Genomic DNA, 57,671 nt, shown 5'->3' with positions numbered 1-57,671 from the left:
AAAAATTATTTTATTTACCGTTTCTTCTTTATTTTTTATTTCCTGTTCAACTACCAAATCAGGAACTTCTAAAACCTTAGACATCGTCGGTTCTGGAGTTGTACATAAGCCTGTAATAGTTGATTTAGATGTAAAGCAGGAGAAAACTTCAAAAAAAATTGAATTGACAAATGTCTTATCTCTTGACGCAGCTAAGAATGAAGCTGTAAGGGAATTGTTGAAAGAACAAGGAGGTGATATTTTAGTTGAGCCAACTTTTGATTCAAGCACAAAAAATGGGAAAACACAACTTACAGTTTACGGTTGGGTGGCAAATTATAAGAACTTTAGACCCATTCAAGAGTCAGATATTAAGTTTTTAGAAGTAAAACCTAATTATTTACAGAAAGCAGAGACTTATCAGCCTGTTACTGAGAAAAAAAAGGGTAAAGGTTTAGGATGGATAGCTGTTGCAGGATTAGTTTTAGCAGGAAGTATTGTTGCTACTTCATTATAATTGGATTTGTTAAGTTTGCAAAAAAGGAAGCTAATAGGCTTCCTTTTTTAAATTATACCTAAATCTTTCACTAAAGCGACTAATTGTATACTATTTTTAGCTTGAAATTGTATTTTCAACTTGTTTATTCTTTTTTCAATAGCACTTACACTAGAAGGGGAAATTTCTTGATCATTAAAATCATTTGAAATTTCAGATTGAGAAAGACCATTGGCTAATTTTTCCAGTAGAAATATATCATATTGTTCAATTTCAAGCGTGTTTTTACGTTGTAGGACATGATTAATTTCTCTACTAATGTATTTATCCTTTGCAAGAACTGTTTTTATAGCCTCTAAAAGTTCTGTGGTGCTATTTCTACCTTTTAAAACATATCCATTGATGTCGTTTAGTTCGAATAGGTTTTTAATTACGTAGGTTTTGTCTTCTATTGAGTAAACTATTATTGGAACTATTTGATTTATGGTTCTAATGGCTTTAACCAAATCACTTCCATTTTGCAAAACATTCTCTTTGTAATCTGTTTTAAATGACAAGTCTGATATGATTAAATCGAAGGGTTGACCATCTAATTCAGCTTTTTTAAACTTCAAAAGAGCTTCATCGCAATATCGAGCATGTACAATTTCAAAGTCTTTATATTCTTGAATAGCTTTTTGAATTCCTAAACTAATGCTATCGATATCTTCAGCAACAAGTATTTTCATATTAAAAAGGGATGTTTATTAGAGCTTTAAATCCATTATCTGATTCAAAAATACATTTGCCAGATACATTTTCAATACGGTTTTCCATATTTGATAATCCGTTTTTGATTTTTAAATCAGTTATGCCTATTCCATTATCCTTATATGTTATTTTAATTTCATTCAAATTGTTTTCAAATGAAATCAATACAAGACTAGCGTTACTATGCTTTTTCATATTTACCAAGAGTTCTTGAATGCATCGATATACGGCTATCTTTTTTTCTTTTTTTAATTTATTCCAATTGATTTGTTTTATCCCTTTTGTAATGATATTTGTAGTTGAAGTATTAAATCCAGCGATTAAATTATCTAACTCGTCAATGTAGTTTTCACTAGTATCAATTGTGTTGTTTTCTCTTGAAATGCTTCTGCTTTTTTGATAAATATTGTCCAATTTGTCTAACAAAGTATTTTTAAAACCTTCTTCAGAATCATCTTTTATTTCAACATAACTCAATGCCTGAAATATATCATTCGCTAGTTCATCATGAACTTTCTTGGAGATTTGGGTTTCAGTATTGTATATCGCTTGTAATTGTTCTCTTTTTGCTTTGAGTTTATACATTTTGAAAGTTAAATAGCCAGTGACGAATAAGAAAACTAAAATTATAGCTAGAATATATTTTTGATTCTTTTGTTTCTCAACTTGTTCTAAAGCCTTTGTGTTATCGTATTTTATCTTTGCAAATTGGTATTTATGATTTTGTCTAATAGTATTGATACTATCGTTTACTTTATAGAGTAAAGGGTACCAATTTTTTTTATTGTCAAATCGAATCAGAAGGTCAAGAGCTTCAATTCTGTCATCGGGGCTATTGGAAACAGTAGCTATTTGATAAGCTTCATTTGCATACTTTATGCTTGAAAGAGTGTCGCTTTTTAAAGCATAAAGTTTGGATATGTGAATTGTAGAGGAAATTTTTCCATACTCATCATTAATGCTATCTCTAATGTTATAACTTTTTTGCAGTAGTGAATCAGCAACATTCGGTAAACTATCTATTAATGCGAATCCTAAATTATCAATAGCTTTTACATGATAAAATGGAAATTGCATTAACTCTTCATTATTAATGAGGGGTTTTAAACTTTTAATTGCGTTATCATTTTCTCCTTTTTCTAAATAAACTACACCAATGTTATTTTGAATGATAGCTTTGTGTAAATCTTGTTCTGATTTATTTTTGGCTATTAAATAATGTTCTAGAGATTTGTCAAATTGCTTTTGTTCTTTGTATATGATTCCAAGAATGTTGTGAATATGTGGTTCTAAACTTTCATCTGTATTAGAGTTAAGAACATCTATGAGTAAATTTTCACCTTCAATAAAATCACCTTGCATTTGATAAAGTCTTGCTAGTTCAAGTTTAGCTTTATTTAAGTAATGTAGCGGAGTAGATTTATCATTAATATAATTGGCAAGACAATGGAACGCTTCATTTAATTTATGTTCAGTTTCAAAGTTTTTAACTTTATTGATAGTTTTATCATATTTTTCTTCTGATTCAACTTCCGATTCATCTTTATTGCATGCAGTGAATAGCAAAAAAAGAATCACTAAAATAGAGGAATAAAAGTGCTTGTTTTTCATTCCTCTAAAATAGTAAAATTTTAAAATAACGGATTATGGTTTAGTTGGTAAATATCCATCTTGTCCACCAGTGTCTCCTATTGAATCTGTACTAACGTGGTTTAAGAATTCTTCTCTATTTTCTTTATTGAAATTTGCTTCATCTAGAGAACATGAAGTGCTACAAATTGCCCCTACCAAAATAATGGCACCTAAAATAATTTTTTTCATAATGTTTAAAAATTTTGATTAATTTTTTGCATCAGCGATGCTTTAGGCTTTGGGAAGTTTTGTAGCTGTAAGAAGAAATTCTTCCCATTAATTGTCTAATTACAGCTACGGTTGAACTAGTTTTTGTACTTTTGATTAACACGTTAATTTTTTGCTTGAAAACTAATTTCACAGCAAAGAAATGATGGGTTTTTTGATTGATTTTAAAGAGATTCCGATAATTCCGATATGGCTTATTAATTCCGAAAATGTCAAATACTTTTAATGATTATTGCGGTAGAATTGCAAGAGAAATTCCTAAAGCAAGGGATAATGATGATACTGGTTTTTTAGTAAAACCATCGCCTGCACAATTAAGAAACTATTGTGAAATTTTGTATCAAACAGGATTAAATGCAGCTGATTTGAAAACTTTTAAAAGCTTCTTTCAAATACCTCAAGGAGAAGATGATGTTCTAAAGTTTATTAAGAATATAGATATCGATAAGTTTCGTCCGGTAAAAAATTATTTGGAAGGCAGCATAAAAATTCCATCATTACATGTTGTCGAAATGACAGCAATACTAATAAAGTTTAAACAAAGGCCGTATTCAAATTTTAAAAGTATACTTACTGATAAGGAAATTATTTCGAATATTGAAACTGTAAATGAAGAGGAACCAGAAGAAGTAACAGAATTGAATGTAAATGAGATTAGCGCAAGAAAATCAAATTATAAGAAGTTGGGGCTAATTAGTTTGGTAGGTGTTCTTGTTTTATTTTTTGGAATTTATGGGTTTAATAGGTATAGAGACAGTTATACAAAAGTTAACTGCATGCAATGGACAAAAGATCATTATGAGATTGTAGATTGTGATAAAACTTCTCAGCATGGTTTTGTTATTCAGAACAGTATCGAATTATATAATTCAGATTTATTCAAGCTGAAAAAAGTTAATGTAAATGGTAAAACTGTTTTTTTTAAAAATGACAAAGCAGTTATATATTATTCAAAACTGAACGATTCAGTTATTGAGTGTTATAATTTACCCGGATTTCATCCTATAACAGGAAAACCACTTAGACCAATTACTAACTACATGATAAAAAAATATATTAAAAATAAAGAGTGATTGTTTCAATTAAAATAGAGTAATCACATTGAAATATTTACAAGATGTAGACTTTCTTAGTTTTTTTGAATTAATCTTCTGTTTTTTTTTGTTATCGTCGAATATTTATATTTTTATCATGTATATCCCTCATATTTTTGCTATAAATAAATTATTAATTAAATTTTATATTATGGCTTTAGACAAAGATTATGAGTACACTCAAGCGGATTTGGATAATCACGCAAATCAGTTAAACCCAAATAATGAAGAGTATAAAGGTTAATGCTTTTACAGATTAGTTATTATACATCTTGTAATTGAATGTTTTCAATTATAAGATGTTTTTTTAAATCATGGAATTGGATAATAAAATATTTGTACCTTCTTATAATAAAGAAAAGGGTTTAACACTTGGTTTTGTATTGAGTGTTTTGTTTTGCTCAAAAATCAAAAATTTTGAAAGAAAAATAGTTTACATATTCTATATAGGTAATTTTATCGATTTGAGAACAATTGAGAGAGATTCTAGTTTGAATGAATTTCTTTTAGCTAAAATTTTTGAGCTTTCGGGCGATAGAAAATATATTAAAAGGAAAGATATAAGAGAACTCAAGGGATTAACTGATAGAACCACATTCAATAAGTATTTTGCTAATCTTGGATTAGAAAAGAAAAGAAGTTTTACTTTATTTGAACTATATACTATTTTAGAATTTTGGCAAGGAAAAGAAGGTAATTGGGGAAGAATGAAATCTTTTACTAAGAAAGAATTAACCGTAAGATTTACAAATAGCAATTATGATTTTTTAGCTGAGAAAAGGTTCTGTCGCATCTAAGAAATTGATTTACTTTTAGAGCATTAAAATTTTTGATTTGATGAAAACTAAAGGACATTGCTCCCAAAATCAATAATTCTTCAGGCAGTTTATTTCAAGCTTAGGTTTACATTAAGTTATCGCGACATGTTTCTGCCGTATCTAATAATTTGATTTACTTTTAGACTTAAAAAATTTTGAATCGGCAAAGCGAACATTGAGTGGTATTGAAATTGTACATATGATAATGAAAAATCAGATGGTTAGTCCAGGTAGAACTATATTTAATTCTTTCTGTAAATTAGCAGCTTAATTTATTTGTTATAGAATTTCATGGATTTATTTTGTCAGATGCGACAGAACCTAATTTATTTGTTATAGAATTTCATAGATTTATTTTGTCAGATGAGACAGAACCTTGTTGTTTTTTATATATGAAATATTTTTATATTGCCTTTTTTTTGTACAGTACATTATCTTTTTCTCAGAGTATTTTTGAGAATGATAGTATTTTGTTATGGTCTTCTAAAAGAAAACTTGAATGGAGAGATTTTCGTTCAAATAATAAAGTTCATGAATATGAACTAGCTCAAGCTGTTATAACTCCATCTTTAATAGTTATTCCAAGAAGAATTAGTAGTACTTTTGATTTAGGAAAATTAAAAGTAGCTGCAGTAGTTATTAAGGATAAGTCCTGGTTTAAAAAACAGGATGTAAATATAATGATTCATGAACAAGGTCATTTTGATATTGCGGAAATATATGCTAGAAAAATTAGAAAGAAATGGACAGAAAATTTATTAAAAAATGAACTTAATCTGGATAGTGTTTTTAATATATATAAAGATATTGAAGATGAACACTGGAATTTTCAGCAAGAATATGAGGTTTAAACAAGTAGAGGAGTAAATTATAAGAAACAGCAAGAGTGGTCCAATAAATTAAAAAATATGCTAGAAGAATTAAAAGAGTTTGAGTTAGATGTACCAATTGATTATTTATTTGTTGAATAAAATAATATAAATCTTTTAATTTCGGTTCTATCGTATCTGATGATTTGATTTATTTTTTTAAGTTTACATTTTAATTATGCTAACGATTCTGAATTACAAAGTAGTGAATTACTACTAATATTGAGTAAGAACAAGTATAATACAAACTATTGATTTGTAGGAAATAATTCGGAAAACTTGTCATAGCCATCCATTGCTTGTAACAGATGTTGTCAATAGTTATTTTAGTTTTATTCCTTTTACTCCTGTAGCACAACCATAAAAATATTTTACATATTGGATTTCAAATTCTGGACGATCAAATATTTGGTAAACAGTTTTAGCGTTCTCAAACTTTTCGGTGTAAATACCTAACATTTTATAAGTTTCAGGACTTCCAAGGAAGAGTTTGCCCAGAATTGGATTAATATATTTTAAGTAAAACATATATAATGTTTTTAAAAATTTATTTTCTGGTACAGAAACATCAATAAGTGAAAACTTTCCATTTTGTTTTAGAAATCTATATATTTCATCTGCTAAGTTTGAAAGTTGTTCATTATTAAAAGTTTTTAAACCGAAACCTGAAATAATAAAATCTGCCGTATCGTTTTCAATTGAGTTTTTAAATACATTTTCTTTGAGTATATCAATTTTAGAATCCTTAAATTTAGTTTTGTTTTTTTCAGCGCCTTTAACCATTTCGCTTGAAAAATCAAGACTTATTAATTTTGAATTATGGTTAGAAGATTTTAAAATATATTTCCAACATTCTCCCATACCACTCATTAAATCAATAACTGTTTTTCCTTTTTAAGTTCAGTCACTTCATCACTAGTAGCTTCGCGAGTGATATCGCCTGCTAAACGTTTTTTACCTGCTTCTAAAAATTCTTTATTCCAAGCATAAAATTGAGATTGAGCAATACTGTATTTGCGACATAATTCAGCTACAGAGGTCTCTGCTCGTATACCTTCCATAACTATTAAAATTTTTTGTTCAGCTGTAAAGATTCTGCGTGTGTTTTTACGAATGTCTTTTACAAAGGTTTCTGTAGTTTTCTTTTTTTGTGTTCCCATTATTAAAGTTACTTTTTTAATTGAAAAAACACTAGCTTATTTTTTTAACTATCGTGTCCACTTTTGCTGACGATTTACAAAGTTGGGTTTTGTTTCGGCAGGTTCAGCCCCGCAGGAAGCTAAAGATGTTTTTGTATTGGGTGGAGAAATTGGGAAGTTCTTGCAAAAGCAACAACCGCATAAAGCTTTAATCCTCATAAAAGGAAATAAGCACAGCTCGAAATCACAGTTGGCCATGCAGATTGCAAACGCTTTCGGAGAACAACAAACACCAGTTGCCTATATCGATTACGAGCAAGGCGGGATTGAAAGCAAGGACACGTTAGATAGTATTAACCGTAACACTACTGAAGCAGGCAGAAAGTATATCGCCATTAAAGGCTATTTGGAAAACCCATTTGAGGAATTGCAAGGGTTTTGTAAAGTGGTTAAGGTAATTATTGCCGATTCGGTTACGGATTTAAAAATCACAGCCGACCAACTTAATTACCTGCGCACCAAATACCCTAAAATTATTTGGTGTTTCATATCACAGGTAAAGGAAAACGGGGCGATGTATGGAGGTAATAAAATGGCGCACAATCCAACTTCAGTAATTCATTGTTCCTCGCATCCCGACACAAAGGAAAGGTTTGCAACATTGGAGAAAAACAGAGGGAATGACCTCACTTTAAAATACTCGATGTACTACAAAAAAGTAGTAGGCGAACACAAAAAGAGAAAATTATCATTTAAAGTCAAATAACTTAAAATCAGAAATCATGGTAGCAAAAAAAGCAAAAACAAAAGGCAAAAAAAGAATATCGGCTAAAAAGCTTTGTAGCGGAGTAATTAAACGTGAGGGGGTAAAAAGAGACGGAACACTTAAAAAAGGTTTCCGATATGCTAAAGGTGGGAGAATTGTAAAAGCAAAAGGGAAAAAATAGCATTGAATAGATTGGTTTTTTATTGGTAGGCTGTGCGAAAAGTTGTTTTTCACAGCCTACTTTTTTATTTAACAATGCTTTAACTTGGAAACTGCACAGTATAAAATTTCTCTTTAAATATCTGTGAATAACTAATTCAAAAAAAGAAAATGACCCAAAAAAACAACCATAAGTTTTTATTTATATTTGCCAATATGTGACAAGTCAATAAAAAAACAATGAATAGTCAATTCGGAAATAAAATTAGAATATTAAGAGAAGAGCAAAAGATGCTATTACGGCAATTAGCACCATTGCTTGATATGGACACAGCTCAATTAAGTAAAATTGAGAGAGGGGAAAGAAACGCTAAAAAAGAAACTGTATTAAAATTGGCTGAAATACTAAAGGTCGTTCCTGATGAATTAGTAACACTTTGGTTAGCTGACCAAATTTATGATGTGGTAAAAGATGAAAACACAGCATTAAAAGCAATGATGGTAGCAGAAGAAAGCGTTAAACATTCAAAAAAAGAAAAAGAATAAATGGAAATTGCAAAAATTAAGAAATACAAATTACCGAAGGAATCTTTACTATATGTTCAAGAGCCACAGTTAATGTTATTTGAAGATGAATTTAAAAAATTTGGTAAAAAAGATTTTATTGATATTGAATTTAGCCATAGAGGATATACAGTCAATAATAACGTTGATGCAATTATTGATAGCAAAATACAAACAATTGGATTTTTCTCTGGAGCTGGAGGATTAGATATTGGAACTCAATTGGCGGGTTCTAAAGTTATTTCAAGTTTAGATTTTGATAGAGATAGTGTTGCTACAATGAAAAGTAATAATTATTTTTCTCACACAACGCATTTTCACAAAGATATAAAGGCGATGAATGCAAAGGATTATTCATCAATTTTAAAGCAGAACAATCCAGAGAAATTGATATTAGTAGGTGGTCCACCTTGTCAACCATTTTCAAAAGCAGGATATTGGAAAACACACGAAAATAGATTAGGTAGTGATGATCCACGAAATATGATTGGTCAGTATTTGAGAATGATTGAAGAGTTAAAACCTGATGGTTTTATTCTGGAAAATGTAGAAAGTTTACTTCATCCTAAAAATGTAGATGCAGTATCAGCGCTTGAAGAGACTATCGATAAATTAGGTTATAAATATATAGTTTATAGAGCAAACGCGATTGAGTTTGGTGTACCTCAAAAAAGGAAACGTGTATTTTTTATAGCCTCAAAAAAGGAAATAAAAACAAGTCCAATTAAAACAAATGGCTCAAGTAAAGAAATTTTATTAGATGCAAATCTTAAACCTTATGAACGTGTAATTGATTGGATTGGTAAATATGATGATTTTGCTTATAGTGACGATTACGATTCTACAGAAGGTAAATATTTTGAAGATTTATTAGCTGTTCCTCCTGGGCAAAATTACATAGCTCTTACCGAAAAAAGAGGTTATCCAAATCCAAAATTTATTGCAGGTAAAAGATATTGGACATTCTTATTAAAATTGCATCCAGTACAACCATCTTGGACGATAATTGCATCGCCGGGACATTGGGAAGGTCCTTTTCATTGGAATAACAGAAGATTGCGTTTAAAAGAAATTGCAGCAATACAAACTTTTCCAGAGGATTATAATTTTGTTGGTTCAAGAAGGTCTATTCACAAACAAATAGGAAATGCTGTTCCAACATTATTGGGTAAAGCGATGGTGGAACATTTAATAAAAAATTTATAATTATATGCCACAGATAATTAGTTTGTATTCAGGGTGTGGTGGTTTAGATTTAGGATTTAAAGGTGCAGGTTTTAAAACGGTTCTTGCAACTGATGTATGGGATGTAGCTTGTGAAACCATAAAAAAAAATAACTTATCAGATTTGGTAATAAATGATGATATAAGAAACATTGATTTTAAGGAATACAACGGTAAGGTTGTAGGTGTTATTGGTGGTCCTCCTTGTCCTCCATTTAGTCAGGCAAGGCATTATCTACAAGATAAAAAGAAAGGATTTGAGGATGAAAAAGCTGGATTTGCTGTTCCAGAATATTTTAGGGTAATACGAGAAGTGAATCCGAAATTTTTCTTATTTGAAAATGTTGATGGATTTATGTATAAAACTCATCAAGACGCTTTAGATTATTTAGAAAGTGAATCTGACCGACTTGGATATAATGTTACATATAAAGTTGTTAATTCAGCAAATTATGGTGTACCGCAAACTCGAAAAAGGTTTATTTGTGTAGGAGTAAAAAAAGAATTACCAAAATTTGAATTCCCTCTTGAAACGCATTGTGACCCTGAAAAGAAACAGCAAGGTAAAAGTAATTGGGTTACTTGTGGTGATGTAATTAGTGATTTTGATAATATTAATGAAGAAGAATTAGAACAAAAACCTGGTTCAAAGCATCATAGTTTAATGAAAGATATTCCTCCTGGGGAGAACTATCTTTTTTATACAGAAAAAAAAGGACATCCAAAACCATTGTTTGAATGGAAGTCGAGATATTGGACTTTTTTATTGAAATTAACACCTGATAGACCATCTTGGACTATACAAGCGAGTTTTTCAAATAATCAAGGTCCTTTCCATTGGAAAAATAGATTTTTGAGAATTGAAGAGATAAAAAGACTTCAAACAATAGATGATAATTACAAATTAGAAGGCAATTTTAAAGAGCAGTGGAGACAAGTAGGTAATGCTGTTCCATCAAAATTAGCCGAAATATTCGCAAATAAAATAAAGACCGATTATGAGATATGAATTAAATTTAGAATCACAAATTGTTCAATATAATGGAGCTGTTCAGTCAATTGCAGACAAGAAAGCTATCTTGACACAACTCTTTTCACAAGGTGTATATGAATGTACGTCCATAAGTAATGATGGTTGCGAATGGACTATTGAATATCGTAATACCGTTAATAATATACAAAAAAACATTGTTGTTTATTATGGTAACATCAGAAATGAGGAGAGAAATGATAGGGAGAAAAAAATCCAACTAAATGGTAAAGACCCAAGAGTAAATCCAAATCCAAGTATTATTTTAGGAGTGTATTGCTATGAAGCAAATGATGCTTTAGAAAATCTTGTTTTTGCAGGTTGGAATATTGATCCCGATACAAATTATCCTGGTAACCCAAGTTTAAGAGGTTTAAATATAGATTCATTACAAAAAGCAAGATTTAATGGTCTGTATAAGCATAATTTTAAAAATAATTATGTGTGTACATTTAGACCTGAATACATTTTTTATTACATAGAAAATATCCAATCAATACATAATTCATCGGATGATGTTATAACTCCAACAGTATCAACAAGCTCACAAGATGTAAACAATGTTATATATTACGGTTCACCTGGTACAGGAAAATCTCATCGAGCAGATATTGAAACAAATGGTAAAGATGTACAAAAAGTAACTTTTCATCCTGATTATGATTACCACTCATTTGTAGGAGGTTATAAACCAACAATGGACGGAGATAAAATTGCTTACAAATTTGTACCCCAAATCTTTACTAAAATTTATGTTGATGCGTGGAAAAATTTAGTGTCAGCAGACGATACAAAACCTTTCTACTTGCAAATAGAAGAAATCAACAGAGGAAATTGTGCTGAAATATTTGGAGATTTATTTCAATTATTAGATAGAGATAAAGATGGTTTTAGTAAATATGAAGTTACTGCTGAAGAAGAACTTTGTAAGTATTTATTAAGTGAAAAAGGATTTGGAGGAAATCATCCTGGAATTGAAAATGGTAAACTTCGTTTCCCAAACAATTTAAAGATAATTGCAACAATGAATACTTCTGACCAATCTTTGTTCCCTATGGATAGTGCATTCAAAAGAAGATGGGATTGGATTTACGTTCCAATTGATACTGATTGTAAATATTCAGATTTTACAATTCAATTAGATAATGGCAAAGCATTTGAATGGTTAAGTTTCTTAAAAGTAATCAATGAAGAAATATTTGAAATTACTAAAAGCCAAGACAAGCAAATAGGAAATTGGTTTATTGATGCTCAAAATTCTGGAAAAGTAATTACAGAAAGCACGTTTGTAAACAAAATTATTTTCTATTTGTGGAATGATGTTTTTAAAGATGAAGAAAATACTATTTTCAAGTCAGCCGATGGTAAGAACCTAACTTATACAAGCTTTTTCGAGAATGGTACTTCAAATAATTTAGTTAGTTATATAATTGAAGAACGATTGAAATTAATTGATGTAAATAAAGCAGAACCAACTACAACAAGCGAAGAGTAATGAGAATATTTATTGAAGGAGAATCTTATTCTTTAGACATTCTAAAACCCATTTTTGGCGATAAATTTTATATGCCTAATGGTGTTAATGGTATAATTGATAATGTGGGATATTACCATAGTATCGATAATGAAGTAATTTATTTACTACCCAAAGTGTTTATAGATACAGAAGGTTTAATCTTAAATAAATATCATAAAAATTTGTTTGCAGAAAACAAGATTGATGAAGTTATCGAATTTACAGACGAATTGAACTGGTTAAAACGATTTTTAATAATTTTCTACAAAGGATTAATAGAGTATCGAGAAAGATATTCAAACACAATCCAATCTAAAGGCGATGTACTACAATTAAGCACTTCATTAGGCGAAAATGAATACTCGTTTTTAGATATTGTTTTAAGTTTTGTAAACTTCCATAAAAAGAATAAAAATACAATTCTATTTATTCATAAAAAGCAAATTTCAGCAAAGCATAAAAAGGTTAATTGGGGTAAAACAGTAAGAAAATCAAATCCTTTTGTTACCAATGAAGGAATACCAATTTATTCAGAACTTAATGTAAAGAAAAAATATATTGATACAGAGGAAGAATTGTTGTGTATGTTTTATTCAGTTTTAAATCATTTAAAGACTGAATATAATTTTAGCGTGCAAATAGATGAATCCTATACGATTTCCAAAGGTTATGCTTATGAAAAATTAGCAGGCAATGCTCCAAAAATATTAAAGAAAATACGATACAAATACTTTTCAGATACATTAGTAAAAATGTATAAATTATTGGAATTGTATTTTTCAAAATCAAATAAAGTTTCAATTCAAAATAAGAATGAAGATTTTATTATGGTAAAGTATTATCATTTGATATTTGAAGATATGATTGATAAGCTAATAACTTCTAAAATCGATTCCAAAGAAACAAGCAAAGGAGTTTCGCTTAAAAAACTGAAAGAAAATAAAGACGGTAAAATTATTGACCATTTATTTGAGTATGATTCTTTAATTGATCGTGATGAAAGTATTTTTTACATTGGTGACTCAAAGTATTATAAAGCCAATAATAAGGTTCAAGAAAATTCAATTTATAAGCAATTTACTTATGCCAAGAATGTAATTCAATTCAATATAGATTTACTGAATGAAGGCAAACAAATTAATAAAAACATACGATATAGAGATAAAGTAACAGAAGGTTATAATATTACACCAAACTTTTTTATTCAAGGTGTAGTAACGGATATTTTCGATTTTGACAATGATAAACTTGCTATTGATTTTGACAAAGGAATTAAACATTCTTATCATTTTAAAGAAAGGATTTTTGATAGAGATTCCTTATTTGTCAATCACTATTCTATAAATTTTCTTTTTGTTTTAAAATCCTATACCAATAAAAGTTCATTTGAATTAGAGAAATTCAGAGTTGAAATTCATAAGAAACTCAGAAACAATTTTGTTTCCTATTTAAAAAAGCAAAACTTGTTTAAATTCTACCATACAGAATTTGAAAACAAAGAATTATTGAAGCAATTTATAGATACAGAATTTAGAAACTTAACTGGTAGAGTTTATATTTCAAAATCAAATGACAAGCGTTTAATACTTGCTGTAAATGGTTTTGATATAGAGTTAAAAGAATGTTTTACGGATATTTATGACAAAGGAAAACATTTGAGAGAAACCTATTTTTCATCACCCAATTTTGAAAGAGTTGATTTTTCGGAATTAGAGTTAATATAATTTTTTATAAAGTTTTAAATACGACAAATAAAATATGGAAAACAGAAAATTAGGGTTCTGTCGCATCTAAGAAATTGATTTACTTTTAAGGCATTAAAATTTTTCATTTGATGAATACTAAAGGACATTGCTACCCAAAATCAATAATTCTTCAGGCGGTATATTTCAAGCTTAGGTTTACATTAAGTTATAGGGATGTTGAAGAGATAATGAAAATGCGTGGAGTACAAGTTGACCATGCAACAATACAACGTTGGGTATATAAGTTTACACCCTTTATTGTATCTCAAATGAATAAAAGAAAGTTTAGAATAGGGGTTAGTTGGAGAATGGACGAAACATATATTAAAATTAAAGGTCAATGGTGCTATTTGTATAGGGTTGTAGATAAGTTTGGTAATACAGTTGATTTTTTATTGACTAAAAGAAGGCAAAGGATGAGCGCTCAGTCTTTTTTAATGAAGGCAATAAATGGTAATGATAGACCTAAAGTGATTAATATAGATAAGAGTGGCTCTAATACAGCAGCGATAAAAGTTTATAATAAACGTTTCTCTTCCAATATTAAAATTCGACAATGTAAATATTTGAATAATATTGTTGAGCAAGATCATCGATTTATTAATTGGAGAATACAAAACGGTTTAGGTTTCAAAAATTTTGAATCGGCAAAGCGAACATTGAGTGGTATTGAAATTGTACATATGATAAGGAAAAATCAGATGGTTAGTCCAGGTAGAACCATATTTAATTCTTTCTGCAAATTAGCAGCTTAATTTATTTGTTAAAGAATTTCATGGATTTGTTTTGTCAGATGCGACAGAACCGAAATATTTAGACATAAAAAACGGCTTAGTAAACACTAAGCCGTTGATTTAAAATAGATTAAATTTCGTAGCGAAGACGGGAGTTGAACCCGTGACCTCAGGGTTATGAATTGCCCCAAAATGCCTTATTTTCAACGTTTTTCGGTGTTTTTTTCAAAAAACGTATACTGAAAATCTAAAATATTTTAGATTGGTTATATACTTTCAAATTTAGATTTTTAAGGTTGAATATCCTAGTATAATTTTAGAAATATTTACTTTCTTTATTTTAGATTTAAATGATATTATAACTTAGCTGCTTTATCATTTTTTTCACTGCTCAATCATCTAATTAATCGGCTCAAAAAACTATAAAAAATGAGCCGATTAAAAATTATAATCGGCTCATGACTCATCAATTCGTTTGATATACAAAAATTTTAGTTGTAAAATTTCAGATAAAATCAAGTGCATTTCTATAAAAAAAGGGGGTTATAATGTAGAATGTAACTTATATTTGATTAGTGCTTTTTTTTGAATAGACTGTCGTTTTTTTATTGCCAATTTTTGTTATCATTTCTTTTTCTACTCCGTTTTTCAAATCCCGACTGGCTGTTGCAGATGATAATTCAGGAAAGAATTTCATATAATCTTTCCTCGTAAACTCTTCATTTCGCTTTTCAATAAATAATTCTAATCGCTCCGTTTCGTTTAGTTTTTTTGTTGTGTGTTCCAGTAAATCAGATAGTGAAGTGTTGATGATTCGGAGCATATACTCTATAAATTTTGTTGATTTTCCTTCTTTATCACAAGTTGACAAAACTTTATAATATTCCTCCTGATTTTTAGAGATTAATGTTTCAAAGGGTAAAAATTCAAATATTTCATATTCACTCATAAGGATTAATGTTTGCCATAATCTTCCCATTCTTCCATTTCCATCCATGAAAGGATGTACAAACTCCATTTCATAATGAAATACACAACTTTTTATTAATGTAATTTCTGATTTGTCTTTTAAATACTCAAAGAGGTCTTTCATTAAAAAAGGAACATTCTCGTATGGAGGTGCAATATGCTCGACTTTTGAACCTTTTACGATTCCAACACCAGACCTTCTATAAGCTCCCGATTTTTCTTTAAGCTCTTTCATTAGCAGTTTATGCGCTTTTAGGAAGTCTTTTTCAGATTGATATTTTAAAAAATTTAATCCTTTGTAAACTTCTAGGGCATTTAAAACTTCAACTATGTCCTTTTGGGGACCAACCACTCTTTTGTTATCGAGGATAGCTGTTATTTGTTCTTCTGATAAAGTGTTACCTTCAATACTTAATGAAGAATGAATAGTTTTTATTTTATTCTGTTTTCTTAATGTTGGATTTTGTTTTACTAAATGTTTTGCATTAACTTCTCCTATTTTTTCAGATATAGCAGTAATTAATTTTAATATTTCTGATGATACTTCGTAAGGTGGTTTCATATTTTGATACTATCATTTGATAGTATCAAAAATACTAAATACGGTTTTATTTATGTAATTTATTTTTAAATATAACAGATGTTGTATGAACTTGTTAGTAAATAATTTTGTTTTAACAGTTTCTAAGCAATTAGAGTTTTAATTTCCACGTACCAACCACGTACCAACCACGTACCAACCACGTACCAACCACGTACCAACCACGTACCAACCACGTACCAACCACGTACCAACCACGTACCAACCACGTACCAGATTAATAAACAAGTCTTATTTAATTGTGGTATTTTACCTTTTGACTTACATTGATAATAGAGATATGTTAAGTTAATAAGTTTTTTTAATTAAAAAATAAGTATATTTAACAATTAATGTATAAAAAAAATAATTATGAAGTTAAAATTTTTATTATTAAGTATTTTTGTTTTTTCAATTCAAAATTTGATTGCAAAAGCATGTGGATGCGGCTCCTTTGAATCAGGGACATATGACTATACTGTCTTATTTGGTCAAGGGTGCTGTACTGGAATTCCATATGGTACGGGTTATTTAACACTATGGATCTATGATGAGGAGGGTGTTTGGGAGGTAAGTTCTGTAGAGGAGATTAAACCTATTGATGCACAAAAAGGCTGTTGTTCAACAAGTGTATAAATTTTAAAATAATAAATAATAAATAATGAAAAAAATCTTAACACTTCTTTGTACTGTACTTCTGACTTTAGGATGTTCAGACCCAAAAGAGAAAGAAATAATAGAAGCACAAAAAGACTTTGATATGATTAAAACTTCAAAATCATACATAAATAGTCAAATTCCATATGATAATGTTTTATACTCCTCATTTATTAATAAAAAAAATAAAAATTTGGATGAGGCAGATAAGGTATACAAGTCTGAAATTTCAAAAGCAAAGAATACACCTTATTATAATAACTTAAAACATATTGGGTTTAAATTTATAATGGAAAATGGTCTTACTGAAAAAGGTACAAATAGTCAGAAAGAGTTTTATTTATATGAACAAATTGAATTGAAGAGAAATTTCCCTAATTTTTCAAATTTTTATTCTTTACTAATTTCTTGTAAAGAATTTAAAAATAAGAGTGAACTTATTGAAATAAGTAATCAATTTTATATAAAGAATAAAAATGAAATTGACAGAGTTATATTTGGAGAAAAAGAAAACAAGAAATCTAAACTCAATGACTTAACACAGCAACAAAAACTATTTATTCGCTATATTAACTCTTATTCTGAATAGTGTAAAACTGTAAATCGTCAGCAAAAAGTGACAGAAGAGTTATAAAATAAACTAGTCTTTTTTAATTGTAATGTATGATTTAAAATAATTTGTTTTTCAAACGTTTTTTGGTGGTCACTTTAAATTGGAATTGGGTGGTCAATTTGCTCCGAAATCGATGGTCAATTTAGACTGGAAAGTGGTGGTCAATATATGCGTTTTTTGCAATAAAACAAGTCCTGCGGCCGGTATCATTCTAATAGTAATTTCAGTATAATTTATAAGGTTAGTACTTCCTGCTCGTTTTAAATATTCTCTTGCCTTTGTAGGCTTCAAGAGCATTAGTAGTCCAACACCAATAAGAAAGATGCCGAAAATAATTATGATATATTTAGCTATGAAAGTCATAGATTATTCAGTAAGTACAAATTGCCAAGATATACCATATTTGTCTTGACACCATCCAAATTTTTCGCCAAATCCGTAATCTCCCTCACCGTTGTAATTGTCTAAAGGAACCATCACTTGACCTCCATTTGAAGAAAGTTCTTCGAATAGTGTTTGTATCAAATCATCTGAATTGTCGCTTATAAAAATTGAAACCGCATGTGTAAATGTCCAAGCATGATTATAATTGCTTTCAGATACCATATAATCTTTTCCATTTAACGTAAATACTCCATGTTTGATAAGCTCTGGTGTTCCTCCAGCTTCTCCTTGTCGGTATTTTGTTATGCTTTTAATTTCCGAGTTTGGGAAGATAGAAGTATAAAAATTTATTGCCTCTTCAGCCTTTCCACATTGGTCGCCTACAAATGTTAGAAATGTAGTTGTTGTCATTATTATTTAATTTTTAATTATGGTTACTTTCGGTTTATTTTAATTATTGTCAACGGTCTTTTATATGAAAATTACGTATTTTATTCACGAACTTTTCGGTTTACAACAGATGTGAATTTACGTAAAGCACCTTGATTTAAAAACTTAAAGCGCTATTTTCTATACGTTGTTGCCAGTAGTGTTTTTTGCTAAATAATTTTTGTCTAGCTCTCTGGCTATTCCGATAGCTTCTTTAACAACCTCTTTTGGATAATCATTAATTTCAAGTATTCTAATTGCATTTCTATTTTTTAGTTTTCCTTCTTTCAGTTTGTAATCAAAACCTATGCTGTTATTATTTACTGTTTCACTAAAATGATACAATTCATATTGATCCGAAAGCATATCTGTTAATTCTATGTCGTGCGTTGAAACTAATATTTTATTGTTATTCTTTGTTAAAGCAGATAAAATGGATTTTCCGGCTGAAATCCGCTCTACGGTATTTGTGCCTTTAAATATTTCATCTAAAAGAAAGAGGTTTTTATCTCCATTTTCACTCTCTTTAAGCATTTCCTTGATGGTTAATACTTCTTCAAAATAATAACTTTTATCGTTCATCAAATCATCACTTATCCGGATAGCCGAAAACACTTTTAATAAAGGAAAAGTCAATGATTTTGCAAAACAAGTATTAATTGTAAGTCCAGTTATTACATTCAGTCCAATGGCACGAATAAAGGAAGTTTTTCCAGACATATTCGAGCCTGTAAGAAGTATGGATTTTTCAGCTATTTCAATATTGTTAGTTGTGCAATTAAATATTAAAGGATGACTTATATCTTTAGCAATAATTTTATCACCATCATTAATAATTGGCAAACAAAATGTTTCAAGTCCTTTTCTTAAAGAAGCTATGGAAACTAACATATCAATATGCCCAACAAATTTAAAAACACTTTCTATTTCTCCTCTTTTTGTGTTTAGTCTTTTTAAAACACCAAATAACAATAATGGCTCAAGCAGAAACATTGTTTTAAAAATCTCAAATACAAACCACGCTATAATTTCAAATTCTCCTTGAAGTTTGGCTTCAAGTGAGAAAAAAGACATTCTATTTTCAACTTCTTTTATTAGTTTAATTGACTTTTGTAAGTCAGGATTTAATTTTTTAAATAATGAGTTGGTAAATAAATGTGATGTAACATTATTAAGTTTTAAAAGCTGTGGAATTGAACCTGTATATTGAACTAAATTATTTTTGTTCCAATAGTGAATCACAAAATTCACGCAAAAAACACCTAATAGAACTATGAAAAATATAGGGTTAAAAAAGCCCAAAACGAGTGAGACTAAACTAGCAAACGACAATAATTTTATAGCAAAGAACCATTTTGGTGGATTAAGATGCTCTTCTTGAAATAAAGAGGATATATAATACGCATCTTTATGGTTTAATTTTTCAAGCTTTTTTTGAACCGAAATTCTTAATTCAGGATTTTCGGATAATTCCTTTATTATTTCTTCGTTTAGTTTGGTTTGCTTTTCATTTACTTGTATTGTCCGAAGTTTATTGTAAAGGTATTGTTGACCAACTTTTGAATGGGTTCGGTCAAGAAACATAAACAAATCATCAAAATCCAAGTCGTTACAAGTTTTGTCTGATAATACTTGATAGGCTTTTGAATTATCTCTATTTCTAAAGTATTTTTCAATGTAATCAAAGTCAAAAGAGTCATCTTTCAGTTTTCCGAATGATTCTTTTAATCTTAAGTTTAACTCTTTTTTTCGGTTGAATTTTAATTGAGAAAAAGTGTATTTAATTTGAAATATTATGTCATTTATCATCAAATAATTAGTGTGGAATTTTTACTTAATGTTACAAAATATTTTCAGTTTACTTTTAATCTGATAAGTTTTAACGAGGTGGTTTTACATTGCACACATCGGTCTCTGCTATGAGTAGTTGCGTGGTTTAGCGGTTAACTTTTTCAAGTACACACCAAACTGAAAATCCGCAAGAATTTTCAGAAGAAGGCGAGAACAAGCAATTACTTATAGCCATTGTTAGGTGTAGTAAGTTTTCCTTATCATACGGCACTAATTATAGCTAGATATAAATTTGTCGCATAACCACAATAAACTAAGAGCTCTTTAATGTCAAATTCTGAATTAAAATCTGCAATTTCAATTTCATAGTCATAATTCAGTTTACTCCAATTATTAACAGAATTTAGTGAAAACTGAAGTGTTTCGTATTCATTATAAACTTCAAATTTCAGCTTCCATTTAGCCTTATTTTTCAACACATAATTACATTCCGTTCCATTTGATTTTTCCAATCGAATAATCATCTGACCTTTTAGGTTAAAAGTTATATCTCCGATGTTAGTGTCATTCTTGTAAATGTCAACCTTACTTGTCCAAATATTCTTTGGTTTGATTTCGATATTGTTTCCGTTAAGAACCGTTTTAGCTTTTTCTGAAAACCAATTAATATAAACTAATTCACAGATTTCACTGTTTTTCTCAATTAATTTAAAATTTCCCTTTCCAGAACTTGATACTATTTTCATAGAGTTGTTATATTATTACACTTAACGGTTTGTATAAGGTTTGTTGCGTGAAAATCCGCGAGGATTTTCAGTTTAAGAAACCAAGATAGCAAATTTGCGAGTATTTTCCGTAGGAAAATCCGAAGCAATGAACTTTATACTGTGTTATATGGCGTTTTTATTTTAAAAAAGGGATTGCTGGTAAATATTTATTTTTCAATCCTTTTTGAGATTTTCTAACATTCAAAAATATAGTAACTATGTTATATACATATAGTGAAAATAAAATGACAGATGGTATTGAGAATTTATGGATTAAAGCCCAAATGGAATCGGTGATATTGATATTGAGATAAATAAAAAAACCTTCTCCTAATATCAGTTGTATAATTGTGATTGTAGAATACAGTATTAAAGTCCAAGTTATTTGAAAATTTATTATTTTTTTTCCAGAATCATCTACAAATTTTATTTTTTCACGTTTTAAAATCCACATTACAAGTGGAATTATTATGCCTAATAGAGGGGTGATTATAAAACTAAAGGAACTCCAATTAAGTAGTTGTAAGTAACCTTTATCATCAGTAATTTGCCATTCTAAAAGGTCGTCAGGTGTTACTCCAAGAGCTTGAGTTAATTTAATCAAAGTATCCCCTCTAGGAATTGATTCTCCTTTTTCAATTCGTTGAATTGTTCTTAGACTTAGTTTTGATTCATCCGATAGTTGTTCTTGAGAAAATCCCTTTCTGTTTCGTAGGTCTTTAATTTTAATTGCTAAGTTCTGATTTTTCATTTTACATATTTTGATGATTACTCAGCAAAGATATTTTTATGTTGTTTTATTGGTTGCGTCATTTCTATGTCAATCTTATGACATTTTCGCCAACGATAGGCCGAAATGACATATAACGTTTTCGGGCTTTGCGTTCGGGCGGGTTTCGAAGCACAAAGCGTCAATTTATTACTAAAGTTTATTAGAAGCACAAAGGTCAAAGTTTGCACGTCAGCCCGCCTGACGCAAAACCCGTGTTATAAGCCGTTTTTATTCTTCCCATTTGTCAACCAGTTCAAATTTATTGTCAGTTAACATTTGTTTAAATTCTGTTCTTGTCAAGCTGTCGACAAGTCTGTAATGGAAGTGGTGATAACCAAACTCTAAATTGTAAAAATCTCTTGCCTGTTCATAACCTAACTCAATTATGTTTCCGATAAAGTCATTGAATACCCCTTCGTCTTTAGTGTGTAGTTGTATTTTTTTGTGGTCGTCAAGTGTTAAGTTTGTTTCACCTGTCAGAGAGTGAACGACAATATCTAAGTAGCCATTTTCGAGAGTGTTTTTCTTTTGGGATTTAAGAAAGTCTATTACCATATGCATGTCTGTGAAATGCTTTGCAACCCAAAGTTCTGTTAAATCACTTTCCCAATAATTTTTGAGATATATCCAAAATCCGTCAATTGTCGGCAAGAATTCAATTGTCTTAATAAATGTATCTATTAAATTTTGTTTTGTAAGAACCAATTCAAATTCAAAAATTCCATTGTCGTCTGCACCATAGGCAACAAAGTTTTCCTTAATCAAATCATATTCATACTCACCTTCAAAGACACTCTTAACTATTCCGATTGGTGGAATAAACTCTTTGTCAGGGTCGTCAAATGGAAAGGTATAAGTAGTTGGTCGCATATAAACATTGTCAGCAATTTTAACCAATTCCTTGTTGTTTTCAATTACATCAAAGTTGTCAAGTAATGAAGCTTCTGTCAAGTTATGATTTGTAAACTTATAATCATTTGAGGCTTTTATTGTCTTATCTAATGCGTCTCCCAAATGGTTGCCATAAGCATAAAAGTTCCCGACGATTCCACTTTCAGCGTCTTGTTGTCCGTCAATCAATAAATACCAAAGTTCATTTTTTATCATTCTGTGGGTCGTCTTTAAAATGGCTTATAACTAGTAAATATACACAAGTTTATATAGCTTTTTATAAAATTTGTCTTCGTTATATACTGTGTTTGTGTCGATTCAAATATATTGATTTTTTTGAAATCAACAGTTTTATTACTAACGTTTAGTAATTTAAGTTTGTGTTTAATCTTATATTAAAGAAGATATGGTTTAGGTGTAATCTTAAATTGTAGAAGTGAATTTAACTTATAGTGTTTAATTTACATTAAAAACATTTTTGAGCAAATATTGAATCGCATCATCTTGATTGAAATTGATGTCGTTTTTAGGTTTGCGTATTTTTTTTGGTTCAGTAGGAAAATGTTCTTGAATACGATGCAAAAAGTCAGCTCTTTCTTTTTCAGAAAGTGCTAAGAAAACTTCATATGCCGTATTTGCTGTCAACGTTTTTGTTTGCTTTAATTTGTTATTGCAAACGTAAAGCGCTGAGGGCAGAAGCGGAAAGAATTAAAAGTTTAAATGCTTAAAAAACAAGTACTTTCCGAACTTGTGTCTATTGAATACTGTAATAATCCAGACTTATTCCTGTTTAATCCCGAAGTTTTAAATGTATTGATTGAGACTTTTGTTAAGTTCTAATTTTACATTTTTATAATCGGTGTTTTGAATTTTATCAATGGTATAACCAAAAACTGCTTTGTAAGAGGGTAGTTGACCATTGAAACTATTTTGCATAGCTTCATGAATTAGTTTTCGTTTACCATGTTCTAATGTGATTAACTTTATTTCTTCCATGCATTCGATAAGGTAACGAATACTGGTTCCATTCCTTTCAGAGTATAGATTAAGGATAATACGTTCTATTTCTATTTTATTAGGATGTAGAATATAATCTCTTAAATATTTTTTATTTGAAGTTATAGGTGTGTTTAAATTTTTAAGTTTTTCAATTAGTTCTTGAGAATTGAACTTTTCTGTATTGGGTTTAATTTTAAAATGCTTCTCAATTTCATTGTAATGTGTAGCCAATATGTTTTGTTGACTCAAAAACAAGTTTTTTAAATCTTCACTTTTTTCGGGACAATTTGAATCGTAATGTTCAACTAATAATGCTGTAATAGTTTTATGGACTGAAATTTGTTCGTGATACTTTTCAAAGATGTATTGAAAGGTTTCTGGTTTCAAACTTTCTTTAAGTTCAAAAATGGAAAGGATGTTACTTCGTAATCTATACGTCTTCTCAAGAAGGTAATCTTTGTTAAAAGGAACTGTTTTGTGAATTTGCCAATCATTATCATCGGTGTAACTAACTTTATCCAAATAAGGTTCAAACATCTCATATTGTTCGTTGCTTAATTGGTTTATATTGTACATTTCTAACATGAGGTATGAAGGAATGTAAAAAATGAAGTTTTTATAAAGTTCCTTGTTTAACTGGTTGGTCTTAGTATGTAAATCTATCATTCTTTGGCAGTATATACTCTATCACTATTTCATCATTAGAATCCAAATAGAAATAGTGTAACAAAATTGATTTTTAAGTGTTCGCAAATTAGTAATATAATTAAGTTGGAACAAGTGTTTAGGATTTATCTTACGCATTTTGCGTTAATGTTACGTAAGATTTACGTTTAATATGTTATTTTACTAATGATAAATGTTTATTTTGGTACGATGTCACGTACGCGGTACGTGAATGGTACGTGAATGGTACGTGAATGGTACGTGAATGGTACGTGAATGGTACGTGAATGGTACGTGAATGGTACGTGAATGGTACGTGAATGGTACGTGAAATTTAGACCATTCAATTTACGATAAAATGTGGTTTTCTGCAAAATATTAAATGAGTATTTGAATGATATTATTGTAGTAAATGCGAATAATCTTGAGGCAATTCTGCATCAATATCACGTAAATATTTTTCCAGTGCAGTCATTGTTGAATGTCCTGTAATCAACATTAAATTACTTTTGGCAACATGTGCAGATTCTGTCTCTCTTAATTTGCGATATAATTTGGTAATGAAGGTGTGTCGGAAACTATACAGTCCATAATCTTTATTCAAGTTGAACTCACCTTTTACTGTTTTATTGAATTGTTTGCTGTAATGATCACGTCGGTTATTTTCTTCAGCTTCCCATTGTTGTCCATAACCATAAGGTGTGAAAAAATAATTTTCAGGATTTAATTCTTTTAAATCTGGAATCTCGCTAATTAAAATTTCAGGAATGATTTTAATTTTTACTGGTTGATTTTTCGCACGAACATATAGTTTTCGTTCTTTTATGTCAATATCTTTTACTTTTAAACGACAAACTTCAACAGGTCTCAAAAAGTTGTAAGAGATAAACTTTATAAATAATAATAAAGTAGGGTCTTTCTCTTCTAAAAATTGATAGATGTCTTCTTGGATACTATCAGTAAATGTTTTGTTTCGTTCGGGTGTTGTTTTTAATACGTTTATTTTAGTGATAAAATTATGAGGTATGAATTCATTGTTTTCTAATTCACTAAAAAATGAATTTAAATCAGTTCTATAATTATTTCTATTTCGTGCACTAGTATTTTCAAGTATAGTGTTTAAAAAAAGGATTGCATCTTTTTTGGTTATACTTTCAATAGGCAGTGAACTATCGGGTAGCGAGTTTAAAAATTTTGTAATGCGTAGTCGATAACCACTAAAAGAAGTTTTGTTCATTACATTTTTCTTAATGTTTAGAACAGTATCAAATGCTTCTTGAATTGATGTTTTCTTTTCAACTGGTGTCGCCACTTTTGCAACTTTAATTTTTGGTTTAGCAACAGGAGTAGGAGTGGAGCTTTTTTTAGGAGTCACCTCTTTCTCTTTTGGTTTGCTATCCTTTGGTGTTGCATATAAACTTTCAAAATCATTTTCCGTAAAGGGATTAAAGCCTTTTTTTAAAAGTAGTTCCAACGCATCACGCATTACAGTTAAGTATTTAACTCTCTCTTGTTTGTTTTTATAAGAGTTTGCATGTCCTTTTATTGGATTTTGTCTAACCAATTTTCCTGTATCAGGAGAACGAAAACTAAAGTACACATACCAATCTTTATTAAGTGCTTCTTCTTTTTGTTGAGTAGTGAGTAATTTCCAGTCAGAAATAGTTACTCCTCCTGTGTAGATTTTGGGAGTAGAAAATTGGGGTTTAGACATTGTTTTATCCTTAGTTAAAGCATCAAGTTGAAATGCAATATACTTTAAATTTTCAACATTATTGTATTCTAAATCGTATACTAAATCGTATACTTTGTGAAGGGTGCAAATTAATTTAGACATAAAAAAACGGCTTGAAAATCTAAATATTTGATTTCCAGCCGTTTTAGTTTCGTAGCGAAGACGGGAGTTGAACCCGTGACCTCAGGGTTATGAATTTCGAGGGTAAAATTCCTACAATCTATAACCGTTGAATATCAATGCTTTGTTGTTTCAAAAAACACTATTTTTTACGCGAAATATACTCGTTTCTATACTCGTTTAAAGTAATCGTTTCGGTACTTATTTAGAGAAAATAATTATTGTTGGATTTTCACTTGCCAACATTTCAAGTTTTTAAATTATATAGCTAATTTAAAAAATATACTTTTAAAAATCAAATAGTTATATTTTTTTTGATAATTGTTAAGACAGGATTCTTTTAACGGCCTGCGGATTTAAGAAGTTGGGGATTTGTAAGCCCAAAACTTTCGATTAAGCACTGAAAATCAAAAGTACAAAACAAGCTTTAAATTAAGCCCTAAAACCCCAATTTCTTAAAACCGCTGTTATGAGTAGTGCTTAGTGATTTAGGTTTAAGACATACTTTAATTCTAAATTTTGTCTTGTAGGTGTAAACCATTCTCCATTTCCTTTTTTAGCAAATGAAATAGCATTTTCGTTTTCTTTCATATGTATTACCAATGTACCACCTTTGGGAAGATTAACTGTTTCAAAACCAATGAAAAGTTCTCCTTTTGATTGTATTAATAAATCGCTTAAGTCTAAATTTATTTTTTGTTTTTTACTTCCCTTGACTTTAAATCTAATATTTTGGCCAATCATAGAATTTCCTGGTTTTCCATCATCGTCTTTTTCAAAAATCAAAAGTTTAAGTTCAAATTCGGTTCCTTTTTTGAAGCCTCTTAAATCCATATCAAAACTAATTGATGCTATTTCAGAGTCAGGAATGTTTTTAATGAGACTTACAAACTTTTCTTTTTCGTAAAAGCCAACAGATTCATTTCCAGTTCCTGAACTTTTAACGGATATTTTCGGTTGTTTTGTTAATTTTGAAACAACCACTTCTTTCAAGTAAATTATTGAATCTTTTTCTTTAATTGTTTGGGAAAATAGTTTTCCATTTAATACAATTAATGCAAAAAAAAGTAAAAAATTATTTTGGCTCATATAGTTTCTATTGTGTAGGATTAGCATTACTCATAACGGTCCGCGGCTATAAGTAGTGGCGCGGAGCCAAAACCAAGCCTTAACAAATATAGACTATTTTAGGAAAATTAGGAGAATTTTCCGAGCAGTCAGAGACCTAGCCATTACTTATAACTGCTGTTAACACAAGCATTAATATGTAGGAATTGATTTGTGAATTTCAGACATGATATTTGAAATTTTATTCCAACTCCTTTTTTCATTTTTAGTAATTTCATTTAGTTCTGAACTATTATAGAAATCTAAACAATGTTTTAACACTTTCCTTTTTTGGTATAAAGGTTTTAAATCATCTGGATAATGTCCTATAGAGTTGATTGAATCAAGTTTTATTTTTTTTATTTCCTTTTCTATTATAGGTTCCAAAGTTTTGTCAAAAATTGCAATACCAGTAGGATTATAAAATGTTTTATCATTTTCCCATAAAGATTTTTCTAATTTTGGATTTTCGTATCCTTTCAAGACACAAAGACAAAAAGCTCTTTCTTTAAATTGTACATCCCAATTTTTAAAATTCCATTGTTTTCTTTCTTCTTTTAAAGTTTTCGATACTGTACAAGAATTAAAAAAGATAAAGCATAAACAAAATGGAACAAAGAATATTTTTTTCATGAAGTGCGTTTCAATGTTTGTGTTAACTAGTAAATATGTTCAAGTTAATATAACTTTTTACAAAAGTTTAATTTTAAATAAAAATATAAAGTTTATTTGATACAAGGCTGTTTTTTTAATTAAAATCTTACGTTTTTAGTATACTCGTTTTATTAAGCCTATTTTTATTAAAAACCTGCAGATTGATTTTTTTTAAATTGTATAATTAGAGATGGTTAAATATGTCTTTTTTGAAATCTATACTCATTTCTATACTCGTTTTGAGTTTTAAAGCGAGTATAGAAATTTTAGACATAAAAAAAAGAGGTCTTAATTGCTTAAGACCTCTTAAAATCAGCACGTTACAAGTGCAATTTTCGTAGCGAAGACGGGAGTTGAACCCGTGACCTCAGGGTTATGAATTCACCCGGTAAAAAGTCGATTTTGTAACTTCTTGACTATCAATATTTAACAAAGTGCAAAAACACGGAAAAACAGCCAAAGTGTGTTCCTAATTGTGTTCCAAAATGTGTTCCGAAATTTACGGATTTTTTAACTCTATTTATTTAAAAATGAGTCACTTATAAGATGCGAAGTTAAGTAATATTTTCTGAAATATTTTTTTTTGATTTCAAAAAATGGGCATTTTTCTCCAAAATCACCCTTTTTTAGCCATTTTTTGACTTTTATTTATTCCTTAAAATAGATTCTAATTTTTTTAAATCACTTGGTAAATCAAAATCTTTGTTTATCTAATTGTCTGGATTGTGTTGAAAGCAATAACCATTTGCTATACTTGTTCTGTGCTTGCACCTAGTGCCCTTTTTTGTTTTTCCTTTACATTGAACAGTTGTCGATGTTCCTTTTGCTTTGTTTTGATAGAGTGTGTTTACCTTTTCAGATTTAGGAGGATTGCAAATTTTACAAGGTTCTAATCCTTTTTCAATAGCATCGTTCAAATCAAGTTCTTTAGAAACATTGTTAACCATTCTACAAGTTGCTAAATGGTATTTTGCACCTGATGGTGTTTTAAATACGTTTTGACTTGATACGGTAATTGAAAAAAGTAAAAATAAAATAATGTAAATATATTTTCTCTTTTTACGCATATGGTAATTAATTTTATTTAATCCCTATTACAGAAATATGTTTGTGGGATTTTATTTTAAGTTGTATTTTTTTGAAAACTCATCAATTCTTTGATAGTATTTGCCATCACTTTTTAAACGCTTCATAAATTTTTCATTAGTTAAATCTAATATAAATCTAGCAATTCCAGTTTGTGCCCATTTTTTAAATAATAGAAAGTCATTAGATAGAAAATCCGATTCAATTTTTTTAAAATTAGGTTTTACTTTTTTCCATGATTCAGCTAATTCAGCCAATGTAATTTCATATTCTATCATAAGATCTAGAAATTGACCTGTAGCTTCTTTCCCTTTCAACCTATTTGGAAAATTATTGTCCATAAAAGCTTGAAGTGTATCAATATTTAATTCAATATTTTCAAAATCTACATCTGTAACTTTTTTAATTTCTCTTTGGTATTTTAGACTTTCTAATTTAAGTTCTTCGAATTGTTCGTCAGCTTCTTCAAGTTTAGCACTAATTCTATAGAGTTTTCTTTTGAATTGGGTTGGGGTTTGGTTTTGATTTTTATAAGCTAGAGAGTGTTCAATTTCTGCCCAAGCATGCATTAAAATTGTTCTGATTTGTAATTCAAATTTTAAATTTAATAACCCTCTAAATTGAGGTGAGTTTTCCCAACTTTTTTGTATAGAAGCTATTAAATGATTCGAACGATAACCAAATTCATTATAATCTAGGTTATTTTGTTTATTTTGAAATTCGTGAACTTCAAATTCGTTTTTAATAATTTCTTGTATCTCATTAATGTCTTTTTGATAATAACAAATTATTCTAATTCCACAAAAATCTTCTATTTCTTCAAGGGGATTATTGTAACTTTTTCTTTCAATTTTTTCCAAAAAGGAATCAAGCTCTTTTATGCGATAGTTAATTGATAAAAATTTAATCTCTTTCTTTTCAAGTAATAAACTTATTGATTCAACTACGTTTTTTCCAAGAGTTTCGTAAAGGTTTCTATTTGAGTTAAATTTTGTTTTTAATTCGCTTATTTCCATAGTTAGCTGATTTGTTGACATAATTGAAAAATTTATGCTGAATTGAAGGTTACCTATACATAGGTTTAAATATTATAATACGTATTTTCATACGTAAATATAATTAAAAGGGGAGATGTATACTAAAATGTGTTAATAAGTTAATTATTTGTTGATTATTTGAATATCAAATTTTAGTTAGAATTCGATTTTTTTGAAGAAAACTGTGTTCTAAAGTGTGTTCTAAAGTGTGTTCCAAAGTGTGTTCCAAACTGTTTTCCAAAGTGTGTTCCAAAAAACAATAAAAACAGGGTTGATTTTTTGGTGTAATTATTTGAAAACAGGTGTGTTGTAATTCGACTGTTTTTAAAACTGTGTTCCAAATATTTAAAAAACCGCAGGGTTGCAAATAACAAGAAAAGTACTTTTTTTATTTGTAAGTGGTTGATTGTTAATGTGAAATGATGTTTGAAAAGTGTGTTCTGGATTTAGTAAAAAAAAAAGAGGTCTTAATTTCTTAAGACCTCTTAAAATCAGCACGTTACAAGTGCAATTTTCGTAGCGAAGACGGGAGTTGAACCCGTGACCTCAGGGTTATGAATCCTGCGCTCTAACCAACTGAGCTACCTCGCCATTCTTTGGTTAATCATTCACTTCCTGAATGCGGGTGCAAATATAGAACTAAATTTTTTCAATGCAAGCATTTTTTGAAAAAATATTTAATTTTTTTCTTTTTGCATTTTAAGATTATTCTCTCTATATTTCCAAAATAAATTTAGAAAATAATGGAAGTTAAAGTTAAATACGAATTAGAGTTCCCAATTCATGTGTCGCCCTCACTTTTATATCAATATATATCTACACCTTCAGGTTTATCAGAATGGTTTGCCGATAATGTAAATTCTCGCGGAGAGATTTTCACCTTCATTTGGGATGATTCTGAAGAGAAAGCAAAGTTGATTTCAAAACGTTCGGGAGAGCGTGTTAAATTCAGATGGCTAGATGAAGACGGTAATGATAGTGATTACTTTTTTGAGATGCGTATAATGGAAGACGATATTACTAAAGATGTTTCTATAGTAGTGATTGATTTTGCTGAAGAAGATGAAATGGACGAAGCTGCATTGTTATGGGAAAATCAAATATCCGATTTAAAACATGTTTTAGGTTCTGTTTAAAAACTGAATTATAAAGGTTATATTTGTCCCGCAATTAAAAGCGGGATTTTTTATGGTAAATTTTAACGGAACAATACAGGAAAGTGCTACAGTGGCAATTGAAAACAATAGAGGTTTTCTTTTTGGTGATGCTATTTTTGAAACCATTCGTGTACTGAATAATAAAGTTCTTTTTCTAGAAGATCATTATTTCAGATTAATGGCTTCAATGCGTATCTGTCGTATGGAGATTCCGATGAATTTTACTATGGAGTTTTTTGAATCTCAAATTTTATCGCTTGTTGAGACTTTTGAAAATGATAAAGCTTTAAGGGTGCGTTTTACCGTTTACCGAAAAGGCGAGGGTTTTTATTTGCCAAAAACAAACGAAATTGATTATTTGGTTACGGCTATGCCGCTTGAACAAGAATTGTATTCGGTTTCGGATCAAGCTTACGAAATTGAATTGTTTAAAGATGCCTATATTACAAAGCAATTGGTTTCTACTTTGAAAACTACCAATAAGATGATTGCTATAATGGGGAGTGTTTTTGCTGCTGAAAACGGTTATGATAATTGTTTGGTATTAAATGATGAAAAAAATGTCATAGAGGGGCTACAAAGTAATTTATTTATGCTAATGGGGGGTACTTTAATAACCCCGCCTATTACTGATGGATGTCTAAATGGAATTATGCGTAAGCAGGTACTAGCAATTGCTTCTAAAATGGAAGGAATTACAGTTGTTGAAAAGTCGATATCTCCATTTGACTTGCAAAAAGCTGATGAGTTGTTTTTAACAAATGTGGTGATTGGATTGCAATCTGTTACAAAATATCGTAAGAAAAGTTTCGAAAATAAGCTTGCCAAAGAAATAGTAGGTAGGTTAAATGCTTTAATCCGTCTTAATTAAGCATTGGATCTGATGGGGCGTTTGAAAACAATACGTAATCACCGCCTTGTTCGTTAATTTTTTCTTTCCAAAAGTTTTCACTTGACTTTGAAAGGATGGTACTTTTAAGTTTGTTTTCAATGACAATCCAAGTGTCATCTTTTAGTTCGTTTTCTAGTTGGTTTTTTTCCCAACCACTATAACCTAGAAAAAAACGAATGTTTCTTTTTGAAATCTTACCTTCATTAATTAATGATTTTGTGGTTTCAAAATCGCCACCCCAATAGATGCCATCAGCAATTTCAATACTGTTTGGAATTATTTTAGGAACATTGTGAATGAAGTAAAGATTGTCTTGTTCTACCGGTCCGCCATTATAAACCGTGAACAACGCATTTATCTCTGGAACTAAATCGTTAATAGTGTAATTGAGTGGTTTATTAATGATAAACCCCACAGAACCTTCGTCATTATGTTCTGCTAGAAGTATAACAGAACGATTGAATGAAATATCGCCTAGATTAGAAGGCTCAGCTATTAACAAATATCCTTTTCTTGGTAAAACTGATATCATGAGCACAATATTTTTAATAAAATTATCAAAAAATGTTCAATTATTCAAGCAAAAAATGATTTATATAAAAAATCCCGCTATGGCGGGATTTAAAAACATATAGTAGAAAATATTATTTGTTTACTGCACCTTCTAATTCTGCACCTGCTTTGAATTTTACTACATTTTTAGCTGCAATTTTGATAGTTTTTCCTGTTTGTGGGTTTCTACCTTCTCTAGCAGCTCTTTCAGATACTGACCAAGAACCAAAACCTACTAAAGAAACTCTACCACCTTTTTGTAAAGTACCTTCAACGTTGCTTAAAAATGATTCTAAAGCTAATTTAGCAGCTGCTTTTGTAATTCCAGCAGAAGCTGCCATTGCATCGATTAATTCTGATTTGTTCATAATAAATGTTATTTATAATTGGTTAAACTTAATTTATTCTCTTACAAATTTAGTAGTATAACTGAAATATGCAAGTGATTACTACTGTTTTTGTAGTAATTGTTGATAAAACCATATAAATGTTAACAAAATTATTTGTTTTTTTCTGAAATTCGCTACTATTAGTGTTTATGGGGCTTAGAAGGCTCTTGCTTTTTCCGAAAACTGAATCCCATTTAACAGTTCGTGGGTTTGCATTTTTTTCTTTCCAGGGAACTGAAGACTGTTTAAATGTAAGAATCCATTTTTTAAAGCAATTTTGATTTCCTTTTTAGTTGTAATTAAAATGCCAATTTCATAAGAATGGTTTTCTTGTGTAAATGCAACGTCGTAAAGTTTAACATTCCATTCTTTATCACCATCTGCAATAAAAGTCCATGCCGCAGGATAAGGAGATAATCCTCTTATGTGGTTGAAAATGGTAGCGCCATCTTGTGACCAATCCACTTTGCAGTTTTCTTTGTTAAGTTTATATGCCGTTTTAATATCGTCACTTTCCACCTGAATGGTAGTGGCTATTTTTCCGCTTTCAATTTGTTCTAGCGTTTCTAAAACGGCTTCTGATCCTATATGCATTAAACGGTCGTGAAGCTCTCCAGCAGTTTCGGATTTACCAATTTCTGTTTCTTTGTGCAAAATCATAGCACCAGTGTCAATTTTTTCATCGATGAAAAAGGTTGTCACTCCTGTTGTTGTTTCTCCATTTATAATGGCCCAGTTTATAGGAGCGGCACCACGATATTGCGGTAGCAAAGAGGCATGAAGGTTGAAGGTTCCTAATTTTGGCATTTTCCATACTACTTCGGGTAACATTCTGAAGGCGACTACAACTTGTAAATTAGCATTAAGAGAAGCTAGTTCTTCAAGAAAGTCTTCTGATTTTAAATTAGTAGGTTGGAGTAATCTTAAATTTTTTGAAAGAGCGTATTCTTTTACGGCGCTCATGCTGATTTTTTGTCCGCGTCCAGCAGGTTTGTCGGGAGCGGTAATAACACCTGCAATTTCATAACCATTTGAATATATAGTGTCGAGAATTCCAACAGCAAAATCTGGAGTTCCCATAAATACGATTCTTAATTTTTCCATTATTTTAGGTAATATTTGTTTTGATTGTTTAGGCTAACTATGTCTTTTTCTAAAAGAATTTGCAATGCAAAGATAAGTTCTTCCGTTGAGTACGAAAGAGCATTTTCCAATTCTCTTGAGGATAAGGGATGTGTTTTTAAGTGTTCGATGATTTGAGATCCTATCATTTCAGGATCATTTTTTTTCTTGGCAACACAATAGGAGCAAATGCCGCAATCTTCAACATTCTTTTCGTCAAAATATGAAAGTAATATTTTGCTTTTACATTTGGTTTCATTAGTCGCATATTCAATAACACTTTGAAGTTGCCGTGATTTTATTTCGTTTTGATTTTCTAAAAACTTTACAATTCTATTTATGGTTAAATCGTCTTCTCTTACTTCATTGAAAGTAATACTGCTGTCGTTGTTTTGTGTTTGCAGTTGAATGCAACCACTAGTGTCTAAATTGTGAATGATTTTCAAAACAACTGCTTCAGAAGTGTTGTTCTTTTTTGCAATAGCAATAGGGTTTATTGCTGTTGGAATTTCGAAAATGCCCGAATAGGTTCTTAAAATACTAGTAATGATTTTTTCTTCTTCCGGGTGCAAACTTGTATAACGAATGACTTCTTTGCTAGGTACAATAAATTGCATTTTTACCTTTTCTGAATTTTCATTAAGCAAAGTGATTATTCCTTGTCGGTCTAAAAATTGAAGTGCATTGAAGGTTTTTAATACAGGGAAATTATAATGCGCACAGAATTGATTTAAATTAAAAGAAAACTGTTCGTTAAACCCTTCTCCGTAGGCAATTTGAAAAAAGTTATTCAGTTTGTAGTAGACTTCTTTTAAAAATTTTCGATCTACTGTAACAGCTTTAAATTGGTTTTCTGTTGTGGTGACATCGCCCGGGTGTACCAAAAGAATTGCAAATGCTTTGACACCATTTCTTCCCGCTCTTCCTGCTTCTTGGTAATAGTTTTCAAGGTTTTCAGGGAGTTGAATGTGTATTACGGTTTTAACATCGGGTTTGTCAATTCCCATTCCAAAAGCATTTGTAGCAACAATTACCTGGACTTTGTTCTCCATCCAAAGTAATCGGTTTGATTCTTTCTCTTTGATAGGTAATCCACCGTGGAAATAAGTCGCTTTAAAGCCTAGATGATTTAATTGTTGAGCCGTTTCAATACACGATTTTCGGTTGCGTACGTAAATGATTGAAGACTGTGTGTTCTTGGTTAAAATTTGTTGAATTTTATACAGTTTGTCTTCTGTTTTAATCACGTGGTATGCCAGATTTTCACGAGCAAATGATTTTTTGAAAATCTTAGGTTCGTTTAAGGCTAAGTTTTCAATGATGTCTTTTTGTACCCTATCAGTTGCACTTGCGGTAACAGCTAGAAACGGAACGGTAGGAAAATCAGTTTTTAACCTCTTTATTTTAAGATAAGCGGGTCTGAAATCGTGCCCCCATTGACTTACACAGTGTGCTTCATCTATAGCGATTAGGTTAATAGGAAGTTGCTTTAAACGTTCTAAAATCCAGTCTTGTTGTAAACGCTCTGGGGATAGGTATAAAAATTTATAATTTCCAAATTGACAGTTATCCAATAAGTCAATAATTTCGTTTTGCGAAATACCGCCTAATAAAGCAATTGCTTTGATGTTTTTCTTTTGTAAATTCTCAATTTGGTCTTTAATTAAGGCAATTAAAGGCGAAATGACCAAGGTTATGCCATCAAGCATGATACCCGGAATTTGGTAACAAACGGACTTTCCGCCTCCAGTTGGTAAAAGCGCAAAGGTGTCTTTGCGTTCCAAGACGTTAGTAATAATAGCTTCTTGAGGATCTCTGAAGCTTTCGTGCTTCCAATATTTTTGAAGTATCTGTAAGGCTTTTGCCATTCAATAAATGCTGATTGTAATAAAATTACTAATTAATTTTTGAAAGTTTTCCCAAAATAAAGTTAAGTCTGTTTTCAACAGTGTCTTTGGGGATTTCTATTAAGTGATAACCAAATTTTTTGTATGTTTCTTTTAAATGCTCATGAATCAAAACGGCTTGTTCATAAGTTTCATAGCGTTCGGTGTCACTTACGTATATTTCTTTCCAAGGTGGTAGAACAAAAACATGAGTATACTGGTATTCTTTACAAGCTTGGTGAAAGGTATTGGGGTAGGAGTCGCCTATATAATTCATATAGGCTAAAACATCTGGAAGACCACGGTCTAAAAAAACATAATCCGATTCTTCTTTGTGAGCATTTTTAAATTGCTGAATACGACCTTCGAGTAACAATTGACTGAATAATAAAGGGTTTTCTAAAAAGAGCTGGTCAATTCCTTTCGCTTGAGCTTCTCTTATAACTTCACGAGAAATTTCAGGATAACAGACTTGTCCTTTTTCTTTTAAGGCATTTATTAAAGTTGTTTTGCCAGAACTTGGACCACCTATTAAAACAATTATGTTTTTGCTCATTTTCAAAAATATAAACCACAAAAGTAGGTTTTTTTAAAAATCTATTCAAGTTTCCAAATTTAATGCTTTTCAAAATTTAGATTCTAAACTTAAAAAAGTATATTTGCTATTAAATAATAGATGAAAATGGATAAGAAATCGGAAGAATTTTATGTGCGTTTGAAAGAAGAGTTAACGAACACTTCGGATTGGCCTACAGAATATTTGTTTAAATTTATTGTGCCTTCTGATATTGAAAAAATTGCTCATGTAGAAGGAGCATTTAACAATATGGGAGCAGTAATTAGTAATAGTCAATCAAAAACAGGAAAATACACCAGTATTTCAATAAGTGTTCAAATGAAAGACCCTGATAGTGTTATTGCAAAATATCAAGAGCTATCAAGTGTTGAAGGAATAATATCATTGTAATATGGAGGATAACCCTAAACAAGAAGGAGGAAGTTTGGAATACAATTCATATAGAGAGCCGTTAATTATACCAGAATATGGGAGGCATCTACAAAAGTTAATCGATCAGGTTACTGTTATAAAAGACAGAGAAGAGCGTAATAAAGCGGCCAAATATGTGATTTCTGTGATGGGGTCATTAAATCCACATTTACGCGATGTGCCAGACTTTCAACATAAATTATGGGATCAGTTATTTATCATGTCTGATTTTAGGTTAGATGTAGATTCACCTTACCCAATTCCATCACGTGAAGTTTTACACCAACGTCCGGAACCTTTAAAATACCCTCAGAATTTTCCTAAATATCGTTTTTATGGCAACAACATAAAATATATGATTGATGTAGCCATTAAATGGGAAGAAGGGGAAATGAAAAACGCATTAATTCTTGTGATTGCCAATCATATGAAAAAGTGCTATTTAAGTTGGAATAAGGAAACAGTGGAAGATGAGGTGATTTTTAACCATTTACTAGAACTTTCAAATGGTAAAATCAACTTGTTTAAATCAAATGAAGAGTTGTCAAATACTCATAATTTGATGAAAGTAAACAAAAAAATGTCGAACAAATCACAGTTTAGTTCAGGTAAAAGTTCGATTACCAAAAATCCACACAAGAAAAAAGGAAGCAATCAAAAAAACAATAATAGAAAATAAGTTCATGGGAACATTCAGTATTGAAGGCGGAAAAACCTTAAAAGGATCAATTACACCTCAAGGAGCAAAAAACGAAGCTTTGCAAGTTTTATGTCCGGTTTTATTAACTTCTGAAAAAGTAAGAGTAACCAATATACCCGACATCATTGATGTTAATAAGTTAATTGCTTTATTGGGTAATTTGGGAGTTAAAATTCAAAAGAATGGTCCTGGTGATTATACGTTTCAAGCTGATGAGGTTAATGTGAACTACCTGAAAACGGAAGCTTTTAAAAGAGAAGGAGGGAGTTTAAGAGGGTCTATTATGATAGTCGGACCTTTATTAGCACGCTTTGGTTGTGGGTATATTCCAAAACCAGGAGGAGACAAGATTGGTCGTCGTCGTTTGGATACCCATTTTGAAGGTTTTATTAATTTAGGAGCTAAATTCCGTTACGAACGTGAAGATCATTTTTATGGAGTAGAAATCGATGGTCGTTTACAAGGAACATATATGTTGCTTGATGAGGCTTCGGTTACAGGGACTGCAAACATTATCATGGCAGCAGTTTTAGCAGAAGGTACTACTACCATTTACAATGCGGCATGTGAGCCTTATTTACAACAATTGTGTAAAATGTTAAACGCAATGGGTGCAAAAATTAGCGGTGTTGGGTCTAACTTAATTACAATTGAAGGAGTAGAGAGTCTAGGTGGTTGTGAGCACCGTATCCTTCCTGATATGATTGAAATTGGTTCTTGGATTGGACTTGCAGCTATGACACGTAGTGAGATTACGATTAAAGACGTGAGTTGGGATAATCTAGGTCAAATTCCAAATGTTTTTCGAAAATTAGGAATTACTCTTGAACGAAAAGGAGATGATATTTATATTCCTGCTCATACTGAAGGTTATCAAATTAAAACTGATATAGACGGTTCAATTTTAACGATAGCGGATGCGCCTTGGCCCGGTTTCACACCTGATTTATTAAGTATTGTTTTAGTAGTAGCAACGCAAGCAAAAGGTGAAGTTTTAATTCATCAAAAGATGTTTGAAAGCCGTTTGTTTTTCGTTGATAAGTTGATTGATATGGGGGCCAAAATTATACTTTGTGATCCGCATCGTGCTATTGTAATTGGGCATAATTTCCAATCACAACTTAAAGCTACAACGATGACTTCTCCTGATATTAGAGCAGGTATTTCGTTATTGATTGCTGCGCTTACAGCTAAAGGAACGAGCACGATTCAAAATATTGAGCAAATTGATAGGGGGTATGAACGTATCGATGAGCGTTTGAGAGCTATTGGAGCTAATATTGTGAGAGTATAATTAAAATATAGATATAAAAAAAAACACCTCATTGAGGTGTTTTTTTTTATATCTATATAATCCAGTTTTTTTTCATAGCGTATTTGGAATACCAAATTAAGATTAACCCGAAAACAATTATCATTATCGGCATTATCGTTGCTCCTGGACCGTAAACGGCTAAAGAATCAATGATTATGAAGTTGTAATACATTTGTACTAAAACCGCAATCATTGAAAAGATAAATAAATAGTGTGCCCATTTTTTACGCATTATTAGTGCAACAGCACCAAAAAATCCTCCAAAAACGGCTAATGCAAATGCAGCAGTAGACCAAATAGGTGCTTCAGCTATAAGTTGTAATTGCTCTTCCGTGTACATGGCTTTGAAAGATTCTGTTTGATAAGCTTGTTGGATGTAAGCATTTACCCCCATTGCGTTCCATAGTAGTGCAATTGCACTTATAATCCAATAACTAGCTTTAGGTTTGTTTGACTTCATAATTGATTTTTTAATTGATTTACACTAATATACAAATTGATTTAGAGTTGTAAGCCAAACATTATTCCGTCACCTTGAAATCCGTTTTGATAAGCTCTAACGTAGTCTATACGTAAAAAGCGAATTTTTCCAAATCCAATATTGCTAAATCCAACAGAGAATTCTTGGTAAGGTTTGTAATTTGGGACATTAATTTGGTGAAAACCGCCCACTAAATTCCATTGTAATTTATTCAATAATGGAATTTTATTCATAATGAAGCCATTGAAATTGTGTTCGATATGAGTTTCTAAATATGCATCATTAGTTGAGTTACTGTAATATGGTAATAGATTAAATGAATTCAAATAGTCACCGTTAAAATTAACATGTGTTTGGTTTCCATTAAAATGTTTGTAATCTACAAAAGCAATATGATCTGCATTGAAGAATTTTCCACCTTTCATACGGAATGAAAAATCACCTTTGTTGCCAAATGTATTGTTATAATCAACTCTTGCTGCCACAAAATCATATTGGTAATCTTTGTTTGTTGCCGTAAAAGCTTTTGTGTAATTCAAATAAATAGTAGGGTATTTATTATCAGAAATGGTCATTCTACTATTAGGTCTTGAAATGTATTTTTGATTGAATCGAATACGGGTTCCTAGACTAGCTTTCATGATGTGATGATTTTCAAACGGGATAGATGTTTCATTAAAAGGCTGTAATGGATCGTTTGAAAAATAAGGATCATCATTCTTAATGATAGTGTAATCGGTATTGTTGAATAAGGCATGTCTTTTTTCGTATTCTACAGTTCCGTTTAAATAAATACCATTGGTGATTTCTTGCCCATAAATAGCTTTTATAAATTCTTTATTGTACAATTTCATATAATTGTTTTTAAAGAATAGGGTACTCACAGTATTAATAAGCTTTGTAATAGGTTCTGCACTATTAATTTGGCTTACATCACTACCTCCAGAAATATTAATGTTGGCTTTGTTGATATTGTTGAATCTGTGGTAGATGTTTCCTATAACGCGTAGGCGGTCTTCTGCAAAGCCATAATTGAATGTACTGGAAATAGAAGTGTATTTACCATTGTCTTCATTCCATTTGCGATACGAAAAACCGCTGTTTAAATTCCAACCTTGTACAGTATTAAAACTCGTTGAGGTTAAATTGGATAAACCGTCATAGCTAAAGCTGTGCTTTTTTGTACTATTAGTATACGTATAGCCCGTTACAATATCAAATATTTTGAATTTATTGCGTTTAGCATCTATTGAGTCTAGATAGGTTTTTGAATTTCGAACGGTTTCAATACTGTCCTTTTTGATGTAATTTTTGATTTCTTCATCGGTTAAGGGTACGGGTCTTTTTTCCGTCCAATAATGGTTATCTTTCTTATTGGCATTTTCTGCAAAGCTTACAATTTCATTGCCAAAGGTTTTTTTCTCAAATGCATTTTTAAATACATAGTTACTGAATACATGTGTGAACTTTCCGGTAAAACCAATTCCGAAAATTCCAGCTTTAAAATCAAGGGATTGTATGTTTTTTGCCCAAATTTTATTTTCGGTATTGTAACTGAAATTTTGAATAAGTTTTAAGTTTTCAATGATAGGTTGTTGCATTCTATAGCCTTTGATATTTAAATCAATTCCATAAATAGCCCAACTGTCTTCTACAATATAGATGTAACCTTCAAAAACAGGTTCTTTGTCGCGTTTTGGTGTTACTTTAATTTTGTTTATTAATTGTTTTTTATCATCGTAAAAGGTGCTTTCTAAAGAAAACTTGTAGTAATTAAAAGTATTATCAGCTATAGGAGAAATCATTTTTAAGCCAAAATCTACATAGTTTTCATAAAAGTCATAATTGGTGTTTAATGCGGTGTTGAAACTAAAACCATTATCATCACCGGCAACTTTTGAAGCTATAATCTCTTCTTTCAAATTATCGGGTTTCTCAAATTTAATTTTTGAGACCGTCTCAGATAAATAAATGACTCCACTTCGGGTCGAATCGATATTGCCTTCTAGATCCCCAATCTCAATTCCCATTATTTTTTCTGGCAAGTCTTCGGCTCTAAAAATACCACGCGAGTAAAAGTCTGCTTCAAATTTATCGGTTTTTAATGCATTTGTCTTTTTGGCAGCAATAGCCTTTTTAATGATTTCATTTGCTGGATTATCTCCATTGTTGACTACAACTTCGTTTAAAATGAAGTTTTCTTCTTCAAGTGTTACATCAAAAGTATAGGGATAAGTAGTGATGTTAAGTTGGTGTTTTTGTGTAGTATAGCCCAAATATTGAAACAAGATGCTTACTTGTTTTGATACTGTATAATTCAATTCATATTTACCTAACTCATTAGTTGTGGTTCCTGTGTAGGTTCCTTCAACATAGATATTGACAAATGGAAGTGGTCTACCTTCTCTATCGGTAACGGTTCCTTTTATTTGGCTATAGGATACTAAATAAAATAATGACAGTAATAAGGTAAAGTAATATTGTTTCATAAAGGCTTTTATTTAATAGACGTGAAAACTTTTGAAAGGGTTGGGGTTACTTAAAGGATTCTAGGGCTAGTGTATAACTTTTCAACCCAAAGCCTATGATAACGCCTTTTGCGTGATTGGAAATATAGGATTGATGACGAAATGTTTCTCTTGAAAAAGTATTGGAAATATGCACTTCTACCACTGGTGTTGTAATTGCAGCAATTGCATCACCAATACCAATAGAAGTATGCGTATAAGCACCAGCATTTAAAATAATACCATCATGTGAAAAGCCTACTTCCTGTAATTTTGAAATAATTTCACCTTCAATGTTGCTTTGGAAATATTCAACAGTCATTTCAGGATATTTGTTCTGCAAGCTTATTAAGAAATTTTCAAAGGTTTCACTTCCATAAATTGTAGGTTCTCTTTTACCGAGTAGGTTTAAATTGGGACCGTTTATAATGCAGATTTTCATTTTTTTTATTTTTAGTAAATGTAGTAAAAAACCTAAGTATTGAAATTGGTTGTATTCATTATTGATTTTACTTTTCTAATTGTAAGTATTAAATTAATTTACACTTTAAGTTTTTTCTATTTGCTAAGTAAATACTTTTTAAATATATAATATGTTAATTAAATTGTTAATATTTTATGTTTTTTATTGTGGTAGCAGGTTTTATTATGGGTAATTTTAAGTGTTTAACCATTTAAATTGATTAATTATGAGAAAAATTATTTTATCAGTAGGCGCAATTTTAGCATTTGGATTTGCAAATGCTCAGGATATGGGTGCAGTTAAAGAAGAAATGGATACTGCAAAAGGTATGGACTTTGAAAAAGGTAATATGTTTATTGAAGGAGGGATTAAAATAACGACTGGAGATACCTCTAACGATTATTTCGCAATTAATCCAAAATTTGGCTATTTTGTTAATAATAAATTAGCAGTAGGGGCTGATTTAGATTTTTCATCGGACAAAAGTTATATTAATGATGATAAAACAAGTACATTCGGAGTTGGTTTGTTTGCTAGATATTATTTCTTAAGTTTAGCACAGAGTCGTTTAAAAGCCTACGGAGAAGCGGGTGTTGGATACAGTCACCAAAAATTTGACCCAAATGTCGGTGATTCAGACACTACCAATGGTATTAAAGCGAATATTGATTTAGGGCTGAATTATTTCTTTACCGAAAATTGGGCTGCTACTTTTACATTAGCTAATATTTTGTCTTACAATAACGCAAATCCTGAGAATGGTGGATCGACAAATGACTTTGAATTGAATATTAACTTGTTTGAGAATATTTTTGCAACCCCTCAATTCGGGTTATTATATAAATTCTAATAGAAAACGATTTATTAACAAAAATCCCGCATTTGCGGGATTTTTGTATTTATAAAGCTTCACAAATGTTAATACTGTTTTAATTATTTATTTGAGAAGTGTTAAATTTTATGAGTGTTATTTTGTTATTGGTTTGATTATGAAAGTGTAACGTTTTAAATATCTTTTTTAGATGTTACCCATTTGTTAAGCGGTGTGTTTTGGAATTAAAATTCTTATAAATTTGTCGTTATAACTTTAAAAAATATACTAATTATGAAAAAAGTTTTATTAACTGCAGCTGCAGTTTTTGCTTTTGGTTTTGCAAATGCTCAAGAAGGAGAATCTACAATTGCTGGTTTCAGTAAAGGTGATGTTTTTGTAACTGGTGGGGTAGGTTTTAATTCTGATAAACAAGGTGACTGGAAATCAAATGAATTTACATTTTCACCTGCAGTAGGATATTTTGTGTCGGATAATATTGCTTTAGGGGCTAGATTAAATGTGATGTCTGGTAAGTCTGAGTTTGGATCTTCGGAAGAAAAATCAAGTGCATTCGGGGCTGAAGCTTTTGGTCGTTATTATATGACTCCAGCATCCAAATTCTCTTTATTTGGTGAATTAGCTGTAGGTTTTGGTTCATCTAAAGAAGAGGATGTATTTGGTGATGAGACTAAATACAATGCTTTTGGAGTAAATGCAGGTATTGGTGTTAACTATTTCTTATCTAGTAATTGGGCATTAGAAGCTTCATGGGCAGGATTAGGTTACAATACTTTTAAAGAAGATACTTCAGGAGCTGAATCATATGATACATTTGGTTTAAACGTTGATTTATCTTCAATAAATTTAGGATTGGTTTATAAATTCTAAATTTATGCTTGAATTATTTAAAAATCCCGCATTTGCGGGATTTTTTGTTTTTAATCTGTTTTTTCTGCGTTTAATCGATTAGTTATTAAGTTGTTGGTTAAATTCATTAATTTGTTAGTACCTAAAAAATAACGCATTATGAGAAAATTTTGGTTGTCAATTGTAGCAATATTTATAGTTGGATTTGTTACAGCACAAGAGATTAATTTTGGTGTAAAGGGAGGTTTTAATACTTCTATGTTAAAAGGTGATGTTGATAATACTAGTGCTTTATCTGGATTTCATGCGGGTGCTTTTGCAGAAATTAAGATATTGAATACACTTGCAATACAGCCTGAACTTTTGTATTCTACACAAGGTTCAAAATTTGATGGATCTGATGATTTAAAATTGGATTATTTTCAAGTTCCTGTTATGGGTAAATTTTATTTTCTGAATATAGTTTATGTAGAAGGTGGACCTCAAGTAGGTTTTTTAACTAATGCAAAGCTTGGGGATGAGGATGTAAAGGATTCATTTACATCAACTGATGTTTCTCTAGGTCTTGGTGCTGGGATTAATCTATTAGACAAACTAAGAGCAGGAGTGCGTTTTAATTTTGGCCTTTCGGATATTTCAGAAACTAGTGACGATGTTAAAAGTTTTGTATTTCAAGTAGGTGGTGCTTATATTTTTTAAGTAGCTATAAAATAAATAAATTTAAGCCTGAGTTATAAAGACCAGGTTTTTTTGTGCTTGTATTTTTTTATATTTGAACATGAACAATGAGTGGCAAACGTACATAAAAGAATATCAAAATTATTTAAAGTTAGAACGCGGACTTTCCGATAATACTATTGCTAATTATACTTTTGATATTGAAAAATTAGTAAACTTTTTAATTGAAAAAAATATTGAGGTTTCGCCCATTAAAATTGGTGAGGATGAAGTTTTACAGTTTATTTACGAATTAGCCTCAAAGGTTAATGCAAGAAGTCAGTCGCGTGTTATTTCGGGTTTAAAGAGTTTCTTTTCATATTTAATTTTTGAAGATTACCGAGAGACAACTCCAATGGAATTAATTGAAGTGCCTAAAACGGGACGCAAACTTCCGGATACTCTATCTACATCTGAAATTGATGGGTTAATAGCGGCTATTGATTTATCAACTCCTGAAGGGGAGCGTAATCGGGCTATGTTGGAAACCTTGTATAGTTGTGGATTGCGTGTTTCGGAATTGACAAATTTGAAAATATCGGATTTGTTTTTTGAAGAAGGCTTTGTAAAAGTTACGGGTAAAGGGGATAAGCAACGTTTTGTTCCAATAGGTCCTTCAACTGAAAAGTTTATTAATTTATATCGAAATGAAATCCGAAATCATCTGAAAATACAAAAAGGACACGAAGATACGTTATTTTTAAACCGTAGAGGGAAGCAATTGACTCGTGCAATGGTATTTACTATTATAAAAGATTTAGCGGTTAAAATAGGTTTAAAAAAGACAATTAGCCCACATACCTTTCGTCATTCATTTGCAACTCACTTATTGGAAAATGGTGCAGATTTGCGTTCCATTCAATTGATGTTGGGGCATGAATCAATAACAACAACTGAAGTTTATATGCATTTGGATAGATCGCATTTGCGAAAAGTGTTAAGCGAGTTTCATCCAAGAAGGTAAGATTTTAAAAATAAAAAAAACGCTTTTCTGAATGGAAAAGCGTTTTTTAGTATAATGTATTTGGTTTTACTTGGCGATATTAACCGCTCTAGTTTCACGAATAACGGTGATTTTAACTTGACCAGGATACGTCATCTCTGTTTGAATTTTTTGTGAAATTTCAAAAGATAAAGTAGATGCTAATTCATCAGATACTTTTTCACTTTCTACAATAACACGTAATTCTCTACCCGCTTGAATTGCATAGGCATTTTTAACCCCTGTGAATCCGAAAGCAATATCCTCAAGATCTTTTAAACGTTGGATGTAAGAATCCAATACTTGTCTTCTTGCTCCTGGACGTGCACCAGAAATGGCATCACATACTTGAATAATAGGAGAGATAAGTGATTTCATTTCAATCTCATCGTGGTGCGCTCCGATAGCATTACATACTTCCTCTTTTTCACCATATTTTTCAGCCCACTGCATACCTAAGATAGCGTGTGGTAATTCACTTTCTGTTTCTGGAACTTTTCCAATATCGTGAAGTAAACCAGCTCTTTTAGCAAGTTTAACATTTAAGCCTAATTCTGCAGCCATAATTCCACAAAGGTTGGCTACTTCTCTAGAGTGTTGTAATAAGTTTTGACCGTAAGATGAACGGTATTTCATACGTCCAACCGTTTTGATTAACTCTGGGTGTAAACCATGAATACCTAAATCAATTACAGTACGCTTACCAACTTCAATGATTTCTTCTTCAATTTGTTTCTGTGTTTTAGACACAACTTCCTCAATACGTGCTGGGTGAATACGTCCGTCTGTCACCAATTTGTGTAAAGCCAAACGTGCAATTTCACGACGAACTGGATCGAAGCACGATAAAATAATTGCTTCTGGAGTATCGTCTACAATAATTTCAACGCCTGTAGCTGCCTCTAAGGCACGGATATTTCTACCTTCACGACCGATAATTCTTCCTTTTACATCGTCAGATTCAATGTTGAATACCGATACACAGTTTTCAACTGCTTCTTCTGTACCAACACGTTGAATAGTGTTGATGATGATTTTCTTAGCTTCTTGTTGTGCTGTAAGTTTAGCTTCTTCCATAGTGTCTTGGATAAAAGACATAGCATTTGTTTTTGCTTCTGCTTTTAAACTTTCTACTAATTGGTTTTTAGCTTCTTCTGCTGATAAACCAGAAATTACTTCAAGTTGTTCTACTTGACTACGGTGTAGTTTTTCAATTTCTTGTTGTTTCTTTTCTAAATACTCTACGCGATTGTTATAATCGGCTAATTTAGTATCGAATTCTTCGTTTAGCTTTTTGTTTTTAGCTAATTCACTAGAAACTTGTGACTCTTTATCACGTGTTCTTTTTTCTGCTTCTGCAATTTTCTTGTCACGAGACAAAATAACTTGTTCGTGTTCTGTTTTTAATTCTAAAAATTTTTCTTTTGCTTGTAAAATCTTATCTTTTTTGATTGATTCTGCTTCTGCTTTAGCGTCTTTTAAAATTGATGAAGCTTCTTTTTTTGCATTTTTAATAAGGTTGGAAACATTGCTCTTTTCTAAAAATTTAGCAAAGCCAAAGCCTGCTGCAAGTCCGACAACAATTCCAATTATTATGCTTATTATGTCCATAGTTTGTAAAATAAATTATATAAAAAAAGCCTACATTAGGTTTTTGTATAAACTCGTAAAGACAAGTTTTGAGCTAACTCGCATTTCATGTTTCCCACTTAAGGGCTTACAATAGTTGCGAAGATTTACCCATTTTAATTTGTTAGTGTTGAGTTTATCAAATAGATACTAATGTAGGCAGTATTTTTGTTTTGTATGTATGTAAGAACGTTTTTTATTTTGAAAGAAGATTACTCAATTTATTGTCTAAATTCTGCAAGCGTTTAAAAGCACTATCATAATCATCAGATAGGTCAATTTGTTTCTGTTCTGACTGCGCTGCTAGTTGTAACGCGCACATGGCCAAAACATCTTGTTTGTCTCGCACAGCATAACTTTGTTCAAACTGTGAAATCATCTCATCTATTTTCTTAGAGGCACTTCTTAGCGCTTCTTCCTGCGAATCCTCAATAGTTAAAGGGTATACGCGATCTGCAATAGATAACTTAATTTTCAATTTTTCACTCATGCTTCCTAATCAGAAAGTTGGGTTATGCAATAATCGATTTCTCGAATTAATGAATTTATTTTGAGTTTTGTTTCTCTTTTATTTTCTTCACTGCCTAATAGTGAATTTACCATTTTTAGCTTATCTATTTGATTTTTTAAATCAGCTATTTGCTCTTTTTGCAATCTCTGTGATTCCTCAGATAAAGCTAGCTTTTGCTGTAACTCTTGATTCTCTTTCTTTAAGGTTGTAACTTTCTGGTTGACCTTGAAGAATTTAACTTCAAGAGAATCAATTAATTCAGATAATCCATTCATCAATGATAAAATTCATTTCTATTTCTACAAATTTAGTATTACTATTGAATTATAGCAATAGTTTTTGATAAAAATTATGTAAATATTTTTATTTGTTACAATAAATTGATAACGAGGAAGTTGTAAATAGGAGTAAAATGTGCTTTTTCACTCCAATAAAAAGTATTATTTTTAGCTTAAATTAATATGCCATGAAAAAAATCTTAGCCTTTATTTTTGCCACATCTTCACTTTTTTCGCAAACCGATTACCCTTCAGATTTTATAAGTCCACTATCTATTCCCCTTGATTTTTCAGGTTCTTTTGGAGAGTTGCGTTCCAATCATTTTCATTCGGGTTTGGATATGAAAACCAATAGTCAGCAAGGCTTAGATGTTTTTGCTGTTGCGGATGGATATATTTCTCGAATAAAAATTTCATCTTATGGTTATGGAAAGGCTATTTACATTACACATCCTAATGGCTATACTACCGTGTATGGACATTTACAACGTGCTAATGGTGTAATTGAAGATTTTATCAAACAAGAACAATATAAAAAGAAATCGTTTGAAGTTGAAATGTTTCCAGGGCCTAATGAGTTGCCTGTAAAACAAGGAGAAGTTATTGCTTTTTCTGGTAATTCCGGGGGTAGCGGTGGTCCACATTTGCATTTTGAATTTCGTGAAACCAAAACGGAAAAAATTGTAAATCCATTGTATTTTGGTTATACAAAATTTGTAAAGGATAAATTTAGACCAAATTTACAAGGGATTATGGTTTATCCTATGGATAGTGTAGTAGTTAACAAATCAAGAAAACCTATTCTAGTTTCATTCAACAAGCAAGCAGACGGAAATTATGTGAGTTCAAAAGTTGTTGCCAATGGAAAAATTGGTTTTGCTATTAATGCTTATGATAATTGTACTAATGGTTATAATAGAAACGGACTTTTTAAAGTAAATGCCTATTTAAACGGAGTATTGTATTACGAGTACGAGTTTGATAAGTTTGCTTTTAATGAATCGCGATACATCAATAATTTTATCGATTACGAAGTTTTTAAAACCAAAAAGCAACGTTTTCAAAAGCTGTTTTTTAATACGGCTTATCCTTTATCGGTATTGAAAAAAGACAAGCATAACGGGATAATCAATACGCAACCTAATGCGAACTATACGTTACGAATAGAGATGTTTGATTTTCACGGCAACCAAACCAATGTATCGATTCCGATTGAGTACGGAACTGAAATAGTTCAGCAGGAAGATACTACGCCAGTATTGCCGTATTTGATGAAATCAAGGATTGAAAACAATTTTACAAAAGATAATGTTTCAGTTTATGTGCCAGAAAATGCTTTTTATGATGATTTCAGGTTCAATTTTGAAGTAAATGATGGTGTACTAGTGTTTGGTAATGAAACGATACCTGTTCATAAAAATATTACCATCACATACGCGAATATTGAAGGATTAAGAGAAGAATTAAAAGAGAAGACTTTTATAGCTAGTGTGGATGGAAAATCTTTGGATTATAATGCAACCAAACGCAGTGGAAATAATTTTTCAACTCGTGTACGTAATTTAGGAGAATTTAAACTTGCTCAAGATACAATTGCGCCTCGTATTTATAATATGAGTTTTGAACAGGGTAAAAATCTTTCAAAGAACAAAACGTTTAGTGTTTTGATATCGGATAATCTTTCCGGTATTGATACGTATAATGCTTATTTAAATGGAGAATGGATCTTAATGGAATACGATTATAAAACCAGAAAATTGGTACATGATTTAGCTGATAAGAAATACATGGAGGGGAAAAATGAATTGAAAATTATTGTAACGGATAATTTACAAAATTCTACTACCTTTGAGACTCATTTTTTTATGAATAATTAAATAGTTATTACTTGAAAAATATACTTTTCTTAATAGTTTTTGTTTTTTGTGGTGTTGGAGTATTTGCACAAACGGCGCGTATCAAAGGAATTTTGTTGGATGAATTTAACAATCCTATTGAAAATGTAACGGTGCGTGTAGGAGAATCAGGTACGGTATCTGATGTGACGGGTTTTTATATTTTAGAAGTTCCAGCTAATGAAAAGGTAACAATTGTATTTACTCACGTTACATTTAAAAAGACAGAAGTGACAATTCAATTGAAGCCAAATGAGGATTATGAATTTAATCCCGTTTTAAATTCAAATGTAGTTCAAATAGGAGAGGTGGTTGTAGCAGGGAATAGTAAAAAACGAATTGATGGTGTTACCACTATAAGTCCTGTTGTAATTAGAAAAATTCCTGGTGCAAATCCGGGTATTGAAAATATTATCAAAACACTTCCTGGTGTTTATTCCAATAACGAGTTGAGTACTTCTTATGCAGTTCGTGGTGGAAATTACGATGAAAATTTAGTGTATGTTAATGAAATTGAAGTTTACAGACCTTTTTTAATTCGTTCAGGACAACAAGAAGGGTTGAGCTTTACTAATACGGAGATGGTGGAAAATGTTGATTTTTCTGCTGGAGGTTTTCAATCAAAATATGGCGATAAAATGTCTTCTGTTTTGGATATTACTTATCGAAACCCAAAGCGTTTTCAGGCTTCTTTAGATGCTAGTTTGTTAGGTGGAAGTTTGACTGCGGAAGGGGTTTCTAAAAATCAAAAATGGAGTAATATAACAGGGGTACGTTATCGCGATAATAGCCTTTTGGTTAACAGTAAAGAAACGGAAACGAATTTCAGACCTACATTTACCGATGTTCAAACGCTGTTAAATTTCAATGCTTCTTCAAAATGGCAATTTAGTTTTTTGGGTAATGTATCGCAAAATAAATACAATTACAAACCGTTGTCACGTCAAACCAATTTTGGAACTATCAGTGAACCCATTGCACTTCTTGTAGTGTATGATGGTGAAGAAAAAGATGAATATTTGACTTTGTTTGGTGCTTTTAAATCGGTTTACCAATACAACGAAAAAAATAAATTAAAGTTTATTGCCTCAACTTATCATACGCAAGAGCAAGAATATTACGATATTTTGGGACAATATCGTTTAGGAGAAGTTGATGCTAATATTGGTTCGGAAACTTTTGGAGATGTTACATATTCTCGTGGAGTAGGTTCGCAATTGAATCATGCGCGTAATAATTTGGATGCTTTAATTTTCAATGCTGAAGTCAAAGGTTTTCATGAATTTACTGAAACGTCACAAGTAGAATGGGGTTTTAAATATACACGAGAAGATATTAGAGACCGTTTGGTAGAGTGGGAAGTTATCGATTCAGCTGGCTTTGCTCTGCCAGCTCCAATTTTAGAGTATTCAAACAATCAGCCTTATGCTCCAAATGCTTATCCACTAGCTCCTTATCAAAGTGTCCGTGCCACAAATTACACCACGATTAATCGTTTTTCGGGTTATGCACAATGGAATCATAGAGGGCGTATTGGAGCACACCAATATTGGCTTAATGCTGGAGTTCGTGCACATCAATGGCAAGTTGATAATGGTATTGTGAAAGGTGATGCACAAGTGACAATTTCTCCAAGAGCTCAATTTGCATTCAAGCCAAATTGGGAAAAAGACGTTTTATTTCGTTTGTCTGGCGGAATGTACAACCAACCGCCATTTTATAGAGAATTGCGCGATTCATCGGGTACTGTTCGACCAAATGTTAAAGCTCAGCAATCATTCCATATGGTTATGAGTAGTGATTATAGCTTTACAATGTGGAATCGTCCTTTTAAATTGGTAAACGAATTGTATTACAAACATATGTCAGATGTAAATGTCTATACAATTGATAATGTTCGTATTCGTTACCGAGCGGATAATAATGCTAAAGCGTATGCTTATGGTTTTGATGCACGTTTGAACGGGGAATTTGTCCCAGGTACAGAATCATGGTTTAGTTTTGGTTATTTGAAAACAGAAGAAAATTATAACAACAAAGGTTATATAGCGAGGCCAACTGATCAGCGTTTGAAATTTGGTTTGTTGTTTCAAGATTATATGCCCGCTATACCAAATGTAAAATTATATTTGAATTTAGTGTATAATACGGGATTGCCAGGTGGTTCGCCTGCTTATGCTAATCCTTATGATTATCAGTTGCGTTTAAAGGATTATAGACGTGCAGATGCTGGTTTTTCGTATGTGTTTAAAGATGCTAGCTTGACTAATGATGCTAAACTGTTCAAGCCATTTAAAGAGTTTTCTTTAGGTTTTGAAATTTTTAATTTGTTCAACAATCAAAATGCGATTACCAATACTTGGGTGCGTGATGTTTATACAAAATCGCAATATGGTATTCCAAATTATATGACAACTCGAGTTTTTAATGTTAAGTTAATTGCACGCATGTAGGGCTTGAGCATTTAAAAAATTATTATATTTGATACTAACTTCCTGAATTATGACTAACATTTTAAAATATTTTTCATTTACTCTTTTGATTGCAGTTATTAGTTGCAAGCAAAATAAAGAAACACCAAAAGTAATTTACGAAGAGGTTAAAAAGCCAGTTGTTGCAGAAAAGAAGGTGGATACTTCTTCTATCAAAATTGCCGATTTGCCTATCTTAATGGAGGGTACAAAATATTTAATTCATCCTGTTGGTGATATTCGTGTTTATGACGATTATAGTAAAGTTTACGGATCAAGTAAAACCAATCAAATGAGTTATGCGATTTCAAATTATAATCGTTTTGAGTTGACAGGTTATTTTGAAAATTTGAAATTTCAACACATTGATTCTACTAGTATTGCATCATTAACGGATAAAAAAATGCAAATTCAAACGGTTACGTATTTGAATACCATTGCAAGTCAAATTAAGAAGCAAATTTTAGTATATACTCTTGTAGATGCGGATACCAATAAAGACGGTGAAATAAATCAGAATGATATAAAATCATTGTATTTAAGTAGTGTTGATGGTACGCGATTTACTAAAATTTCAGAACCTCTTCAAGAACTTATCGATTGGAATATTGTAGAAGCGCAAAATCGTTTGTATTTGCGTTGTATAGAAGATATTAACAAAAATGGAGCTTTTGATAAAAATGATAAAGTGCATTATCATTTTGTAAATTTAGCATCAGAAGAGTGGAAAGTAGAAGAGTATATGCCGATTTAATTTTTTTTTAAATCAATATATCACTTTCTAAATCCGATTTTTCTATTTCAATAGTATAACCTAGTCGGTGTACCATTTCAATTACAAGATTTTTGTACCAATTCTCACTTTTAGGATGAATGTATATTTTTTTGATGAGTTTTTCGATATCCACATCAATTTTTAAACCATCTCTAAGTTTTAAATTTTGCTCACTCACATCTGAAATAATACGGATTTCATGTTCGTACTGAAAACTTTTTCTTTTGAAAAGAAAAGGGAAAAACATGTCTTCAAACGGAATATGTTCCTTTTTATAATCGATGTAATTAACCTCTCCTATGTATTGCTTGAACTTCGTTTCGGGTTGTAAAGCTTCTTTTAAACGACCTGTTGTGGATTGAATGGCAATTCCTTCGTTGTTTTTGGTAAATATTTGCCACATGGCAAAGGATTCGTATTCATTTGCGTGCCAACTACTGATGACTACTTTCTCGCGATGTGATTTGTAGTAATCTAAAAATTCAGGATTGTTAATGGCTATTTTTTTAATTTCCTCATAAGTAGGCTCACTAAAAGTACCTTCATATTGATCTTCAAATTTATCAGAACGCGACATGAATAATTTTTTCGATAACAACATGTCGAGGAATTTCGATAAATCGAGGTATTTCCAAACAATAGTTTCGTTGTCTTCTGTTAAATTGATGTTGGAACTGTTTTCAAACATGTATGATGAAATAAAAAATCTCCATCAAATTTAAGCATTTTTGATGGAGATTTTTCTTAAATTGGTGTAATGTTTACTCAAATGACTGTAATGAAACTAACTTAGCATAAGTACCGTTTTTAGCCATAAGTTCGCTATGATTTCCTTTTTCAATGATTTCACCCTTTTGCATCACTACTATAGTGTCTGCTTTTTGAATAGTTGATAAGCGGTGCGCAATAACAACTGAAGTGCGGTTTTGCATCATTTTTTCTAGAGCGTCTTGTACTAATTTTTCACTTTCAGTATCCAAAGCTGAAGTTGCTTCATCCAAAATCATAATTGGAGGGTTTTTAAGAACAGCTCTCGCGATGGATAAACGTTGCTTTTGTCCACCGGATAATTTTCCTCCCGCATCACCAATATTGGTATTGATGCCATGAGGTAGATCTTTTATGAACTCATAAGCATTGGCAATTTTTAAAGCTGCAATAATTTCTTCATCTGTAGCGTTTGGTTTACCAATTAATAGGTTATTTTTAATGGTATCGTTGAACAAAATAGAATCTTGTGTAACCAAGCCCATCAATGCACGTAGAGAATGGATATTCATATCCTTTATATTAACTCCGTCTATTTTAATAGCACCTTCTTGAACATCATAGAAACGTGTTAACAAATTGGCAATAGTACTTTTTCCAGAACCAGATTGACCAACAAGAGCAACTGTTTTACCTATAGGTACTTCAATTGAAAAGTTCTTTAAAACATTTTCTTCTCCATATCTAAAATTAATATTTTCGATAGAGATTTTATGGGTGAAATCTGATTTTACAACAGCATCTGGTTTTGTGTCAATAGTGTTTTCTTGTTCTAAAATTTCAAAGACACGATCTGCAGCAGCAATACCGTTTTTTACAGCATAAGAGGCTTTAGAGATCGCTTTCGCTGGGGTTAATATATTGTAGGCTAATCCCATGAAAACTAAAAAAATAGCACCATCTAAAGATTTATCTACTAATACTAAACTTCCACCATAAAACAGTAAAATAGCAATTGTTACAATACCCATTACTTCACTTAAAGGCCCTGCTAAATTATTTTTTTTGCCTATTTTATTTGAAAGTTTTAATAAACGATCAATAGAGTTTGCAAATTTGTTTTTAAACGTTGGCTCTGCATTGTAGCTTTTTACTACTTTTAACCCTGTTAAAGTTTCTTCAACCAAAGAAATCATATAGCCTCCTTCGTTTTGAGCGCGTAGCGACTGTGATTTCAGATTCTTACCAATTCTTGAAATAATCAAACCAGAAATAGGAATGAATATAAAAACGAAAAGTGTAAGTTTCCAGCTATAAGCAAACATCATTGCTATTGAGAAAATTATGGTAAAAGGTTCTTTTACGATAAGTTCAAGAAGCATGAAAAATGAATTTTGTACTTCTCCAACATCTCCAAGCATTCGCGCCATAACATCTCCTTTACGTTTTTCAGAATAAAATGAAACCGGTAGGCTAATTACTTTGTTATACATTACATTACGTAATTTTGCCGTAACGCCATTTCGCAAGTGCATCATATGATACGAGGCTAAGTAACCGGCAATATTTTTTAACAGGAAAGTTATAATTACGATTGAAACAACTAAAAGCAGTGATTTTTGTGGTGTACCACTATCGCTAAATAGTGTTACTCTGTAATACATTAAATTTTCTAAGTAATCTTTTAAGTGAAAAATATCTTTATAAACAGGTTCAGTTGTAACCCTTTTAGTTTTATCGAATAATACATTCATCATAGGTAACAATGTCACATATGATAAGGTGCTAAATAAAGCGTATAAAATATTGTAGAAGACATTCCAACCAATGTGATTTCTGAATGGTTTTAAATAAGGTCTTAATTTGTCAATAATTTTTTTCATTAGTTCAATTGCATTTCTGCGATTATATTTTTGATTTTTGTGTTTAAGAATTCTTCAGTTTTAGCAAAATCATTTATAGCATTCAATTCTGTGTTCACACTAAAATAAAATTTAATTTTAGGTTCTGTACCACTTGGTCTTGCACAGATTTTAGTACCATCTTCTAGGTAATAAATTAATACATTTGATTTAGGAATGTTAATGTCGAATATAACATTATTCATTAAATCTTTACCTTTTGAAAGTTGGTAATCTTCAATACATACTACGCGTTGTCCGTTGATTTCTTTTAATGGGTTTTCACGAAGGGTAATCATCATTTGTTTGATTTCATTAGCGCCGTCAATTCCTTTTTTGGTAATTGAAATTAAATCTTCTTTATAGAAACCAAAATCCATGTATAAGTGTAATAACTCTTTAAATAAACTGCTTCCAGCAGCTTTAGCTTGTGCAGCGATTTCACAAATTAATAAGATAGCACCTACTGCATCTTTATCGCGAACAGCATCTCCGACCATGAAACCAAAACTTTCTTCACCTCCTCCAATAAATTGTTGTTGAGGAAAATCTTTGATAAACTTGGCAATCCATTTAAAACCTGTTAATCCAACTTTGCATTCAACGTCATATGCTGCAGCTAATTCCAGCATCATCGGAGTTGATACAATAGTTGAGCCAATAAACTCATTACCGGTTAACTTGCCATTTCTTTTCCACTTTTCAAGTAGAAAGGCTGTCATAATGACCATTGACTGATTACCGTTCAGTAATTTTATTTTACCATCCATATCACGGACTGCAATACCCAAACGGTCAGAATCTGGATCGGTACCAATAACGATATCCGCATTTGTTTTTTCTGCTAATGCTATGGCCATTTCTAAAGCTTCTGGTTCTTCTGGATTTGGCGATTTTACTGTTGGGAAATTTCCATCAGGGATTGCTTGTTCGGTAACTATATGGAGATCGTTATAACCAGCCATTTCTAAAACTTGGGGAACTGCTTTAATAGAAGTACCGTGTAAAGAAGTATAAACAATTTTTAGATTGTCTTTAGCTGATTGTGGTGTATTGAAGCTTGCATTTGCAATAGTAGATTTGAAAAATGCTTCATCAATAGTAGAATCGATGTATTCAATTAAACTTTCATTAGGTTCAAATAAAATATCGCTGTATTCAAGGCTTTCGATAACTTGAATAACTTCTGAATCTTGAGGTGGAACCAATTGCCCTCCGTCTTTCCAATACACTTTGTAACCATTGTATTCTGGTGGATTATGGGAAGCTGTTAATACAATTCCTGTGTGGCAGCCCAATTCGCGAACAGCAAACGATAATTCAGGAGTAGGACGTAATTCTGAGAATAAATATACTTTGATTCCGTTAGCTGAAAATACATTGGCAACTACTTTTGCTAATGTATCACTATTGTGACGACAATCGTAAGCAATAGCAACTTTAATTTCCTCACCAGCAAATACTTTTTTAAGGTAGTTTGATAATCCTTGAGTGTTTTTTCCTAGCGTATATTGATTAATTCGGTTTGTTCCTACACCCATTACTCCACGCATACCTCCGGTTCCAAACTCTAGATTTTTATAAAAAGAATCTTCCAGTTCTTTTGGAGAAGAAGTCATTAATTCCTTAATAGCTTCTTGTGTAGTCATGTCAAATGTAGGGGTTAGCCAC

General features: G+C 30.8%; 58 protein-coding genes, 1 tRNA gene and 1 pseudogene (2 of these 60 only partly in view). 26 read left to right on the top strand and 34 right to left on the bottom strand.

Annotation, left to right across the window (positions count from 1 at the left end; genetic code table 11):
* Window positions 1-496 carry the 3' portion of a hypothetical protein gene (locus ACFS5J_RS02490; protein WP_379810388.1) on the top strand. Its footprint begins 5 nt before the window's first position, so the window shows 496 of its 501 coding nt (coding positions 6-501); its start codon lies off the left edge, out of view; its stop codon occupies window positions 494-496.
* Between the two features lie 47 nt (window positions 497-543).
* Here ACFS5J_RS02490 and ACFS5J_RS02485 read toward each other — a convergent pair whose 3' ends face one another.
* Genes ACFS5J_RS02485 through ACFS5J_RS02475 form a run of 3 tightly spaced genes read right to left on the bottom strand, consistent with a single transcriptional unit; the run spans window position 544 to window position 3,046 of the window.
* Complete coding sequence (locus ACFS5J_RS02485) at window positions 544-1,203, bottom strand: response regulator (protein ID WP_379810387.1); 660 nt, start codon at window positions 1,201-1,203, stop codon at window positions 544-546.
* Window position 1,204: 1 nt separating this feature from the next.
* Complete coding sequence (locus ACFS5J_RS02480) at window positions 1,205-2,836, bottom strand: tetratricopeptide repeat-containing sensor histidine kinase (RefSeq protein ID WP_379810386.1); 1,632 nt, start codon at window positions 2,834-2,836, stop codon at window positions 1,205-1,207.
* 33 nt (window positions 2,837-2,869) lie between these two features.
* Window positions 2,870-3,046: a hypothetical protein gene (locus tag ACFS5J_RS02475; RefSeq protein ID WP_379810385.1), complete on the bottom strand. Its 177-nt coding sequence runs from the start codon at window positions 3,044-3,046 to the stop codon at window positions 2,870-2,872.
* Window positions 3,047-3,294: 248 nt separating this feature from the next.
* On the opposite strand from ACFS5J_RS02475, the gene ACFS5J_RS02470 reads away from it, so the two are divergent.
* The 3 genes from ACFS5J_RS02470 to ACFS5J_RS02460 all read left to right on the top strand — a co-directional run bounded on the left by ACFS5J_RS02470 (window position 3,295) and on the right by ACFS5J_RS02460 (window position 5,848).
* Entirely contained in the window at window positions 3,295-4,158 is an 864-nt protein-coding gene (locus ACFS5J_RS02470; RefSeq protein ID WP_379810384.1) for a hypothetical protein, read from the top strand.
* A 335-nt stretch (window positions 4,159-4,493) separates the two neighbouring features.
* A complete protein-coding gene (locus tag ACFS5J_RS02465; protein WP_379810383.1) occupies window positions 4,494-4,976 on the top strand; it encodes a hypothetical protein in 483 nt (160 codons plus the stop codon).
* Window positions 4,977-5,299: 323 nt separating this feature from the next.
* Window positions 5,300-5,848 carry a hypothetical protein gene (locus ACFS5J_RS02460; RefSeq protein WP_379810382.1) on the top strand — a complete coding sequence of 183 codons (549 nt, stop codon included), beginning with the start codon at window positions 5,300-5,302 and terminating at the stop codon, window positions 5,846-5,848.
* A 339-nt stretch (window positions 5,849-6,187) separates the two neighbouring features.
* On the opposite strand, the gene ACFS5J_RS02455 is transcribed toward ACFS5J_RS02460, so the two are convergent.
* A complete protein-coding gene (locus ACFS5J_RS02455; RefSeq protein WP_379810381.1) occupies window positions 6,188-6,736 on the bottom strand; it encodes a class I SAM-dependent methyltransferase in 549 nt (182 codons plus the stop codon).
* 5 nt (window positions 6,737-6,741) lie between these two features.
* A pseudogene (locus ACFS5J_RS02450) lies at window positions 6,742-7,026 on the bottom strand (transposase); the annotation flags it as partial.
* Window positions 7,027-7,108: 82 nt separating this feature from the next.
* Here ACFS5J_RS02450 and ACFS5J_RS02445 point away from each other — a divergent pair.
* The 8 genes from ACFS5J_RS02445 (at window position 7,109) to ACFS5J_RS02410 (ending at window position 14,764) form a co-directional block, all read left to right on the top strand.
* Window positions 7,109-7,771: a hypothetical protein gene (locus ACFS5J_RS02445; RefSeq protein ID WP_379810380.1), complete on the top strand. Its 663-nt coding sequence runs from the start codon at window positions 7,109-7,111 to the stop codon at window positions 7,769-7,771.
* A 16-nt stretch (window positions 7,772-7,787) separates the two neighbouring features.
* Window positions 7,788-7,952, top strand: a complete 165-nt coding sequence (locus tag ACFS5J_RS02440) for a hypothetical protein (protein WP_379810379.1) — start codon at window positions 7,788-7,790, stop codon at window positions 7,950-7,952.
* A 218-nt stretch (window positions 7,953-8,170) separates the two neighbouring features.
* Window positions 8,171-8,476: a helix-turn-helix domain-containing protein gene (locus tag ACFS5J_RS02435; RefSeq protein ID WP_300058794.1), complete on the top strand. Its 306-nt coding sequence runs from the start codon at window positions 8,171-8,173 to the stop codon at window positions 8,474-8,476.
* On the top strand, window positions 8,477-9,700 hold the full coding sequence (locus ACFS5J_RS02430; protein WP_379810378.1) for a DNA cytosine methyltransferase: 1,224 nt from the start codon (window positions 8,477-8,479) through the stop codon (window positions 9,698-9,700).
* A gap of 4 nt (window positions 9,701-9,704) precedes the next feature.
* Window positions 9,705-10,727: a DNA cytosine methyltransferase gene (locus tag ACFS5J_RS02425; RefSeq protein ID WP_379810377.1), complete on the top strand. Its 1,023-nt coding sequence runs from the start codon at window positions 9,705-9,707 to the stop codon at window positions 10,725-10,727.
* Window positions 10,717-12,243 (top strand): AAA family ATPase, encoded by a 1,527-nt coding sequence (locus tag ACFS5J_RS02420; protein ID WP_379810376.1) that lies wholly within the window; start codon window positions 10,717-10,719, stop codon window positions 12,241-12,243. The genes ACFS5J_RS02425 and ACFS5J_RS02420 overlap by 11 nt, the downstream gene beginning before the upstream one ends.
* On the top strand, window positions 12,243-13,988 hold the full coding sequence (locus tag ACFS5J_RS02415; protein WP_379810374.1) for a hypothetical protein: 1,746 nt from the start codon (window positions 12,243-12,245) through the stop codon (window positions 13,986-13,988). Before ACFS5J_RS02420 ends, ACFS5J_RS02415 begins: the two co-directional genes overlap by 1 nt.
* A 110-nt stretch (window positions 13,989-14,098) precedes the next feature.
* The gene (locus ACFS5J_RS02410; RefSeq protein WP_379810706.1) at window positions 14,099-14,764 is read left to right on the top strand and encodes an IS6 family transposase; all 666 of its coding nucleotides are present in this window, start codon (window positions 14,099-14,101) and stop codon (window positions 14,762-14,764) included.
* Between the two features lie 541 nt (window positions 14,765-15,305).
* On the opposite strand, the gene ACFS5J_RS02405 is transcribed toward ACFS5J_RS02410, so the two are convergent.
* Window positions 15,306-16,274, bottom strand: a complete 969-nt coding sequence (locus tag ACFS5J_RS02405; protein WP_379810372.1) for a Fic family protein — start codon at window positions 16,272-16,274, stop codon at window positions 15,306-15,308.
* Between the two features lie 390 nt (window positions 16,275-16,664).
* Between ACFS5J_RS02405 and ACFS5J_RS02400 the strand changes: the two genes are divergently transcribed.
* Together ACFS5J_RS02400 and ACFS5J_RS02395 are read left to right on the top strand one after the other, a co-directional pair.
* Window positions 16,665-16,928: a hypothetical protein gene (locus ACFS5J_RS02400; RefSeq protein ID WP_379810371.1), complete on the top strand. Its 264-nt coding sequence runs from the start codon at window positions 16,665-16,667 to the stop codon at window positions 16,926-16,928.
* A gap of 25 nt (window positions 16,929-16,953) precedes the next feature.
* On the top strand, window positions 16,954-17,538 hold the full coding sequence (locus tag ACFS5J_RS02395) for a hypothetical protein (RefSeq protein WP_379810369.1): 585 nt from the start codon (window positions 16,954-16,956) through the stop codon (window positions 17,536-17,538).
* Between the two features lie 390 nt (window positions 17,539-17,928).
* On the opposite strand, the gene ACFS5J_RS02390 is transcribed toward ACFS5J_RS02395, so the two are convergent.
* From ACFS5J_RS02390 to ACFS5J_RS02325, 14 genes are all read right to left on the bottom strand, one after another.
* Entirely contained in the window at window positions 17,929-18,357 is a 429-nt protein-coding gene (locus tag ACFS5J_RS02390) for a VOC family protein (protein ID WP_379810368.1), read from the bottom strand.
* Between the two features lie 159 nt (window positions 18,358-18,516).
* Window positions 18,517-19,980, bottom strand: a complete 1,464-nt coding sequence (locus ACFS5J_RS02385; RefSeq protein ID WP_379810367.1) for a MutS-related protein — start codon at window positions 19,978-19,980, stop codon at window positions 18,517-18,519.
* Between the two features lie 446 nt (window positions 19,981-20,426).
* On the bottom strand, window positions 20,427-20,912 hold the full coding sequence (locus tag ACFS5J_RS02380; protein ID WP_379810366.1) for an aminotransferase: 486 nt from the start codon (window positions 20,910-20,912) through the stop codon (window positions 20,427-20,429).
* 157 nt (window positions 20,913-21,069) lie between these two features.
* Window positions 21,070-21,684, bottom strand: a complete 615-nt coding sequence (locus ACFS5J_RS02375; protein WP_188231579.1) for a helix-turn-helix domain-containing protein — start codon at window positions 21,682-21,684, stop codon at window positions 21,070-21,072.
* Between the two features lie 249 nt (window positions 21,685-21,933).
* Window positions 21,934-22,812, bottom strand: a complete 879-nt coding sequence (locus ACFS5J_RS02370) for a hypothetical protein (RefSeq protein WP_379810365.1) — start codon at window positions 22,810-22,812, stop codon at window positions 21,934-21,936.
* Between the two features lie 240 nt (window positions 22,813-23,052).
* Window positions 23,053-23,241 carry a hypothetical protein gene (locus ACFS5J_RS02365; RefSeq protein ID WP_379810364.1) on the bottom strand — a complete coding sequence of 63 codons (189 nt, stop codon included), beginning with the start codon at window positions 23,239-23,241 and terminating at the stop codon, window positions 23,053-23,055.
* Window positions 23,242-23,400: 159 nt separating this feature from the next.
* Window positions 23,401-24,261 carry a hypothetical protein gene (locus ACFS5J_RS02360; RefSeq protein ID WP_379810363.1) on the bottom strand — a complete coding sequence of 287 codons (861 nt, stop codon included), beginning with the start codon at window positions 24,259-24,261 and terminating at the stop codon, window positions 23,401-23,403.
* 197 nt (window positions 24,262-24,458) lie between these two features.
* On the bottom strand, window positions 24,459-24,635 hold the full coding sequence (locus tag ACFS5J_RS02355) for a hypothetical protein (RefSeq protein WP_379810362.1): 177 nt from the start codon (window positions 24,633-24,635) through the stop codon (window positions 24,459-24,461).
* A gap of 26 nt (window positions 24,636-24,661) precedes the next feature.
* Window positions 24,662-26,098 (bottom strand): tyrosine-type recombinase/integrase, encoded by a 1,437-nt coding sequence (locus tag ACFS5J_RS02350; protein WP_379810361.1) that lies wholly within the window; start codon window positions 26,096-26,098, stop codon window positions 24,662-24,664.
* Between the two features lie 498 nt (window positions 26,099-26,596).
* Window positions 26,597-27,205, bottom strand: coding sequence for a hypothetical protein (locus ACFS5J_RS02345; RefSeq protein WP_379810359.1), 609 nt, complete (start codon window positions 27,203-27,205; stop codon window positions 26,597-26,599).
* A 171-nt stretch (window positions 27,206-27,376) separates the two neighbouring features.
* Entirely contained in the window at window positions 27,377-27,856 is a 480-nt protein-coding gene (locus tag ACFS5J_RS02340) for a hypothetical protein (protein WP_379810358.1), read from the bottom strand.
* 731 nt (window positions 27,857-28,587) lie between these two features.
* Window positions 28,588-28,944 carry a DUF5763 domain-containing protein gene (locus tag ACFS5J_RS02335; protein WP_379810357.1) on the bottom strand — a complete coding sequence of 119 codons (357 nt, stop codon included), beginning with the start codon at window positions 28,942-28,944 and terminating at the stop codon, window positions 28,588-28,590.
* 51 nt (window positions 28,945-28,995) lie between these two features.
* Complete coding sequence (locus ACFS5J_RS02330; RefSeq protein WP_379810356.1) at window positions 28,996-30,000, bottom strand: GTP pyrophosphokinase; 1,005 nt, start codon at window positions 29,998-30,000, stop codon at window positions 28,996-28,998.
* A gap of 517 nt (window positions 30,001-30,517) precedes the next feature.
* A tRNA-Met gene (locus ACFS5J_RS02325) sits at window positions 30,518-30,591 on the bottom strand.
* A 152-nt stretch (window positions 30,592-30,743) separates the two neighbouring features.
* On the opposite strand from ACFS5J_RS02325, the gene ACFS5J_RS02320 reads away from it, so the two are divergent.
* The gene (locus ACFS5J_RS02320) at window positions 30,744-31,136 is read left to right on the top strand and encodes an START-like domain-containing protein (protein WP_379810355.1); all 393 of its coding nucleotides are present in this window, start codon (window positions 30,744-30,746) and stop codon (window positions 31,134-31,136) included.
* Between the two features lie 52 nt (window positions 31,137-31,188).
* Window positions 31,189-32,028: an aminotransferase class IV gene (locus ACFS5J_RS02315; RefSeq protein ID WP_379810354.1), complete on the top strand. Its 840-nt coding sequence runs from the start codon at window positions 31,189-31,191 to the stop codon at window positions 32,026-32,028.
* Here the strand turns inward: ACFS5J_RS02315 and ACFS5J_RS02310 are convergent.
* The 5 genes from ACFS5J_RS02310 to ACFS5J_RS02290 all read right to left on the bottom strand — a co-directional run bounded on the left by ACFS5J_RS02310 (window position 32,021) and on the right by ACFS5J_RS02290 (window position 36,554).
* Complete coding sequence (locus tag ACFS5J_RS02310) at window positions 32,021-32,581, bottom strand: YqgE/AlgH family protein (RefSeq protein ID WP_379810353.1); 561 nt, start codon at window positions 32,579-32,581, stop codon at window positions 32,021-32,023. The genes ACFS5J_RS02315 and ACFS5J_RS02310 overlap by 8 nt on opposite strands.
* A 112-nt stretch (window positions 32,582-32,693) precedes the next feature.
* Entirely contained in the window at window positions 32,694-32,969 is a 276-nt protein-coding gene (locus ACFS5J_RS02305; protein ID WP_379810352.1) for an HU family DNA-binding protein, read from the bottom strand.
* Window positions 32,970-33,146: 177 nt separating this feature from the next.
* Complete coding sequence (fmt, locus tag ACFS5J_RS02300) at window positions 33,147-34,094, bottom strand: methionyl-tRNA formyltransferase (RefSeq protein ID WP_379810350.1); 948 nt, start codon at window positions 34,092-34,094, stop codon at window positions 33,147-33,149.
* Entirely contained in the window at window positions 34,094-35,980 is a 1,887-nt protein-coding gene (locus ACFS5J_RS02295; protein WP_379810348.1) for a RecQ family ATP-dependent DNA helicase, read from the bottom strand. The genes fmt and ACFS5J_RS02295 overlap by 1 nt, the downstream gene beginning before the upstream one ends.
* Window positions 35,981-36,008: 28 nt before the next feature.
* Window positions 36,009-36,554: an AAA family ATPase gene (locus tag ACFS5J_RS02290; protein WP_379810347.1), complete on the bottom strand. Its 546-nt coding sequence runs from the start codon at window positions 36,552-36,554 to the stop codon at window positions 36,009-36,011.
* Window positions 36,555-36,680: 126 nt separating this feature from the next.
* Between ACFS5J_RS02290 and ACFS5J_RS02285 the strand changes: the two genes are divergently transcribed.
* The 3 genes from ACFS5J_RS02285 to murA are packed head-to-tail and all read left to right on the top strand — an operon-like array spanning window position 36,681 to window position 38,980.
* Window positions 36,681-36,965, top strand: coding sequence for a DUF493 family protein (locus ACFS5J_RS02285; RefSeq protein WP_379810346.1), 285 nt, complete (start codon window positions 36,681-36,683; stop codon window positions 36,963-36,965).
* Between the two features lies 1 nt (window position 36,966).
* Window positions 36,967-37,665: a DUF4290 domain-containing protein gene (locus ACFS5J_RS02280; protein WP_379810345.1), complete on the top strand. Its 699-nt coding sequence runs from the start codon at window positions 36,967-36,969 to the stop codon at window positions 37,663-37,665.
* A gap of 4 nt (window positions 37,666-37,669) precedes the next feature.
* Window positions 37,670-38,980, top strand: coding sequence for a UDP-N-acetylglucosamine 1-carboxyvinyltransferase (gene murA, locus ACFS5J_RS02275; protein ID WP_379810344.1), 1,311 nt, complete (start codon window positions 37,670-37,672; stop codon window positions 38,978-38,980).
* A gap of 52 nt (window positions 38,981-39,032) precedes the next feature.
* Here the strand turns inward: murA and ACFS5J_RS02270 are convergent, their stop codons facing one another.
* The 3 genes from ACFS5J_RS02270 to aroQ are packed head-to-tail and all read right to left on the bottom strand — an operon-like array spanning window position 39,033 to window position 42,431.
* The gene (locus tag ACFS5J_RS02270; RefSeq protein WP_379810343.1) at window positions 39,033-39,461 is read right to left on the bottom strand and encodes a hypothetical protein; all 429 of its coding nucleotides are present in this window, start codon (window positions 39,459-39,461) and stop codon (window positions 39,033-39,035) included.
* A gap of 41 nt (window positions 39,462-39,502) precedes the next feature.
* Entirely contained in the window at window positions 39,503-41,971 is a 2,469-nt protein-coding gene (locus tag ACFS5J_RS02265) for a DUF5686 and carboxypeptidase regulatory-like domain-containing protein (RefSeq protein ID WP_379810341.1), read from the bottom strand.
* Window positions 41,972-42,017: 46 nt separating this feature from the next.
* On the bottom strand, window positions 42,018-42,431 hold the full coding sequence (gene aroQ, locus ACFS5J_RS02260) for a type II 3-dehydroquinate dehydratase (RefSeq protein WP_379810340.1): 414 nt from the start codon (window positions 42,429-42,431) through the stop codon (window positions 42,018-42,020).
* Between the two features lie 247 nt (window positions 42,432-42,678).
* On the opposite strand from aroQ, the gene ACFS5J_RS02255 reads away from it, so the two are divergent.
* The 4 genes from ACFS5J_RS02255 to xerD all read left to right on the top strand — a co-directional run bounded on the left by ACFS5J_RS02255 (window position 42,679) and on the right by xerD (window position 45,814).
* Window positions 42,679-43,302, top strand: a complete 624-nt coding sequence (locus ACFS5J_RS02255; protein ID WP_379810339.1) for an outer membrane protein — start codon at window positions 42,679-42,681, stop codon at window positions 43,300-43,302.
* Window positions 43,303-43,557: 255 nt separating this feature from the next.
* Complete coding sequence (locus ACFS5J_RS02250; protein WP_379810338.1) at window positions 43,558-44,154, top strand: outer membrane beta-barrel protein; 597 nt, start codon at window positions 43,558-43,560, stop codon at window positions 44,152-44,154.
* Window positions 44,155-44,292: 138 nt separating this feature from the next.
* A complete protein-coding gene (locus ACFS5J_RS02245; RefSeq protein ID WP_379810336.1) occupies window positions 44,293-44,832 on the top strand; it encodes a porin family protein in 540 nt (179 codons plus the stop codon).
* Between the two features lie 79 nt (window positions 44,833-44,911).
* A complete protein-coding gene (xerD, locus tag ACFS5J_RS02240) occupies window positions 44,912-45,814 on the top strand; it encodes a site-specific tyrosine recombinase XerD (RefSeq protein WP_379810335.1) in 903 nt (300 codons plus the stop codon).
* A gap of 66 nt (window positions 45,815-45,880) precedes the next feature.
* Here the strand turns inward: xerD and rny are convergent, their stop codons facing one another.
* The 3 genes from rny to ACFS5J_RS02225 form a co-directional block, all read right to left on the bottom strand.
* On the bottom strand, window positions 45,881-47,443 hold the full coding sequence (gene rny / locus ACFS5J_RS02235) for a ribonuclease Y (RefSeq protein WP_379810333.1): 1,563 nt from the start codon (window positions 47,441-47,443) through the stop codon (window positions 45,881-45,883).
* Between the two features lie 214 nt (window positions 47,444-47,657).
* On the bottom strand, window positions 47,658-47,951 hold the full coding sequence (locus ACFS5J_RS02230; RefSeq protein ID WP_379810331.1) for a cell division protein ZapA: 294 nt from the start codon (window positions 47,949-47,951) through the stop codon (window positions 47,658-47,660).
* 5 nt (window positions 47,952-47,956) lie between these two features.
* The gene (locus tag ACFS5J_RS02225; protein WP_379810330.1) at window positions 47,957-48,247 is read right to left on the bottom strand and encodes a hypothetical protein; all 291 of its coding nucleotides are present in this window, start codon (window positions 48,245-48,247) and stop codon (window positions 47,957-47,959) included.
* A 191-nt stretch (window positions 48,248-48,438) separates the two neighbouring features.
* On the opposite strand from ACFS5J_RS02225, the gene ACFS5J_RS02220 reads away from it, so the two are divergent.
* The 3 genes from ACFS5J_RS02220 to ACFS5J_RS02210 are packed head-to-tail and all read left to right on the top strand — an operon-like array spanning window position 48,439 to window position 53,370.
* A complete protein-coding gene (locus ACFS5J_RS02220; RefSeq protein ID WP_379810329.1) occupies window positions 48,439-50,127 on the top strand; it encodes a M23 family metallopeptidase in 1,689 nt (562 codons plus the stop codon).
* An 11-nt stretch (window positions 50,128-50,138) separates the two neighbouring features.
* Entirely contained in the window at window positions 50,139-52,598 is a 2,460-nt protein-coding gene (locus ACFS5J_RS02215) for a TonB-dependent receptor (protein ID WP_379810328.1), read from the top strand.
* Between the two features lie 49 nt (window positions 52,599-52,647).
* Window positions 52,648-53,370 carry a hypothetical protein gene (locus tag ACFS5J_RS02210; RefSeq protein ID WP_379810327.1) on the top strand — a complete coding sequence of 241 codons (723 nt, stop codon included), beginning with the start codon at window positions 52,648-52,650 and terminating at the stop codon, window positions 53,368-53,370.
* Between the two features lie 7 nt (window positions 53,371-53,377).
* On the opposite strand, the gene ACFS5J_RS02205 is transcribed toward ACFS5J_RS02210, so the two are convergent.
* From ACFS5J_RS02205 to ACFS5J_RS02195, 3 genes are all read right to left on the bottom strand, one after another.
* Complete coding sequence (locus tag ACFS5J_RS02205; RefSeq protein ID WP_379810326.1) at window positions 53,378-54,079, bottom strand: hypothetical protein; 702 nt, start codon at window positions 54,077-54,079, stop codon at window positions 53,378-53,380.
* Between the two features lie 73 nt (window positions 54,080-54,152).
* Window positions 54,153-55,982, bottom strand: coding sequence for an ABC transporter ATP-binding protein (locus tag ACFS5J_RS02200; protein ID WP_379810325.1), 1,830 nt, complete (start codon window positions 55,980-55,982; stop codon window positions 54,153-54,155).
* Window positions 55,982-57,671, bottom strand: partial view of a phospho-sugar mutase gene (locus ACFS5J_RS02195; protein WP_379810324.1) — the 3' portion only. 38 nt of this gene lie beyond the right edge of the window; only the last 1,690 of its 1,728 coding nucleotides appear in the window; the start codon falls outside the window, past its right edge; the stop codon is at window positions 55,982-55,984. Before ACFS5J_RS02195 ends, ACFS5J_RS02200 begins: the two co-directional genes overlap by 1 nt.

Origin of the sequence: Flavobacterium chuncheonense, from assembly GCF_042686145.1 — a bacterium.
In the GTDB taxonomy this organism is placed as follows: domain Bacteria; phylum Bacteroidota; class Bacteroidia; order Flavobacteriales; family Flavobacteriaceae; genus Flavobacterium; species Flavobacterium chuncheonense.
The sequence above is the reverse complement of the archived record's forward strand: the minus strand, read 5'-3'. Positions and strand labels throughout refer to the sequence as shown.

Excerpts from the sequence above, each read along its gene's own strand:
- ACFS5J_RS02410 (WP_379810706.1), top strand. The coding sequence starts at position 14,099 with ATGAATACTAAAGGACATTGCTACCCAAAATCAATAATTCTTCAGGCG.
- ACFS5J_RS02250 (WP_379810338.1), top strand. The coding sequence starts at position 43,558 with ATGAAAAAAGTTTTATTAACTGCAGCTGCAGTTTTTGCTTTTGGTTTT.
- ACFS5J_RS02420 (WP_379810376.1), top strand. The coding sequence starts at position 10,717 with ATGAGATATGAATTAAATTTAGAATCACAAATTGTTCAATATAATGGA.
- fmt (WP_379810350.1), bottom strand. The coding sequence starts at position 34,094 with ATGGAAAAATTAAGAATCGTATTTATGGGAACTCCAGATTTTGCTGTT.
- murA (WP_379810344.1), top strand. The coding sequence starts at position 37,670 with ATGGGAACATTCAGTATTGAAGGCGGAAAAACCTTAAAAGGATCAATT.
- ACFS5J_RS02340 (WP_379810358.1), bottom strand. The coding sequence starts at position 27,856 with ATGAAAAAAATATTCTTTGTTCCATTTTGTTTATGCTTTATCTTTTTT.
- ACFS5J_RS02245 (WP_379810336.1), top strand. The coding sequence starts at position 44,293 with ATGAGAAAATTTTGGTTGTCAATTGTAGCAATATTTATAGTTGGATTT.
- ACFS5J_RS02295 (WP_379810348.1), bottom strand. The coding sequence starts at position 35,980 with ATGGCAAAAGCCTTACAGATACTTCAAAAATATTGGAAGCACGAAAGC.
- ACFS5J_RS02315 (WP_379810354.1), top strand. The coding sequence starts at position 31,189 with ATGGTAAATTTTAACGGAACAATACAGGAAAGTGCTACAGTGGCAATT.
- ACFS5J_RS02425 (WP_379810377.1), top strand. The coding sequence starts at position 9,705 with ATGCCACAGATAATTAGTTTGTATTCAGGGTGTGGTGGTTTAGATTTA.
- ACFS5J_RS02435 (WP_300058794.1), top strand. The coding sequence starts at position 8,171 with ATGAATAGTCAATTCGGAAATAAAATTAGAATATTAAGAGAAGAGCAA.
- ACFS5J_RS02330 (WP_379810356.1), bottom strand. The coding sequence starts at position 30,000 with ATGTCAACAAATCAGCTAACTATGGAAATAAGCGAATTAAAAACAAAA.
- ACFS5J_RS02475 (WP_379810385.1), bottom strand. The coding sequence starts at position 3,046 with ATGAAAAAAATTATTTTAGGTGCCATTATTTTGGTAGGGGCAATTTGT.
- ACFS5J_RS02220 (WP_379810329.1), top strand. The coding sequence starts at position 48,439 with ATGAAAAAAATCTTAGCCTTTATTTTTGCCACATCTTCACTTTTTTCG.
- xerD (WP_379810335.1), top strand. The coding sequence starts at position 44,912 with ATGAACAATGAGTGGCAAACGTACATAAAAGAATATCAAAATTATTTA.
- ACFS5J_RS02415 (WP_379810374.1), top strand. The coding sequence starts at position 12,243 with ATGAGAATATTTATTGAAGGAGAATCTTATTCTTTAGACATTCTAAAA.
- ACFS5J_RS02380 (WP_379810366.1), bottom strand. The coding sequence starts at position 20,912 with ATGAAAATAGTATCAAGTTCTGGAAAGGGAAATTTTAAATTAATTGAG.
- ACFS5J_RS02370 (WP_379810365.1), bottom strand. The coding sequence starts at position 22,812 with ATGATAAAAAATGAACTTTGGTATTTATTGATTGACGGACAACAAGAC.
- ACFS5J_RS02265 (WP_379810341.1), bottom strand. The coding sequence starts at position 41,971 with ATGAAACAATATTACTTTACCTTATTACTGTCATTATTTTATTTAGTA.
- ACFS5J_RS02480 (WP_379810386.1), bottom strand. The coding sequence starts at position 2,836 with ATGAAAAACAAGCACTTTTATTCCTCTATTTTAGTGATTCTTTTTTTG.
- ACFS5J_RS02210 (WP_379810327.1), top strand. The coding sequence starts at position 52,648 with ATGACTAACATTTTAAAATATTTTTCATTTACTCTTTTGATTGCAGTT.
- ACFS5J_RS02430 (WP_379810378.1), top strand. The coding sequence starts at position 8,477 with ATGGAAATTGCAAAAATTAAGAAATACAAATTACCGAAGGAATCTTTA.
- ACFS5J_RS02285 (WP_379810346.1), top strand. The coding sequence starts at position 36,681 with ATGGATAAGAAATCGGAAGAATTTTATGTGCGTTTGAAAGAAGAGTTA.
- ACFS5J_RS02270 (WP_379810343.1), bottom strand. The coding sequence starts at position 39,461 with ATGAAGTCAAACAAACCTAAAGCTAGTTATTGGATTATAAGTGCAATT.
- ACFS5J_RS02440 (WP_379810379.1), top strand. The coding sequence starts at position 7,788 with ATGGTAGCAAAAAAAGCAAAAACAAAAGGCAAAAAAAGAATATCGGCT.
- ACFS5J_RS02205 (WP_379810326.1), bottom strand. The coding sequence starts at position 54,079 with ATGTTTGAAAACAGTTCCAACATCAATTTAACAGAAGACAACGAAACT.
- ACFS5J_RS02405 (WP_379810372.1), bottom strand. The coding sequence starts at position 16,274 with ATGAAACCACCTTACGAAGTATCATCAGAAATATTAAAATTAATTACT.
- ACFS5J_RS02225 (WP_379810330.1), bottom strand. The coding sequence starts at position 48,247 with ATGAATGGATTATCTGAATTAATTGATTCTCTTGAAGTTAAATTCTTC.
- rny (WP_379810333.1), bottom strand. The coding sequence starts at position 47,443 with ATGGACATAATAAGCATAATAATTGGAATTGTTGTCGGACTTGCAGCA.
- ACFS5J_RS02335 (WP_379810357.1), bottom strand. The coding sequence starts at position 28,944 with ATGCGTAAAAAGAGAAAATATATTTACATTATTTTATTTTTACTTTTT.
- ACFS5J_RS02455 (WP_379810381.1), bottom strand. The coding sequence starts at position 6,736 with ATGAGTGGTATGGGAGAATGTTGGAAATATATTTTAAAATCTTCTAAC.
- ACFS5J_RS02360 (WP_379810363.1), bottom strand. The coding sequence starts at position 24,261 with ATGATAGATTTACATACTAAGACCAACCAGTTAAACAAGGAACTTTAT.
- ACFS5J_RS02395 (WP_379810369.1), top strand. The coding sequence starts at position 16,954 with ATGAAAAAAATCTTAACACTTCTTTGTACTGTACTTCTGACTTTAGGA.
- ACFS5J_RS02280 (WP_379810345.1), top strand. The coding sequence starts at position 36,967 with ATGGAGGATAACCCTAAACAAGAAGGAGGAAGTTTGGAATACAATTCA.
- ACFS5J_RS02400 (WP_379810371.1), top strand. The coding sequence starts at position 16,665 with ATGAAGTTAAAATTTTTATTATTAAGTATTTTTGTTTTTTCAATTCAA.
- ACFS5J_RS02230 (WP_379810331.1), bottom strand. The coding sequence starts at position 47,951 with ATGAGTGAAAAATTGAAAATTAAGTTATCTATTGCAGATCGCGTATAC.
- ACFS5J_RS02305 (WP_379810352.1), bottom strand. The coding sequence starts at position 32,969 with ATGAACAAATCAGAATTAATCGATGCAATGGCAGCTTCTGCTGGAATT.
- ACFS5J_RS02255 (WP_379810339.1), top strand. The coding sequence starts at position 42,679 with ATGAGAAAAATTATTTTATCAGTAGGCGCAATTTTAGCATTTGGATTT.
- ACFS5J_RS02375 (WP_188231579.1), bottom strand. The coding sequence starts at position 21,684 with ATGAAAAATCAGAACTTAGCAATTAAAATTAAAGACCTACGAAACAGA.
- ACFS5J_RS02320 (WP_379810355.1), top strand. The coding sequence starts at position 30,744 with ATGGAAGTTAAAGTTAAATACGAATTAGAGTTCCCAATTCATGTGTCG.
- ACFS5J_RS02485 (WP_379810387.1), bottom strand. The coding sequence starts at position 1,203 with ATGAAAATACTTGTTGCTGAAGATATCGATAGCATTAGTTTAGGAATT.
- ACFS5J_RS02390 (WP_379810368.1), bottom strand. The coding sequence starts at position 18,357 with ATGACAACAACTACATTTCTAACATTTGTAGGCGACCAATGTGGAAAG.
- ACFS5J_RS02470 (WP_379810384.1), top strand. The coding sequence starts at position 3,295 with ATGTCAAATACTTTTAATGATTATTGCGGTAGAATTGCAAGAGAAATT.
- ACFS5J_RS02465 (WP_379810383.1), top strand. The coding sequence starts at position 4,494 with ATGGAATTGGATAATAAAATATTTGTACCTTCTTATAATAAAGAAAAG.
- ACFS5J_RS02345 (WP_379810359.1), bottom strand. The coding sequence starts at position 27,205 with ATGAGCCAAAATAATTTTTTACTTTTTTTTGCATTAATTGTATTAAAT.
- ACFS5J_RS02310 (WP_379810353.1), bottom strand. The coding sequence starts at position 32,581 with ATGATATCAGTTTTACCAAGAAAAGGATATTTGTTAATAGCTGAGCCT.
- ACFS5J_RS02350 (WP_379810361.1), bottom strand. The coding sequence starts at position 26,098 with ATGTCTAAATTAATTTGCACCCTTCACAAAGTATACGATTTAGTATAC.
- ACFS5J_RS02200 (WP_379810325.1), bottom strand. The coding sequence starts at position 55,982 with ATGAAAAAAATTATTGACAAATTAAGACCTTATTTAAAACCATTCAGA.
- aroQ (WP_379810340.1), bottom strand. The coding sequence starts at position 42,431 with ATGAAAATCTGCATTATAAACGGTCCCAATTTAAACCTACTCGGTAAA.
- ACFS5J_RS02290 (WP_379810347.1), bottom strand. The coding sequence starts at position 36,554 with ATGAGCAAAAACATAATTGTTTTAATAGGTGGTCCAAGTTCTGGCAAA.